Source organism: Psychrobacter sanguinis (genome assembly GCF_020736705.1).
Classification (GTDB): domain Bacteria; phylum Pseudomonadota; class Gammaproteobacteria; order Pseudomonadales; family Moraxellaceae; genus Psychrobacter; species Psychrobacter sanguinis.
In genome coordinates this window covers 749,729-807,399 of record NZ_CP085990.1, presented here as the reverse complement: position 1 = coordinate 807,399, position 57,671 = coordinate 749,729, and the positions used below count along the sequence as shown (strand labels likewise).

The 57,671-nt window shown below is 41.2% G+C and carries 45 protein-coding genes and 2 tRNA genes (1 of these 47 cut by a window edge); 31 read left to right on the top strand and 16 right to left on the bottom strand.

Annotated elements, in window-relative coordinates:
• Positions 1–4 precede the first annotated feature (4 nt).
• The 7 genes from xerD to recN form a co-directional block, all read right to left on the bottom strand.
• Positions 5–943 (bottom strand): site-specific tyrosine recombinase XerD, encoded by a 939-nt coding sequence (xerD, locus tag LK453_RS03425; RefSeq protein WP_201526338.1) that lies wholly within the window; start codon positions 941–943, stop codon positions 5–7.
• A gap of 216 nt (positions 944–1,159) precedes the next feature.
• The gene (locus LK453_RS03420; protein WP_201537886.1) at positions 1,160–2,671 is read right to left on the bottom strand and encodes an aldehyde dehydrogenase family protein; all 1,512 of its coding nucleotides are present in this window, start codon (positions 2,669–2,671) and stop codon (positions 1,160–1,162) included.
• Positions 2,672–3,129: 458 nt separating this feature from the next.
• Entirely contained in the window at positions 3,130–3,423 is a 294-nt protein-coding gene (gene tusA, locus LK453_RS03415; RefSeq protein WP_007394583.1) for a sulfurtransferase TusA, read from the bottom strand.
• A 155-nt stretch (positions 3,424–3,578) separates the two neighbouring features.
• Positions 3,579–4,064 carry a hypothetical protein gene (locus tag LK453_RS03410; RefSeq protein WP_201537888.1) on the bottom strand — a complete coding sequence of 162 codons (486 nt, stop codon included), beginning with the start codon at positions 4,062–4,064 and terminating at the stop codon, positions 3,579–3,581.
• Between the two features lie 192 nt (positions 4,065–4,256).
• Complete coding sequence (gene ruvX, locus LK453_RS03405; RefSeq protein ID WP_379652684.1) at positions 4,257–4,793, bottom strand: Holliday junction resolvase RuvX; 537 nt, start codon at positions 4,791–4,793, stop codon at positions 4,257–4,259.
• A gap of 145 nt (positions 4,794–4,938) precedes the next feature.
• On the bottom strand, positions 4,939–5,502 hold the full coding sequence (locus LK453_RS03400; RefSeq protein WP_201537892.1) for a YqgE/AlgH family protein: 564 nt from the start codon (positions 5,500–5,502) through the stop codon (positions 4,939–4,941).
• A 207-nt stretch (positions 5,503–5,709) separates the two neighbouring features.
• On the bottom strand, positions 5,710–7,473 hold the full coding sequence (gene recN / locus LK453_RS03395) for a DNA repair protein RecN (RefSeq protein WP_201537894.1): 1,764 nt from the start codon (positions 7,471–7,473) through the stop codon (positions 5,710–5,712).
• Between the two features lie 574 nt (positions 7,474–8,047).
• On the opposite strand from recN, the gene LK453_RS03390 reads away from it, so the two are divergent.
• Positions 8,048–8,383: a pyrimidine/purine nucleoside phosphorylase gene (locus LK453_RS03390; protein ID WP_007394578.1), complete on the top strand. Its 336-nt coding sequence runs from the start codon at positions 8,048–8,050 to the stop codon at positions 8,381–8,383.
• Positions 8,384–8,649: 266 nt separating this feature from the next.
• Positions 8,650–9,438, top strand: coding sequence for a 23S rRNA (guanosine(2251)-2'-O)-methyltransferase RlmB (gene rlmB / locus LK453_RS03385; protein ID WP_201535554.1), 789 nt, complete (start codon positions 8,650–8,652; stop codon positions 9,436–9,438).
• Between the two features lie 97 nt (positions 9,439–9,535).
• Here the strand turns inward: rlmB and coaE are convergent, their stop codons facing one another.
• The 4 genes from coaE to LK453_RS03365 all read right to left on the bottom strand — a co-directional run bounded on the left by coaE (position 9,536) and on the right by LK453_RS03365 (position 14,347).
• A complete protein-coding gene (coaE, locus tag LK453_RS03380) occupies positions 9,536–10,252 on the bottom strand; it encodes a dephospho-CoA kinase (protein ID WP_227674414.1) in 717 nt (238 codons plus the stop codon).
• A gap of 399 nt (positions 10,253–10,651) precedes the next feature.
• Positions 10,652–11,557 (bottom strand): prepilin peptidase, encoded by a 906-nt coding sequence (locus LK453_RS03375; protein WP_201535557.1) that lies wholly within the window; start codon positions 11,555–11,557, stop codon positions 10,652–10,654.
• Between the two features lie 79 nt (positions 11,558–11,636).
• Positions 11,637–12,860 (bottom strand): type II secretion system F family protein, encoded by a 1,224-nt coding sequence (locus tag LK453_RS03370; protein ID WP_320157804.1) that lies wholly within the window; start codon positions 12,858–12,860, stop codon positions 11,637–11,639.
• Positions 12,861–12,988: 128 nt separating this feature from the next.
• On the bottom strand, positions 12,989–14,347 hold the full coding sequence (locus LK453_RS03365) for an ATPase, T2SS/T4P/T4SS family (RefSeq protein WP_201541853.1): 1,359 nt from the start codon (positions 14,345–14,347) through the stop codon (positions 12,989–12,991).
• A 281-nt stretch (positions 14,348–14,628) separates the two neighbouring features.
• Between LK453_RS03365 and tpiA the strand changes: the two genes are divergently transcribed.
• The 14 genes from tpiA (at position 14,629) to pnp (ending at position 28,284) form a co-directional block, all read left to right on the top strand.
• Complete coding sequence (gene tpiA, locus LK453_RS03360; protein WP_201535577.1) at positions 14,629–15,423, top strand: triose-phosphate isomerase; 795 nt, start codon at positions 14,629–14,631, stop codon at positions 15,421–15,423.
• A gap of 220 nt (positions 15,424–15,643) precedes the next feature.
• Entirely contained in the window at positions 15,644–15,961 is a 318-nt protein-coding gene (gene secG, locus LK453_RS03355) for a preprotein translocase subunit SecG (RefSeq protein WP_007394569.1), read from the top strand.
• A 290-nt stretch (positions 15,962–16,251) separates the two neighbouring features.
• Positions 16,252–16,336, top strand: a tRNA-Leu gene (locus tag LK453_RS03350).
• Positions 16,337–16,516: 180 nt separating this feature from the next.
• Positions 16,517–16,593: transfer RNA gene (locus LK453_RS03345), tRNA-Met, on the top strand.
• 140 nt (positions 16,594–16,733) lie between these two features.
• Positions 16,734–17,234 carry a ribosome maturation factor RimP gene (rimP, locus tag LK453_RS03340; RefSeq protein ID WP_007394568.1) on the top strand — a complete coding sequence of 167 codons (501 nt, stop codon included), beginning with the start codon at positions 16,734–16,736 and terminating at the stop codon, positions 17,232–17,234.
• 232 nt (positions 17,235–17,466) lie between these two features.
• The gene (nusA, locus tag LK453_RS03335) at positions 17,467–18,954 is read left to right on the top strand and encodes a transcription termination factor NusA (RefSeq protein WP_007394567.1); all 1,488 of its coding nucleotides are present in this window, start codon (positions 17,467–17,469) and stop codon (positions 18,952–18,954) included.
• Positions 18,955–18,971: 17 nt separating this feature from the next.
• Positions 18,972–21,689: a translation initiation factor IF-2 gene (infB, locus tag LK453_RS03330; protein ID WP_007394566.1), complete on the top strand. Its 2,718-nt coding sequence runs from the start codon at positions 18,972–18,974 to the stop codon at positions 21,687–21,689.
• A gap of 179 nt (positions 21,690–21,868) precedes the next feature.
• Positions 21,869–22,294, top strand: coding sequence for a ribosome-binding factor A (locus tag LK453_RS03325; RefSeq protein ID WP_201535592.1), 426 nt, complete (start codon positions 21,869–21,871; stop codon positions 22,292–22,294).
• Between the two features lie 78 nt (positions 22,295–22,372).
• Positions 22,373–23,407: a tRNA pseudouridine(55) synthase TruB gene (truB, locus tag LK453_RS03320; RefSeq protein ID WP_201535595.1), complete on the top strand. Its 1,035-nt coding sequence runs from the start codon at positions 22,373–22,375 to the stop codon at positions 23,405–23,407.
• Between the two features lie 786 nt (positions 23,408–24,193).
• Entirely contained in the window at positions 24,194–24,724 is a 531-nt protein-coding gene (locus LK453_RS03315) for a type 1 glutamine amidotransferase domain-containing protein (RefSeq protein ID WP_201535598.1), read from the top strand.
• Positions 24,725–24,809: 85 nt separating this feature from the next.
• Positions 24,810–24,974 carry a hypothetical protein gene (locus tag LK453_RS03310; RefSeq protein WP_007394562.1) on the top strand — a complete coding sequence of 55 codons (165 nt, stop codon included), beginning with the start codon at positions 24,810–24,812 and terminating at the stop codon, positions 24,972–24,974.
• Positions 24,975–25,042: 68 nt separating this feature from the next.
• On the top strand, positions 25,043–25,195 hold the full coding sequence (locus LK453_RS03305) for a hypothetical protein (protein ID WP_201535601.1): 153 nt from the start codon (positions 25,043–25,045) through the stop codon (positions 25,193–25,195).
• 238 nt (positions 25,196–25,433) lie between these two features.
• Complete coding sequence (rpsO, locus tag LK453_RS03300; RefSeq protein WP_007394560.1) at positions 25,434–25,700, top strand: 30S ribosomal protein S15; 267 nt, start codon at positions 25,434–25,436, stop codon at positions 25,698–25,700.
• A gap of 475 nt (positions 25,701–26,175) precedes the next feature.
• On the top strand, positions 26,176–28,284 hold the full coding sequence (gene pnp, locus LK453_RS03295; RefSeq protein WP_201535617.1) for a polyribonucleotide nucleotidyltransferase: 2,109 nt from the start codon (positions 26,176–26,178) through the stop codon (positions 28,282–28,284).
• 167 nt (positions 28,285–28,451) lie between these two features.
• Here pnp and LK453_RS03290 read toward each other — a convergent pair whose 3' ends face one another.
• Positions 28,452–28,790 carry a hypothetical protein gene (locus LK453_RS03290; RefSeq protein ID WP_201535620.1) on the bottom strand — a complete coding sequence of 113 codons (339 nt, stop codon included), beginning with the start codon at positions 28,788–28,790 and terminating at the stop codon, positions 28,452–28,454.
• A gap of 1,154 nt (positions 28,791–29,944) precedes the next feature.
• On the opposite strand from LK453_RS03290, the gene LK453_RS03285 reads away from it, so the two are divergent.
• From LK453_RS03285 to LK453_RS03250, 8 genes are all read left to right on the top strand, one after another.
• Positions 29,945–30,151: a hypothetical protein gene (locus LK453_RS03285; RefSeq protein WP_201535623.1), complete on the top strand. Its 207-nt coding sequence runs from the start codon at positions 29,945–29,947 to the stop codon at positions 30,149–30,151.
• Positions 30,123–34,460: a two-partner secretion domain-containing protein gene (locus LK453_RS03280; RefSeq protein WP_265578864.1), complete on the top strand. Its 4,338-nt coding sequence runs from the start codon at positions 30,123–30,125 to the stop codon at positions 34,458–34,460. The genes LK453_RS03285 and LK453_RS03280 overlap by 29 nt, the downstream gene beginning before the upstream one ends.
• Positions 34,461–34,719: 259 nt before the next feature.
• Positions 34,720–36,627: a ShlB/FhaC/HecB family hemolysin secretion/activation protein gene (locus tag LK453_RS03275; protein ID WP_201535629.1), complete on the top strand. Its 1,908-nt coding sequence runs from the start codon at positions 34,720–34,722 to the stop codon at positions 36,625–36,627.
• A gap of 312 nt (positions 36,628–36,939) precedes the next feature.
• The gene (locus tag LK453_RS03270) at positions 36,940–37,515 is read left to right on the top strand and encodes a TerD family protein (RefSeq protein WP_007394555.1); all 576 of its coding nucleotides are present in this window, start codon (positions 36,940–36,942) and stop codon (positions 37,513–37,515) included.
• Positions 37,516–37,772: 257 nt separating this feature from the next.
• The gene (locus tag LK453_RS03265) at positions 37,773–38,828 is read left to right on the top strand and encodes a DUF475 domain-containing protein (protein WP_201535632.1); all 1,056 of its coding nucleotides are present in this window, start codon (positions 37,773–37,775) and stop codon (positions 38,826–38,828) included.
• Between the two features lie 321 nt (positions 38,829–39,149).
• Positions 39,150–39,725 carry a TerD family protein gene (locus tag LK453_RS03260; protein WP_201526367.1) on the top strand — a complete coding sequence of 192 codons (576 nt, stop codon included), beginning with the start codon at positions 39,150–39,152 and terminating at the stop codon, positions 39,723–39,725.
• Positions 39,726–39,914: 189 nt separating this feature from the next.
• The gene (locus LK453_RS03255) at positions 39,915–40,667 is read left to right on the top strand and encodes a TIGR00266 family protein (RefSeq protein WP_007394552.1); all 753 of its coding nucleotides are present in this window, start codon (positions 39,915–39,917) and stop codon (positions 40,665–40,667) included.
• 363 nt (positions 40,668–41,030) lie between these two features.
• Positions 41,031–41,642: a TerD family protein gene (locus LK453_RS03250; protein WP_201535635.1), complete on the top strand. Its 612-nt coding sequence runs from the start codon at positions 41,031–41,033 to the stop codon at positions 41,640–41,642.
• A 137-nt stretch (positions 41,643–41,779) separates the two neighbouring features.
• On the opposite strand, the gene LK453_RS03245 is transcribed toward LK453_RS03250, so the two are convergent.
• Entirely contained in the window at positions 41,780–43,036 is a 1,257-nt protein-coding gene (locus LK453_RS03245) for a TerD family protein (RefSeq protein ID WP_201535651.1), read from the bottom strand.
• Between the two features lie 299 nt (positions 43,037–43,335).
• Between LK453_RS03245 and LK453_RS03240 the strand changes: the two genes are divergently transcribed.
• The 6 genes from LK453_RS03240 (at position 43,336) to LK453_RS03215 (ending at position 51,103) form a co-directional block, all read left to right on the top strand.
• Positions 43,336–44,550: an ATP-grasp domain-containing protein gene (locus LK453_RS03240; protein ID WP_201535654.1), complete on the top strand. Its 1,215-nt coding sequence runs from the start codon at positions 43,336–43,338 to the stop codon at positions 44,548–44,550.
• Between the two features lie 193 nt (positions 44,551–44,743).
• Positions 44,744–45,832: an IS4 family transposase gene (locus tag LK453_RS03235; RefSeq protein ID WP_201538654.1), complete on the top strand. Its 1,089-nt coding sequence runs from the start codon at positions 44,744–44,746 to the stop codon at positions 45,830–45,832.
• 229 nt (positions 45,833–46,061) lie between these two features.
• Positions 46,062–47,486, top strand: coding sequence for a phosphoribosyltransferase domain-containing protein (locus LK453_RS03230; RefSeq protein ID WP_227674453.1), 1,425 nt, complete (start codon positions 46,062–46,064; stop codon positions 47,484–47,486).
• On the top strand, positions 47,486–48,406 hold the full coding sequence (locus LK453_RS03225; protein ID WP_201535657.1) for an HAD hydrolase family protein: 921 nt from the start codon (positions 47,486–47,488) through the stop codon (positions 48,404–48,406). The genes LK453_RS03230 and LK453_RS03225 overlap by 1 nt, the downstream gene beginning before the upstream one ends.
• A gap of 67 nt (positions 48,407–48,473) precedes the next feature.
• Positions 48,474–49,697, top strand: a complete 1,224-nt coding sequence (locus tag LK453_RS03220; protein WP_201535660.1) for a cysteine protease StiP family protein — start codon at positions 48,474–48,476, stop codon at positions 49,695–49,697.
• A 314-nt stretch (positions 49,698–50,011) separates the two neighbouring features.
• Complete coding sequence (locus LK453_RS03215; protein ID WP_227674454.1) at positions 50,012–51,103, top strand: HpcH/HpaI aldolase/citrate lyase family protein; 1,092 nt, start codon at positions 50,012–50,014, stop codon at positions 51,101–51,103.
• A gap of 256 nt (positions 51,104–51,359) precedes the next feature.
• Here LK453_RS03215 and plsB read toward each other — a convergent pair whose 3' ends face one another.
• Positions 51,360–54,212: a glycerol-3-phosphate 1-O-acyltransferase PlsB gene (gene plsB, locus LK453_RS03210; protein ID WP_227674455.1), complete on the bottom strand. Its 2,853-nt coding sequence runs from the start codon at positions 54,210–54,212 to the stop codon at positions 51,360–51,362.
• Between the two features lie 439 nt (positions 54,213–54,651).
• Here plsB and LK453_RS03205 point away from each other — a divergent pair, with 439 nt between their 5' ends.
• Positions 54,652–55,545: an acyl-CoA thioesterase gene (locus LK453_RS03205; protein WP_201526392.1), complete on the top strand. Its 894-nt coding sequence runs from the start codon at positions 54,652–54,654 to the stop codon at positions 55,543–55,545.
• Positions 55,546–55,664: 119 nt separating this feature from the next.
• On the opposite strand, the gene LK453_RS03200 is transcribed toward LK453_RS03205, so the two are convergent.
• Together LK453_RS03200 and mutY are read right to left on the bottom strand one after the other, a co-directional pair.
• Entirely contained in the window at positions 55,665–56,990 is a 1,326-nt protein-coding gene (locus tag LK453_RS03200; RefSeq protein WP_201526394.1) for a lytic murein transglycosylase, read from the bottom strand.
• A gap of 203 nt (positions 56,991–57,193) precedes the next feature.
• Positions 57,194–57,671 carry the 3' portion of an A/G-specific adenine glycosylase gene (gene mutY / locus LK453_RS03195; protein WP_201535663.1) on the bottom strand. 719 nt of this gene lie beyond the right edge of the window, so only the last 478 of its 1,197 coding nucleotides appear in the window; its start codon lies beyond the right edge, outside the window; it ends in the stop codon at positions 57,194–57,196.

Below are 57,671 nucleotides of genomic sequence, written 5' to 3'. Positions count from 1 at the left end.
CTTTTTAACCTCTCGGATGATGCGCCTCATGAAGCTGTTGCAGTCTAGCGGTAGCGACATGGGTATAAATTTGCGTGGTTGATAAGTCACTATGGCCTAATAGTAACTGTACGCTGCGTAAATCAGCCCCATGATTGAGTAAATGGGTGGCAAAGGCGTGGCGTAGAGTGTGCGGTGATAAGTCGCTTTCAATGCCCGCTTGTTTGGCATATTTTTTAATCATATACCAAAAGTTTTGGCGGGTCATATAGCCCCCTTGTGTGGTTAAAAATACCGCTTGGCAGTTGCCAGACTTTAGATGTGCTACCAACTCACCTCGAGCATGACTCAAGTAATCATCCAAGGCTTCACTGGCATATTCTCCTAACGGTACCAGGCGTGTTTTATTACCTTTGCCAGTGATTTGTAGCCAACCTGCGTTGAGGTTGACTTGCTCTAAAGATAAGTTCATCAGTTCACTGACTCGAAGTCCGCAAGCGTAGAGTACTTCTAGCATTGCTTTATCACGTAATCCCAAAGCAGTGCTAGTATCAGGGGCAGACATCAAGCTTTCCACATCATTCTCAGACAAATCCTTAGGCAGCGAGCGTCCAATTTTTGGGGTTTTAATACGCTCACAGGGATTGTCTTCTCGGCGTTCATTACCGACCATCCATAAGTAGAACTGACGTAAGCTCGATAGCATACGAGCTTGAGTGCGCGGGGTTTTTCCTTGCTTATTAAGTGCTGTGAGGCATTGCATGACATCCGTATCATCCCAAAGCGTTAAAGCTTTAGGGTTGGTCGTTTCGCAGTGCTTTAAATCTCGCACATAGGCGTTACGAGTACGGGTGGACAGCCCCCGCGCCAGCATGGCTTGACGAAATTCTGTAATGTACGCCGGCTCATCATCGACGGCTAAAGCTTTAGGTTGTCTAGGCTGTACGGCGCGATCACGACTCATGGTGCACTCTCAACATCTTGATTAGGCTCTAAATAATAAAGATTCGAATATATCACAAAAGTGGGTAAGGGTCGTCTTTAACGGCCTTACGTACCTGATACTACCGGTCTTATTATAAATAAAAAAGAGGCCACCTATAGTGACCTCTTTTGAGCTAAAAGCACTGAGCCTATATTCACTAATGTATTAGGCTGATGTTAAAAACGGAAAATATGCTTAGATCCCATAATCACGGGGTTCATTCTGGAACGATACCCAGTGAGTTCTAGTGAACTCTTCTAAAACTTGATCGCTATTAAAGCGGCCAATACCTGAGTTCTTTACGCCCCCAAAAGGCACCATACTTTCATCATTTACTGGCATATCATTAATATGGGTCATGCCAGCTTGCATACGTTTAGCAAAGTTCATGCCGCGTTGCATATCGCCGGTGAAGACTGCGCTAGATAAGCCAAATTGAGTGTCATTTGCCAGTTTTAATGCCTCTTCTTCATCTTTGGCTTTAACGATGGCCACTAGCGGACCAAATATTTCGTTACGGAACAAGTCCATGTCAGCGGTAACGCCGGTGTAGATATAAGGTGACACCAACTGACCATCGATACGGCCTTCTAAGATTAAATTAGCCCCTTCTTTTTGTGCGGTGGCAATTTTGTCTTGTAATGACTCTAGTTGATTTTTATTGATAATAGGGCCAATGAAAGTATCTTCTTCGCTAGGATTGCCTACTTTTAAAGTCTTTACCTTGGCTTTGAATTTTTCGACAAAGGCATCATGAATGTCTGACTCAATAATAATACGGTTAATGGCCATGCAGATCTGACCTTGGTGTAAGAATTTACCAAACACAGCGGCATCGACTGCTTGATCAAGATCGGCATCTTTTAGCACCACAAAGGGGTTATTACCGCCCAACTCTAACGCCACATCTTTAATATAGTCTCCACTGAACGCCAGCTCACCAATGTGTTTGCCAACCGGTGTCGAGCCTGTGAACGATACTAAGCTTGGAGTATCGTGAGTGACGATAGCATCACCAATCTCACTGCCTGCACCAATCACCACGTTTAAAACGCCTTTAGGAAGACCTGCTTCTTCAAATAACTTCGCCAATAATAGAGCACCAGTGATAAGGGTGTCACTGGCTGGTTTCAATACCACGGCATTGCCTAAAGCGATAGCTGGCGCCAGTGAGCGCTGTGTAAGATGTAAGGGGAAGTTCCAAGGGCTAATTAAGGCAATTACACCGAGTGGGTCACGGAAGACATAGTTCTCTTTACCGGGGGTGTTACTAGGTCGGATTTCTCCATGTACACGGTTAGGGTAAGTCGCAGCCTCTACGGTAACCGTTTTTGCAATATTTAATTCAATTTCTGCTTTGATACGGGTGCTGCCAGACTCTTTAATAAGCCAATCAATGATTTCATCATGACGGTCATCCATTAACTGAATTACTTTTTGTAATAAGGCTGTACGCTGTGCGGGCAATGTTTTCGCCCATTCTTTTTGAGCTTGTTCTGCGGCTTCAAAAGCTTCATTTAGCTGCTCTTTTGTGGCTTGTTGAATCTCTACCAAGACCTCACCATTGTATGGGTTGGTATTGTGATTGATACTTTCATCTTTCCCTTTTACCCAGTTACCAGCAATAAACTGTAAGTCAAAATTATTATAAGTGGTAGTGGCAGTAGATGATTGAGTGTTCTTATTATTATCTATAGGGTTGCTCATAAAATATCCTTTGATAGTCGATAGTTTGTTTAAGTAATTTTTTTATGTTTAAGTAACTGTTTTTATTATGAAAATAGACTGTATTGAAAATTTAACAAGTCGCTGAAATGTTTTAGGGAGGCCAAAGCTACTTTAACGCTATTTAGTATTAGAGAAGCTCAGCAGCAAGTTAAATTGGCATCGGATTAATAAAGTATCTTCATGCTATCACAGGAAAAAAAGATTTTTGTAGACTGATAATAGACTCTTGTTGATTAAAAGTAACGGATGATTGCCAATTATTACTTACAAATAAGCCCCTATCAAATGACTATTGATAAGGGCTTAATGATAGTTAATATTACAAAGTTATAGTGGTACTGAAAATCATACCGATGATTGTACTGCCTGTTAGGCCATCAACCGCTTCTCTATATAGAAGGAGATAAAGAAAATTTCAAAGAAGATTAAAGTCGATGTTAAGAAGCTTTTTTCTGAATAACATAACGATAAAGCTTGTCAGTATGTATCTCACTATCACCAGCAGGATTGTCTGCCTCAGATTGAGAAACCAAAGTATGACCTAAATGGCGACAGAAGTTTGGAATATCGCGGGTGGTCGCAGGGTCTGTAGCTAATACCTCAATATACTCCCCACCCTCGGCCTTACGTATGGTGCGATGCAACAGCATCACTGGTTCAGGGCAGATAAGACCTTGAGTGTCTAAATGATGGTCAATAGAAGGCGTAGGCTGTGTATCATTATTTGTCATAGTATTTAAACGTCAATTAAGTGAATGGTTGAAAAGGTTTTAGTCTTAAAGCCGTCGGTGGTTAATTGGGTTTTACTTAGCATAATATTCAGCTTTTTAGGTCGTTTATTAGGCTTTCTATTACTATTTCCAGCTCTTCTTACTTGGTCTGGATTTTAGGCTTGTTTGGCTTCTATAAAATTGAAAAAGCGCTTAAACGTCGCTTGGAACCAATAGGCCACTCCAATCCACGCCGACATGGCCAGCCATAACCAATCTGATAGTGAAAACAGCAAACATACAATCAACAAAAGACTGGCGCCACCGACGCTGGTGACCAACATCGAAGGTTGGCTCAAGCGATAACGGTACACCAAAAAGGCTTGGTATAAAGTAAAAGGTATGGTCAGACCCACTAGAATGTAAGGCAAATAGTGGAACAGCCAATACATCTGTTTGCTGCCATGGAACATCTTTAGGCTGGCAAGGGTACCAAATACCACAAAAGCAAAAATCGCCAATACAATACACAATATAGACAGTTTATTCATCTTCTGCGCATCGCGTAGCAGTTTAATAGCGGCAGCGGGAAACCCAGCAATACTGCCTTTAGAAGCAAAAGCTGTTTGCTGTGGGGCGCTTTTTTCAGTGTCTATACTCATAGCGTTAGGCTTATAGGTTGTCAAAATATCAATAAAATAAGGGATATAAAATAGGAAAATCTAGTCGATAACGGGTCATGGCTATGAACAATGAAAGCAATTAGTTTCTAGCCCAGATCTCTTAGCCATGCATTTAATGCAGTACGTGCACTAAATACAGTAGGTGCAATAAATACACTGGGTTCACTACAACTACTCAGCTTTATAGGTGGCAATATCTTCTGCGTGCTCTGGATTAGCCAAATAGCTTTGTAATAACAAACAGGCTGAAATATCATCAATAGGGTCTCGTTCATTTTTGATTAGACCAAGCTCCCATGCCATCTCCCGTGCTTCAACCGAGGTCAATCTTTCATCAAATAGCTGTACCGGGACATGAATACGTTGTTCCATTAAGCGGTGGGCCAGACGGCGGGCAAACTTATGCGCCCGCTTGGCAATCATAGAGCTGCTACCGTCCATATTCAACGGTAATCCCACCACCACTCGACCAATTTTCCAGGTGTCAATAATGCCCAGTAGATTGTCCCAATCGGCAGGCTGACCATTATTCATAACCAATATATCAAACGGACGGGCATCTTGAGTGACAGTATTGCCCAAGGCCATTCCCATTTTTTTGACCCCATAATCTAAGCCCAAAAGCACCGTTTGTTCTGGACTAGAGTTTTTAGTCTCTACAGCTTCACTGTCTGATATTTTATTGTCTGATATTTCGTTGTCCAACATTTCACTGTCTAACACTTTATCGTCTAACATGGGATTCAACATAGGCATAAGTATCGCTTTATTAGCAGACTATTATAAATATAGGGAAGTACAGAGATTATAAATACAGGGTTAGGGTAACTAACAGCAGCAAAGAATGAGGAGGTTAGGCATGACCTATGTCATCGCTCAGAAAATCTAAATCAACCCCGATTTTTAAAGCCGCATGACGCCAACGCTCTTCAAAAGGGATTTCAAATAACAAAGACAAATCACCTGGGCTAACCAACCAGTCGCCTTGATTGATTTCTTTTTCCAGTTGACCTCTAAACCAGCTGGCATGACCCAAGCATAAATGATAATGGCCAACGCCTTCGCCCGCTGCAATCCTTTGTAGGATATCTTTACTGGTAGTAATACAGATGTTCTCAGAAATAGCGAAAGAGGAGGCCCAAGTTGGTTGGCCAGTATGCAGTACAAACCCCACTTCAGGATAGATAGGACCACCATCTAAGGCCAGATCATCCATCACCGACTCATCAGTGACCTCAATGTCTAAATTTTCCAGTAACTTACCAACACGGGTCTCGTTGATAGGGCGGTTGACCACCAGTCCTAATACGCCATGTTTGTCATGGCGACAAATATAGACCAGCGTCTGCGCAAAACGCTCATCTGGCATATTGGGCGAGGCAATTAGAAAATGATGGGTTAAATTATCAAGGGTCATAGACTGGGCAAACTCAATATTAAATAGGGAATTAATAACATGGGGGCAATGTTTAATTAAAGCAACGGGCTGCCAATTTAGACTCAGCGGATCGCTATTTAGCCTGTTACGGTTTAACTTGTATATTGCCTAAGTACACTCGCTATAAGACTATACACAATAATGGAGGTTGATAGGGCCTCAATAGCGACCTAATCACAGTCCAGACTACTTACTGACATCGGCAAGTAAACTACGGGCGTGCTCTCGAGTAATATCAGTAATATTTACCCCGCCTGACATACGGGCCAATTCATTAACCTGAGCATCACCTTCGATAATATCGATTTCACTGCTAGTTTGACCTTCTTCATTGTCATGGTGTTTTTGTACTAAAATATGCTGATGCGCTTGTGCGGCGACTTGAGCTTGGTGAGTAATGGCCAGAAGCTGACGATGAGCCCCAAGTTGACGCAATAATTCACCAACCACTTGCGCAGTGCCGCCACTGATACCAACATCCACTTCATCAAACACTAGCATAGGCTCAGACGCGTCTGCGGGCGAGTTACCTGTTGTCCCGTTATTGTGGCCACTGTGTGTTGCCAATAATACCTGCATTACCAGTGCCATACGTGACAATTCACCGCCCGAGGCAATCTTATATAAAGGCTGCATGGGCATACCAACGTTGGCACTGAACATCAGCTCAATGTCATGTTGACCTTGAGCATTGTAGTTATCTTCCGCTCTCTCAGTGAAAACAAACTCACAGCGTGCATTGGGCAGAGCCAAAGGCTGTAGCTGTGCCACCAATTTTTCACTAATACTAGGGGCCACCTGTTGACGTGCCTCACCTAACTCAATGGCTAAGGCGGTAAATGCTTCCCAAGCACTTTGGATTTGTGCTTCTAACACTTCAGAGGTAGGCTGATTGACTAAGTTATCTAGCTCCTCTTGCCAGACTTGAGCCTCTTCTACTAAGTTAATAGTAGGTAAGCCGTGCTTACGCGACAAACGATGACCCAAACTGATTAAAGCATTTAATTCTTCAAGGCGCTCAGGGTCAGGCAGTTGCTGTTCGGCATAGTCGGCCAATAAGGCTGAGGCCTCGCTCACATGCTGCTGTGCCAAATATAAAGACTCACTGGCTTGACTGAAAGTAGGGCTAACTTCTGATTGGTTTTCACACAAACGAATCGCTTTGCCCAATAAGTCCATAGCATCAGGGTCATCTGAGTCATTGTCTAATAACTGCACCGCATGGCTGGCCTCTAGCATAAGTGCCTCTAAGTTAGATAGCTCATCATGCTCCGCTTCAATTTGCTCATAATCTACCGCCAACAAAGGCGAGATATCTGCCAATTGGCTATTTAGCAATTCAATACGGTCATTACGATGAGCTTCTTTGGCGGCAATCTCTGCGGCTTGACGCTTTAGCTTTTGATAGGCCTTATAAGCCTGTTCAGTATCACTTGCCAAAGATTGTAACCCGGCAATACTGTCCAACCATTCCACCACAAATGCCGGCTTTAACAGGGCCTGCTGCGCATGTTGACTGTGAATATTAACCAGCATTGCCCCCAGCTCTTTTAGCTCAGTCAGGCTAACCGGAACCCCGTTAAGCCATGCTTTTGAACGGCCATTACTGCTTAATTGGCGACGGATTAATACGTCACCCTCAAATTCGCGCTCATGATCAGCGAACCATTGACTGACGGCAGCCGCTGTATTGTCTGTCTGCTCTTTAGCAGCGTCACCTGCTGAATAATTTTTTATCGCAAATTCAAATTGAGCATAGATGTCAGCGTTGTCCTTACCATGACGAACCATGCTGGTATCAGCACGTCCACCAATACATAATGATAACGCATCAAGCAGTAACGATTTACCTGCACCGGTTTCCCCGGTAATCACATTAAAACCGTCATATAATGACAGCTCATGATGGTTAATTAAGGCAAAGTTTTGCAGTGTCAGAGAAGTTAGCATCAGCAATCTCAATAAGGGTGTTTGTTATAAAAAACACTAAAAAACGGACAAAAATAGTAACCGTATCGTATCGTTATGACCACCTAAAAGCAAACAAAGCCACACGGTTAGAGCGATTAATTTCACCTCTTTACCCAAATAAGAGTAACCGTATAAACAGGGTAATTTAGAGGTTTAATGAAGCTATAAGATGCCTTTGCTCCATTAGTAGTAAGGCGATATATAGAGCCATTTTAATATTAATACAAGATATTTTGCATCAATCGAATGTGACTGTCATTGATTATAAAGTGTTTTATTTTTTGCGAGTAAAATAAAGTCTGACTGTATTCAAAAAGTATGTGAATTAAAAAGTAAGTGACTGCTATAATGCAAAAGGTCTATAACAAAGGCTAATGACGATTTGGAATAGCGAATATTTAAAAAACACCTGTCCTGTCATAATTTTCTCAGCAATATTGTGGTAGCATTGAATAACAAAAAAGTAGCATCAAAAAGCAGGGCTGTAAAATTAGTACCATCTGATCGCTAGCCCATGACTATTATTATGTAGACTAAGATTGAGGAAGTCATCATGCCGACGACGACTTATGACCAGGTTTCTGTCGTAAAAAATGCCACCATCTCTTATGATGGTAGATGTAGTAGCCACACGGTGTTATTTGAAGACGGAAGCAAAAAAATGCTCGGTGTCATTCTACCTTGTGATGAAAACGTACGTGAATATGAGTTTGCGACGCATACCTCTGAAAGAATGGAGATTACTGGCGGCGAATGCGAGGTCAAAATCACCGGTGAAGACGCCTTTACCTATTATCGTGCCGGCCAAGCCTTTGTGGTAGCAGGCGACAGCAGCTTTACCTTACGTACTGAACAAATTGTACAGTATATCTGTCACCTTGAAGGCTAATGTAAATGACGTGAGAGGTTAAGGTTAAAGTAGGGTTTTATTGCTACGCCTTCTTTATTGCCTCCTGTCATGCTGTTAAATATTATTATGATATTCAGAGCACCCTCAGTGTATACTTTGGGTGCTCTTGTGTCTTAGATGTATTCAGCCGCTTGTATCAAATGATATGGAACTGCTTACGTCAAACATCAAAATTATTAACACTCTAATCGAACGTTAAATTCAATATTAAACGTCACATTAAATACAGTTAAAAAGGTTATTTTATGGCTAAGCCAGTTCATTTTTATGGCATTCACGCTATCCACGCTTTGTTGACTCATCGTCCTACCGACGCCATGGCGCTGTTTGTCCAGCAAGGGCGAAGTGGTAAAGAGGGTAACAACACTGCTGAGGAAGCTGACTCTACTTTTGAAGAGATTTTGCAGCTTGCTGAGCAAATGGGCGTGAGTATCCAACAAGCCAGCCGTGATAAATTAACCGCACTCTGTGGTAGTCCGCAGCACCAAGGTGTTGTGTTAAATGCACGTCCTCTAGCGATGGCGGATGAAGGCGAAATAGCGACGTTGGCCAAGGCAGAAGATGCTTTGTTTTTGGTGCTCGATCAAATTACCGATGCTCATAATTTAGGGGCGTGTCTACGTACCGCTGCTGCCATGGGCGTTGATGCAGTCATTTGTCCCAAACATCATTCCGCCAGCTTAACGCCAACCGTGGCTAAAGTTTCTGTTGGGGCAATGGAAATTATGCCAGTGATTGCGGTGACCAATTTGGCCCGCTGTATTGAAAACTTAAAGCAGTCAGGTGTGTTCGTTTATGGTACAGCCCTTGATGAAACAGCCAAAGCATTGCCAGATGTGGACTTAAAAGGCAAGGTAGCGATTATTATGGGATCAGAGGGCGAGGGAATGCGCCGCTTAACCACGGAGCGCTGCGATGAATTGGTTTATATTCCAATGACCGGTAATAAGCATGGCTCGTTACAGAGTCTCAATGTCAGTGTGGCCACGGGCATGGTGCTATATGAAGTAAGCCGTCAACGCCATCAGCCTTAGAAGGCTTGTGGTAGCTTTTAGCAAACCAATAAAAAGAGCGCTGATGCGCTCTTTTTGTTGTTCTACTCGTATTATAGGTTAATAGCGCATCTATATCTTAATACTGTGGCAGTTTTTTAAATGCTAAATAATTTTCATGTAGCGGCTGCAGTTGAGCATATAAGGCTTCTAAATCTCCGTTGTTACAGACCACATCATCGGCTTGTTCAACTCTGGCTTGTCGTGACAACTGATTGGCCATGATGGCTTTAATTTTATCGACCGTTTGGGTATCACGGCTACTGGCACGCTGTAACTGCGTTTCCTCTGAAGCATCTACCACCAGTACTCTGTCGCATAAGGAGACCAATCCTGCTTCATAACTTTCTAACAATAAAGGTGCGGATAAAATAACGTAGTCGGAGGTGACTTGGCTGAGCTGGTTTTTAATTTCTTGACGGATGGCGGGGTGGGTAATCGACTCTAACGTTAACAACGCTTTGTTATTGGCAAAGACGTGCTCACGTACTGCGCGTCTGTCCATCTCCCCTGAGCCATCCACAACCCAGTCACCTAAAGCTTCCACTAACCTTTGCAGGGTAGGACTGCCTTTTTGCATGATTTGATGCGCCACCACATCAGCATCTACCACATCAATACCTTTGGCAGCGAACCAGTCAGATACTGCTGTTTTTCCACTGCCTATTCCCCCTGTTAAACCGATAACAGGCTTGTCCACATAAAAGGTTTGAAACTTTTGAGGCGGATCAATATCGCGATCATCTTTTGGGATATCGGAGTTAGTTTCGGAGTGGAGGTGAGTGTCATATATCATATCAATACCTTTAAAACAGGCGCGCTATAAAATTATAGAGGGAAGTGAACATAGTTGGCTTATACAGGGCCGCTGAAAAATTCCGTAGCCTATTACCCAACGCTACTTAAAGAACATAGCGTAGTCTTGAAAACATAGTGTCATATTAAAAATATAGTATAGCCTTAGAAAAACAAATAAAGGGAAGGCCCAGATACTGAAACAATGACATTTAATTTTTCTGAAGCTTAAATTTCTTCTAAGTCTGAAAATTAAGGTGGCCTTCAGGCTATATTAATTAACCGATAAAAATAGCATGTTATGGCAATTTATTTGTATTAATTCGTGTGCTTAATTTCAACGGGGTGTTACCCAGCATTTTTCAAATACGGCTTATCGCTTAATTATTGATAGTAATAGCTAAGGCCAGTCAAGATACCATTGTATCAATGACTCACCGTAAAGTAGAGCTACGATTGCGGCAATAGCCAGATAAGGACCAAAAGCAAAAGGACGGCTTTCGGCACGGTGATGCATCAGTACTATCCCAATGATCGAACCGAGTAATGACGAGAGCAATATCACAAAAGGCAACATCATAGGACCCAGCCAGGCCCCAATGACCGCTAATAGCTTGAAGTCGCCCTGTCCCATTCCTTGTTTTTTAGTGAATATATAAAAAACCTTTACCACCGTCCACAAGCTTAAATAACCCAGTAACAAGCCCCAAATGGATTGGGTTGGGGTCACAAAAATAGCCTCACTGTTTATCGCCAAGCCTAAAGCTGCCAAAGGAAATGTTAATTTGTCAGGTAAGTATTGGCTGATCCAATCGATACCGGCCAATCCAACTAGCGTCCAGACAAAAATCAAAGCAAAAACTGCTTGTAACGTGACACCGAACCGATAGACAACCAACATCGATAATAAGGCGGTGCTGAGCTCAACTAAAGGATAGCGCCAGTGAATTTTTTGCTCACAGTGGGCGCACTTACCCGCGAGTATTATCCAGCTTAATAAAGGAATATTGTGATACCAACGCAGACGTTGGCCACAGTCAGGGCAATGTGAGGCAGGGGTAGAGAGCGATAACAGTAGATCTTGTTGCACAATTTTTGCAATCGGCTGTATCACCTCTGCAGGAATATCTGGTTGAGATTCCAATAATTGTACCGAGCCAAGCCGCCACTGCTGCATTAACGTAAGTGGGGTACGATAAATTAATACATTTAAAAAGCTGCCCACACACAGTCCAATGAGCCCAAAAGTCACCAACGCCAAATACAGGTTTTGTTGAAGCGAATGAATAAACTGCCAATAATACATAAAGAAGCCTGTTTAAAGTGACACAGTTGATTAAACTTAAAAAGATATCGCAACCTGTCCTTAATACCCTAAAATGGTTTTACCCCATTACTGAACCCAACTGAAAAATAGGTAAATACATGGCGATGACAAGACCACCGACCAGTAGCCCTAGCACTACCATAATTATTGGTTCCATCAGGCTGGTCAGACCGTCGACTGCATTGTCGACTTCATTTTCATAATATACCGCCACCTTATCAAGCATGTCGTCTAAGCTACCAGATTCCTCTCCAATGCTCACCATTTGAATGGCCAGGGTAGGAAACAATTGACTGCTACGCATGGCAAAGTTTAAGGACTGACCGGTGGCAACGTCTTGTTTTATTTTTTGGGTGGCTTTATAAAATAGCTGATTGTCGGTAGCCGCTGCTGTAGCCTCTAAAGCTTGTAACAAAGGCACACCCGCGGCATAAGTGGTAGCTAATGTGCGTGCAAAGCGGGCGATAATGGCTTGGTAGGTAATGCGGCCAACTATGGGCAGTTTTAACTGTACTTGGTCAATAAACGCTGCAAATTTTGTATTGCTTTTTTTGGCACGGAAAAACCCTGCGATAGCCATGCTGGTAACCCCTAATAAACCTAGCCACCAGCGCTGTAGCCCCTCAGAGATAGAGACCACAAGTTGAGTAAATGCTGGCAGCTGTGAGTCAAAAGAGTCAAATAATTCGCTAAATACGGGCACTACTTTGAGCAGTAAAATTAAGCTAACGATAATCGCCACGCTAATAACCGCAATAGGGTATTTTATGGCCTTTTTTATCTTGCTTTTAAGGTGCTCACTTTTTTCTTTATAGGTAGCAATGCGCTCTAGCATAATATCAAGCGAGCCTGAGTACTCGCCCGCTGAGACCAACGCACAAAATAAGTTGTCAAATTGTTTAGGATGCTTGCTTAACGCTGCCGCAAAAGGAGTACCTGATTCGATGCTGTATTTTAGCTGTTCTACCACTTCAATCATGCTAGGTTTGGTCAATGTCTCAATCACAATGTCCAACGATTGTAATAAGGGCACGCCTGCTTTGGTCATGGTGGCCAATTGACGGGCAAACACCGCAATATCTAAGGCTCTGATTTTTTTCTTAACGATAACAACTGGTTTGGGTTTACGGCGGATGCTGTTGAATACAATACCTTTTTTACGCAGTTGGGCCTTGGCCAAAGGTAGACTGCTACTGCTCAACTCGCCTTTTACCTTTTGCCCTTGACTGTTATTGCCTTGGTATTCAAAAGTGCGTAGGGTATCTTTCCTTGCCTGAGCCACCATTTTTCCTTAAGGATTATGTTGATAGTTAGGGTTAATGTGTTTTTAATGCCTGTTTTTTATTTAACTTATCTTTTAGTACGTCATTTAACTGTACATTTAGTTGGTTATTTAATTGGCTATATAGCTTAAGTCACGGTGATTCTATTCATTTCTCGGATACTAATAGTACCTTGCAAGACTTTTGAAATGGCAGCACGTCTCAGACTATAAAATCCTTGCTGTTCCGCCAGCGCCTTAATTTGTAGGGCATTACCGCCTTGCATAATCAATTCCGCCAACTCATCAGTTATAGACATAACTTCAAAGATACCTACGCGACCTTTGTAGCCTTCTATACAATGTTCACAGCCCACTGCTTCATAAATAGTAGAGGCTGTTGAGCTTGAATCTAATTGTTCTACGAGGGGCTGCTTTGGCATCGATTGGCCTAAACCAGACTGATTCGGATCGGATTGACTGATAGGAGAGGGCTTAAAATCAGTTTCTAAAAATCCCATTTGAAGCAGGCTTAATTTTGGAAAGTCTGCTCGTTTTTTACAATGTTCACACAGCCGTCTTGCCAACCGCTGAGCAACAACCAAACTGATAGCGGTAGCTATATTAAAAGAAGCAATGCCCATGTGATGCAGGCGGGTTAAGGTCTCTGCGGCAGAGTTGGTATGTAAAGTAGACAACACAAGGTGTCCGGTCTGAGCGGCTCTTATGGCAGTGTCTGCGGTTTCCAAATCGCGAATTTCACCGACCATGACCACATCAGGATCTTGACGTAAGAACGACTTCAGAGCGGTATCGAAGCTGAGTCCTATTTTGGGGTTAACACTGACTTGATTAATGCCGGTTAGCGTAATCTCTACAGGATCTTCAACGGTTGAGATATTGGTACTGTCTGTATTTAATAGGCCTAGACCAGTGTATAGGGATAGGGTTTTGCCTGAACCAGTAGGTCCAGTGATAAGTACTATGCCCTGAGGCTGATGTAACGCTTTCAAAAAGGTTTGCTTCTGATCCGGCTCTAGTCCTAAATCGTCAATCCCTGCGAGTGATTCTGCAGCATCAATTACCCTCAGCACAATTTTTTCCCCAAATAAAGTAGGTAGGGCGCTGGCTCTATAACTTAGAGTGTTGTTGTCGGCAGTTTTAAGGGTGATGCGGCCATCTTGTGGGAGCCTACGTTCAGAGATATCCATTTGCGCCATAATTTTTAAGCGGGCTGAAACCTGAGGAATTAGCTGAAGGTCCAATATAGCCATTTGCTTGAGTACCCCATCTATTCGAAAACGAACTCGATAAACATGTTCATACGGCTCAAAGTGTAAATCCGATGCCCCAAGACGTACAGCATCGATAAGCAAGGAATAGACCAATTTAACCACCGGATCATTATCCACTGCATTAAGGCTGACCGTTATAGGAGTGGCCAAAGGAGTTTGATGAGGATTATCACGTATTGAATGGGCGTGGATAGAGGGTGTAACGTCAGACATGGGGCATCCTATAGGGGGTGATTGCTGCTTGACGTAAAATGTGGAGGTTGTCTCAGACAATGAGAGCAATGTTTTTAGTAAACCTTACTTTTAAGCCTTTAACAAGGTTTAAATTCCATTAGCTTACCTTAAGTTTATTTTTATTTTTATATTTTGCGGTTACCAAATAATAAAGGCTAATTTTGTCTTATGAGACTATGATATAATATGGGGCTATCATATTTTTACAGTGACCACTATAAGTTGGTTGTACGTTGAATTTTTTTTATTGAGAGTGTGTTATGAAGTCTTGGGTTATCGGTAATTGGAAACTAAATCCTGCCTCGCTAAATGAAGTGCAGGCCTTAGTAGATGACTTGGTAGATGGGGTAAACACTCAAAGTAGTGCCTTAGAAGCCTGCCATATTATGGTCGCGCCTAGCTTATTGCATTTGGCTAAAGTGGACGCTACTCTGCGTTCAACCCGTATTAAGTTAGCCTGTCAGGATGTATCAGCGTTGTCTGCTACTTCTGGCGCTTATACGGGTGATGTTTCAGCAGAGCAGTTACAAGATTTAGGCGTTCAATGGGCCATTATTGGCCATTCTGAGCGTCGTCAGTACTTTAATGAACAAAACGCTATCTTATTAAAGAAGATGCTAAATTGTGCTTCTCAAGGTGTCGGCGTTATTTTGTGTATTGGTGAGTCTGAAGCTGATTTTGAAGCAGGAAGCACGACCCAAGTATTGGGTGAACAATTGACCGTTGTCGCTGATTTCCTGCAGCAGTTAGATGCTGTAGAGGCGGATGACTATATTGCCCATAAACTGATGATCGCTTATGAGCCTGTTTGGGCAATTGGTACTGGTAAAGTGCCAAGTGTTGAAGAAGTGACGACAGTTCATCAGTTTATCCGTGAGCGTTTGCAGTCTTTTAACAGCACGCTTGCTGCTACACCAATTATTTATGGCGGTAGTGTGAAGCCGGATAATGCTCAGGATTTTGCTGCCTCAGAACAGATTAATGGCGTACTTGTTGGCGGTGCTGCCTTAAAAGCAGACAGCTTTATTGACATTGCCAAAGCCTTTTCTAAATAAAGTAATCTTAATGCCGGTGCTAGAAATTTATTCAATTGCCTATATATAGTGTTTATAGCTTATAGTAAACGATTGTAGTAGGCGATTGATAATAGCAGGCGATTAATGACAGGCTTTCAAATATCAGTCGCTTAATAGTAGTACCCAAATTAGTATTAACCAAATTAGTAGTACCCAGATTTTTTCGTCTTTTAACTCTTAAGATTAAGTAAGGCAAAGCATGTTTAACGTTATCCTAGCCATTCATATTATTGTTGCTATTGCCATGATTGGGTTGATTTTAATTCAACACGGTAAAGGGGCTGATGCAGGGGCGTCTTTTGGCGCAGGGTCTTCAGGCACTGTATTTGGTGCAGCTGGTAGTGCCAACTTCTTAACGCGTACCACGGCAGTATTAGCAGTTATTTTCTTTACCACCAGCTTAACGTTGGCCGTTCATGCCCGTAAACAAGCAGATAGCCAGTATAAGTTAGATGTGCCTGCGTCTTCACAAGCACCAGTAACAGGAAACTCACCTGCGCCAACGTCTTCTAAGTAAAATAGTTAGTGATGACTTGAGTGTAAGTGATAAGTTAAATAAAGTACTGATACCTGGAATAATGTGCAGTAGCCGGTGTAGTAAACAACAAGATTAACGCCAGTCCTTATTGTTAGCATTTTTGAAATGGGTTGCACCCTATGTCAAAGACGAGTAGAATGTGCAACCTAATTTAGAATAAACACTCACTGTTTAAAGAGCTTAACCCGTCAATAGCGCTTCCTCAAGCTTAACTATGACAACTATCAGGGTAGCTCTTGTTCATAAAGACAGATAGTGAATTAGAGATTGCGATTGTGGTGGAATTGGTAGACACGCCATCTTGAGGGGGTGGTGGCGCAAGCTGTGAGGGTTCAAGTCCCTCCAATCGCACCAATATTATGGTCGGTTATGTTGACTATAAGGCTGTGACAATTAAGCAGCCAAAGAGTAAAGTAGTATAGGTAAGGCTATTACCTTGGTCGATTTGATAGGTGTTTGATAAAGTTTTAAATTAAATCAGTTTAATGCTTGACAACCCATTCGATTCTACATATAATAGTCAGCCTAGATTGATGCGGGGTGGAGCAGTCTGGTAGCTCGTCGGGCTCATAACCCGAAGGTCGTTGGTTCAAATCCAGCCCCCGCTACCATTTTTTATTTCAATCTTACTTTTTATTTAACCCACCATATTGTTTGTGGGTTTTTTTGTATCTGTTATTTTTAATATTGCCTAATAGTCATAATATGCATTTATAATAGATACTTCTATTTATGGACTAAAAAACAAGTCATGAAGTTATCTAATAAAGTCACTCAGTTAACCGACATTATTGCCCCAGCTGTGGCTGCTTGTGATGTAGCACTTTGGGGTGTGGAATTCTTACCGCAAGGTGGGCGTTCATTATTACGCATATATATTGAATCTTTGCCAGAAGACAAAGCCGCTGATAAGCAAGTCACTATCGAGAATTGTGCGGCGGTTACTCACCAAGTTAGCGGTGTGCTTGAAGTACATGATCCTATTGCGGGTGAATATGTGCTTGAAGTTTCCTCTCCAGGTCTTGATAGACCTTTCTTTGCCCCTGAGCAAATGACCGATTATGTGGGTCAAACCCTTAATTTACGCTTAATTCAAGCAGTAGGGGCAGGGAGTTCAAAACGTCGTAAAGTGACGGGTAAGCTTGAGCAATTAGGCGATAAACAATTGTCTATAGTCACACCCGAAGGCGAGCAATTCGATATTGCCCTTGATAATATTGATAAAGCAAATTTAATCTATCAAGATCTGTAATCTTGGCATATAAGTTGATCTAAAGCTTACTATTGTATTTAACTTGATTTGATACGGTCAATTACTGTTAACTGTTAACCCATCTTATATATTAATTTAGGCTGAGGTAATAGATAATAGTAAGCAACGTTTTTGAATGAACTTAAACCTCACAGCTTTTAGGCCTAAGATAAAAATAAATTTAATAATTATTTGCTACTTTAAATTATAAGTAGGCGAGGATAGGTGTGTAATGAGTCGAGAAATTTTAACGGTAGTAGAAACCGTCAGTAACGAAAAAGGCCTAAATCCAGAAGACATCTTCGAAGCAATTGAAGAGGCTTTGGTAGTTTCTACTAAAAAAAGAGTGTATACCGAACAGCCTGAAGTGGCTGTGCGTGTTGAAATTGACCGTGATACCGGCGATTATGATACGTACCGTTATTGGACAGTGGTTGCCGATGAAGACCATGAGATGCCTGCTTGTCAGTTAGCCATCAGTGATCTTGACGAAAATGAATGGTCAATTGGTGATATCAAAGAAGAACAAATCGAATCTATCGAATTTGGACGTATTGCAGCTACTCAGGCTAAGCAAGTTATCATTCAGAAGATTCGTGAAGCAGAGCGTGCTTTAACTGCCGATGCCTTTGAACCTAGAATTGGTGAGATGATGTATGGCGAAGTTAAAAAACAAACCCGTGATGGTTATATCATTGATTTAGGGGATAATGCTGAAGGCTACTTATCACGTGATCAAATGTTGCCACGTGAACAATTACGCGTAAAGTCTCGTATTAATGCTATCCTATATCATGTGAATCGTGACAATCGCGGCGCTCAATTATTGTTATCACGTACTAGCCCTGACATGCTAATTGCGTTGATGAATAAAGAAGTACCAGAAATTAGCGAACAAATCATTGAAATTCGTGATGTGGCCCGTCAGCCTGGTGTTCGTGCTAAAATATCTGTAAAGACCAATGATCATCGTATTGATCCCGTCGGCGCATGTATCGGTATGCGCGGTACACGTATTCAAGCCGTACAGTCTGAGCTTGATGGTGAACGTATCGATGTTATCGTATGGTCTGATGACCCAGCACAATACATCATCAGTGCTTTAGAGCCTGCAGATGTAAGCAGTATTATTCTAGATGAAGATGCCAAAACAGCAGACATTATCTTTACTGCGAATGATCAGTTAGCCCGCGCCATTGGTGCACAAGGTCAAAACGTACGTTTGGCCTCTGAGTTAACCGGCTATAAATTAAATATGATGCTTGAAGCAGAGTACCTAGAGCGTCAACAGAATGAAACAAAAGCTTATCTTGAGCTGTTCTATAATCGTCTAGAAGTAGATGAAGATTTGGCTCAAGCGTTAGTTGATGTGGGCTTTACCAGTATTGAAGAAGTGGCTTATGTGCCTGTTGAGACTTTCTATGACATCGAAGGTCTTGACGACGACGCAATTGAAATGATTCAAGAGCGTGCGAAAGAAGTAGTCATTGCTGATGAACTGGTTAAACAGCAAAATATGAAAGAGCCAAGCAAAGAGTTGCTCACAATGGACGGCATGACGACCGACTGGGCGTACAAGCTGGCTCAACGTGACATCATCACGTTAGATGATTTAGCAGAACAAGCAGTATTTGATCTTGAAGACATTGAAGGTCTTGATGAGAAAACTGCGGGTGAGCTGATCATGAAGGCACGTGAATCTTGGTTTAATGAAGAATAATAAATAGGTGACTATAAATGGCAGATAAGACCGTCAAAGAATTAGCAGACATGGTAAGCAAGACAGTCAGTGCAGTACAGAAGCAACTGACTGATGCTGGGCTGCCTGCTCGTGGCGAGGATGACCTGGTCACCGAGCTTGAGCAGGAACAGCTGGTAGCTTTCTTGAAGCAATCACACGGACAAAAAGAGAAGCGTCGTATTAGCCTTAAATCTAAAACGACCAGTACTGCTCGTGTGACTGGCTCTTCAGGCAAGTCAAAAAGCGTTAACGTTGAAGTTCGTAAGAAGAAAGTATTTGAAAAGCCAGATCCAAATAAACTGGCTGAAGAAATTGCTGCGCGTGAAAAAGCCGCTTTAGAAGCGAAGCAACGCGCTGAAGAAGAAGCTAAAAAACGCGAACAAGTCAAAAAAGAAGCAGAACAACGTCAAGCTGCTACTTTGGCCGCTATGCGTGCAAACTTAGGCGGTGGCAGTTCATCTAGTGACAAAAAAGATGAAGTGTCTACCGTTGTTGTGAAAAAAGGCAGTAAAGCTGCTGTTGAAGCAAAAGAAGCGCCTAAGAAGAAAACTGCACCTACGAAGCCAAAAGTAGAAACGGCAGCGGAGCGTAAAGCTCGTGAAGCCCGTGAAGTGGAAGAAGAGCGTCTGCGTCAAATCGAAGCTGAAACCCGACGTAAACAAGCGGAAGAAGCTCAGAAGAAAACGCTTGAGCAAATGCGCAAAATGGCAGGCAAATACAGCGATAAAGAGCCTGTGGCAGAAGTACGTAAAGATGAGCCTTTAGCTGAAGGCCTAGTGGGTGAAGCTTTAGAAGAGTCTTTTGAAAAAGAGCGTCGCGAAATTAAACGTGGTTCTTCAAGTACTGCCACTCGTGGCCGTCGCCGTAAAGGCCAAGAAGAGCGCGAAATTCGCAACCGTAAACATGGCTTAAAATCATCACAAGCCTCTCAGCATAAGTTTGAAAAACCAGTTGAGAAGATTGTTTATAACGTTGAAATTCCTGAGCAAATAGTAGTTTCTGACTTAGCTCAGCGTATGGCAGTTAAAGCCCGCGAAGTCACTAAATTACTCATGAAAATGGGTGAAATTGTTAGTGCTGAAGAACCTATTGATCAGGCCACAGCTAGCTTAATCGTTGAAGAAATGGGTCATAACCCAGTTCCAGTTAGCGATACTAAAGTTGAAGATGATTTACACGAAGCGGTAGAAGAGCGTAGCAGTAATGTGCAGACTCGTCCGCCAGTTGTCACTATTATGGGTCACGTTGACCATGGTAAAACCTCTTTACTTGATAAGATTCGTGAAACCAAAGTGGCTCCAGGTGAAGCAGGTGGTATTACGCAACATATTGGTGCTTACCATGTTGAGACTAACCGTGGCGTCATTACTTTCCTAGATACCCCAGGTCACGCAGCGTTTACGGCTATGCGTTCACGTGGTGCGCAAGCGACAGATATCGTGGTTCTAGTTGTGGCGGCTGATGATGGCATGATGCCTCAGACAGAAGAAGCGATTGACCATGCACGTGCTTCTGGTACACCAATCATTGTTGCTATCAACAAGATGGATAAGAGCACTGCTGATCCTGACCGTGTTCTAAACGAGTTAACCACTAAAGAAGTGGTAACTGAAGCTTGGGGCGGTGACGTACCTTTGGCTAAAATCTCTGCTAAAACTGGCGAAGGTATTGATGAGCTACTAGAGCTTATTAACTTACAAGCTGAGCTTATGGAGCTTGAAGCACCGACTGAAGGCGCTGCTCAGGGCGTAGTTATCGAGTCTCGTCTTGAAAAAGGTCGTGGTGCGGTAGCCAGTATCTTAGTTAAGAAAGGTACATTAAACCAAGGCGACCTAGTATTAGCGGGTGAGTTCTACGGTAAAGTTCGTGCGATGACTGACGAAACAGGCAAACGTGTTAAGTCAGCCGGTCCGTCAATCCCTGTCGAGATTTTGGGCTTACCGGATACACCAGCAGCAGGTAGCGAATTCTTAGTCGTTTCAGATGAGAAGAAAGCGCGTGAAGTGGCTGAGTTCCGTGCCAACCGTGAGCGTGAGCAGCAGCTTGAGCGTCAGAACAAGATGCGTCTTGAGAGTATGTTTGAGCAGATGGGTCAAGATGACTTGTCTTTCCTAAACATCATCTTGAAGACAGATGTACGTGGTACGCTAGAAGCCCTACTTGCCGCTCTGAATGAGCTGTCTACTGATGAAGTTAAAGTTAAAGTCATCAGCTCAGGTGTCGGTCCAATTGCGGAATCAGACGTAACACTTGCGGAATCGAGTGAAGCGGTATTACTAGGCTTCAACGTTCGTGCAGACAATGCGGCGAAACGTAAAGCGGACGAAGCAAATATCGACATTCGTTACTACAGCGTTATTTATGGTCTAATTGACGATGTTAAAGCCGCAATGAGTGGTATGCTGTCTCCTGAACATCGTGAGAAGATCTTGGGTATTGCTGAAGTACGTGATGTGTTCCGTTCAAGTAAGTTTGGTGCTGCAGCAGGTTGTATGGTGGTCGAAGGAACCATCTATCGCAACAAGTCTATCCGCGTATTACGTGATGACAAAGTGGTCTTTACCGGTCAACTACAATCGTTACGTCGTTATAAAGATGACGTGAATGAAGTAAGAGCAGGTATGGAATGTGGTCTTGCGGTTCGCGGCTATGATGTTGAAGTCGGCGATAAGATTGAAGTATTTGAAATCCAAGAGATTCAACGTACTATCTAGTTATTTAAAATAGTAGTCAAAGACCTATCAGGTCATCCTGTTAGGTCTTTTTTTTTAATCATTTTTTATCAAATTTATTATGGGTTATCATGAGTGAGAGTCATTTAACGCTATTGCCTTGAGCATTGCGCAGTGTGACCTTAAGACTCCTGCCATAACGCCATCGAAAGGACACCACCATGAACCAACGTTTACAGCGCTTAGGTGATCAAATTCAACGTGAACTTGCTGTACTAATTCGTGATGAAATTAATGATCCCCGTCTAACCGGTTTTGTCACCATTTCTAGTGTCAAAGTGAGCTCTGATTTGGGCTACGCTGATATCTATGTGACGGTGATGGAGCCTGAACTTAATGATGCAATGAGCAAGCATAGCCACGAAGAGAGCTTGCAGGTGCTTAACAAAGCAGCCGGATTTTTACGTACTGAATTAAGTCACAGCCTTAAAACCCGTACTACGCCACGTTTAAGATTCCATTATGATGAAGTGACGGCACAAGGTAACTATATGATGGACCTTATCAATAAAGCCGTTACTAAGACTGAGCAAACAGAAACCAGTAGTGACGTAGAGGCTGATAACGATAACGACGCCTCACTTTAATGGTTTTAAATTAACTTTTAACACTGTTTTGGTTTAAGCCATTATTTTGTTTAGCATCAAGTGAATAAGTAGATTTTAATGACCTTAGATAAAGTACCTAATACAGCTCAGTCTCCTAATAAAGTAACTCAGGCTCCAAAAAGTAGAGTATCAGGGGTCATTTTAATTGATAAGCCGAAGGGACTGACTTCACAGCAGGTGGTGTCTAAGGTCAAGTATCTACTTAAGTCACCTGTACATGACAGCAAAAAGGCCGGTCATACGGGTACTCTTGACCCGATGGCAACCGGTTTACTGCCTGTATGTTTGGGGGAAGCCACCAAGTTTAGTCATTATCAACTTGATGCAGACAAGTCCTATCAGGCGACGATAAAGCTAGGCATTCAAACAGATACTGGCGATGCAGAAGGGAAGGTTGTGGCTGAAAAGCCAGTTCCTAAACTTTTATTATCAGAGTTAGAGCAGGTCACTGCTAAGTTTTTGGGTGATATCCTACAAGTTCCGCCCATGTACTCAGCACTTAAGAAAGACGGCAAAAAACTATATGAGTATGCCCGTGAAGGTATCGAGATTGAACGTCCTGCCCGTCCTATTACTATCAAAAATCTGTCTCTGGCGTTAACAGAGGTAGCGGATGAGCTATTGCTGACAGTCACTTGTTCTAAAGGTACTTATGTCCGAGTATTGGCAGAAGATATCGCCCAAGCATTAGGAACATTAGGGCATCTAACAGCTCTGCGCCGTATCCAAGTGGGTCATTTCGATATTGAACAGGCTTTAACCCTAGATCAGTTAGAAAGTATGACTCATGAACAACGTCTGCAGCAATTACAAGATATCGACGCTTGTATCAATGATGTGGCGACACTAGCGGTAACAGAAGCTCAGTGTGAACGGTTACATATGGGACAACGTCTCAATGTCTATGAGCAACTTGATGATACCTTGATACAGTATTTAAAAGAGTCGCTTACGAAGGATGATGGACAAGATTTAGGTGATGACCGACTTAGCTGTGATATTAAGCTAGTTACCGCTGAAGGATCGTTTTTAGGATTGGGTGAACTCGAGCTTAATGGTCGTTTGCAGCCAAAGAAGATGATTCAGCGTTGAGAAAGTTTATAGGCGTTTAATGAGTATTAAATTAATCTCTATATATTTAATTAACGAGCTATTTGTTTTTTGGCCTGTCTAAAAAAACTCTTTGTTAAAAGTAATATGTTTTGGAAATCTAATAATTCATAACTTATTCAAAAGTTCACTAAACCCATATCCTATTGAATGATATGGGTTTTTTTATGTCTTTAATTTAATAGACACAAACGCCTCTTAATTTACTTAGTACCAACACATTTCACAAATGCACACATTTACTTGCAACCTGTATCTTTTACAAGATAAGACAAGCTTGTAATCTAGATAGTGAAGCTAAGGAATGCATTATGAACTATAAAAATATATTAATAATTTGAAAAAATAAAAAACTATTAAAAAAATAAAAATTAGGTCCCTTGGGTATTTGAATAATTAAAAATAATTAATAACTAGAAAAATATAAAAAGCTTAACCTTAATCTTAAGAATAAAAAGAAAACCAATAACAAAAACGGGTTAAGTAATATAAAAATGAAGTCTGTTTGTTGTTTTTAAAGTAAATAAAAATCAAATATAAAAATAATAAATTAGAATTAGAAAATGAAAGTCAATGATATTGGCGGGATGCTTACTTAGTCTTGATAATGAATCTAAATTAAAATTACTGAGATTGTTTGATAATTCTAAAAATAATAAAGGACATAAGGCAATAATTAAAAATAATGAGACTATAAATTAAAACTTACCAAACAAATTAAGTCGTATTACTTTTACCCCATCTATATAGATAACGGAGAGTTTGACAATGAGTAATAAAATTGCATTTTTACTAAATTCGCATTTTGAACAAGCAGAATATGCCGAAGTGGACCGCTTACTAAAAGAAAAAGGTCATGAAACGGTACTTATTACTACTAATGATAAAAAAGAAGTTCAAGCCATGGAAGGGGACGTTGATAAAGCAGACACCTTTACCGCTGACTTATTTTTAAGTGAGGCCAATGCAGAAGATTACGCTGCTGTGGTTTTGCCAGGTGGTACCGTAAATGCTGATACCATTCGTATTGATAAGGCAGCACAAGATTTTGTGAAAAGCTTTTATGACAACAATAAAACAGTCGCTGCTATTTGTCATGCCCCTTGGTTGTTAATTAACAGTGGTTTGGCTAAAGGCAAAACGCTAACTGCCTATCATTCTTTACAGACAGATCTTGAAAATGCAGGGGCTACCTTTGTTGATAAACAAGTACAACAAGATGGCAATATCATTACTTCTCGAAATCCAGACGATATTGAAGCTTTTGCCACCGCTATTGATAAAGCGGTAAGCCAATAGGTTTTATTGAATTAATGGCTTTTTTTAAAAGGCATTAAATAAACTATTAACAAGCAATCTAATACTAATTTAATAAGGAAATACTATGACACAGTCTAATGAAAATAAATTTACTCAACAACAACCAGATGCAGAAATTGCTGGCTTAAAAAACCAAGTTGAAGGTAACTTAGGTAATAATAAAGATAAAGAACAAGATAAAGCAGCGGAAGGTATCGCTGAAAATCTCGAGCAAAGTCAGTCTAAATAAGGCAAATTGTCCTATATCTATATATAACGAACAGTACATATAGAACAACTGCATAAAGGAAAATACTTATGAGTAACTCGAATCAAGCACCAGAAAGTGATGAAATCGAAAAATCATTGGAGAATATCCAAGAGCCCGATAGTTTAGCAGAGGCGACTACAGCAGATTTAGATGAAGATGACTTAGCTGGGAATGCTACCGAAGATAAAGCTTCAAAATAAACTCACTGACTAGCTAGCTCTTCTTCTCTATTTATGTCTTAGATTACCCACTTATCTTATTTGACCTAAATTTCAATTGGATTATGTTGGGAATGATTTAAAAAAACTACTCACTCGTGAGTAGTTTTTTGTTATAATAATAGGCTTACTTAGTCATTTTTTTAGGTCATCTCTAGTAATGCAGGGATGTCCCCAATAAAATTGACTTTATATTATCAATGCATTGCAGGAGAAAGTTATGCTAACTAATACCGATCGTCAACAAATTATTGCTCAATATCAGCGCGCTCCTGGCGACACTGGTTCACCTGAAGTACAAATCGCACTATTAAGTGCTCGTATTAATGACCTACAAGGTCACTTCAAAGAGCATAAAGGTGATCACCATAGCCGTCGTGGTTTAATCCGTATGGTTAACCAACGTCGCAAGTTACTTGACTACTTAAAAGGTAAAGATCTTGCTCGCTATGCGTCACTAATCAGCGAATTAGGTCTGCGTCGTTAATTTTAACTTTTTTATTCAATTTGGGTTTCTATTATTAGCTATCTGAATTGAGGTTTAAAGTTAAATTAAAACGCTCATGCCTTAAAGAACAAAAAACGGTGTGAATATTTCACGCCGTTTTTTGTATCTAAGTTTTTATCCAAATCTGGGAATATCCTTGTAAGCCAAATCTGTCAGAATTGTTAAATGACTTTTATTGGTCAAGTATGGCAAATCCCTGTAAAATAAGAAGCGGTCTATGTGAGAATAATGGGCTTCTAACGTTTGATTTGTTTATGATGAGTGCTGCAAACTGTCCATAATCATGACATTGTTAGCCATAGCATCAGTATCGATAGCTATAATATTAAAAGTTATCGTAATGAGTTGATGAAGTTTAAGTCAATCGTTAAGCAGTCAAACGTTAGAGGCTAAAGTAAGTCTCAATAGATGCGTTACCCCTTATATTGCTAATCTATAAAAATAGGAAAAATTAATGTCAATGTTCAATACCATTTCTCGAGAATTTCAATACGGCAATCAGCAAGTTATTATTGAAACCGGTCGTATCGCTAGACAAGCTAACTCAGTGCTTGTGCACATGGGCGGCGTTTCTGTGTTGGTTGCTGTGGTTGTAAAAAGTGAGGCTAAAGAAGGCCAAAACTTTTTTCCACTAACCGTTAACTACCAAGAAAAAATGTATGCAGCGGGTAAAATTCCAGGCGCTTATGGCAAGCGTGAAGGCCGTCCTACAGAATTTGAAACCCTAACTTCTCGCCTAATCGACCGTCCGATCCGTCCTTTATTCCCTGAAGGCTATGTGAACGAAATCCAAATCACTGCCACTGTGGTATCAAGTGATAAGAAGCATTATGCAGATATCGCCGCAATGATTGGTGCGTCAGCAGCTTTGGCTATTTCAGATGCCCCATTTAATGGTCCTGTTGGCGGAGCTCGTGTAGGTTTCATTAATGGTGAATACGTATTAAACCCATCAATTGAAGAGCTTAAAAACAGCGATTTAGATTTGGTGGTTGCTGGTACTAAGTCTGCTGTATTAATGGTTGAATCTGAAGCCGCTGAGCTTTCTGAAGATCAGATGTTAGGTGCGGTGCTATATGGCCATGAACAACAGCAAATTGTTATCGATAATATTGTTGAATTGGCCAAAGCAGTTGGTACTGAAAAACAACAGTTTGTTGCGCCTGAATTGAATGCTGAGTTAAAAGAAAAAGTAACCACTCAATTTGGTAGCCAAGTAGCTGACGCTTATTCAATTAGTGATAAACAAGCGCGTTATGAGAAATTAGATGAAATTAAAGCCGCTGCTATTGAAGCATTGGCAGGCGATCCTGAATCAGAAGAGTTTTCGGAAAAAGAAGGTCAAATCAAAGAGATTTACAACGATCTTAAATACCGTACCGTTCGTGATGCCATTCTTTCAGGCAAGCCACGTATCGATGGCCGCGATTTAGACACAGTACGTGCTCTAGATATTCAAGTAGGCGTATTACCTTACACGCATGGTTCTGCCTTATTTACCCGTGGTGAAACTCAAGCATTGGTTACCACGACTTTAGGTAACTCACGTGACGTGAACCTAATTGACTCGTTGGCAGGCACTATCCAAGATCATTTCATGCTGCATTATAACTTCCCGCACTTCTCAGTAGGTGAGACAGGCCGTGAAGGTGTGCCTAAGCGTCGTGAAATCGGTCATGGTCGTTTAGCCCGTCGTGGTGTTCAAGCCATGCTTCCAGATAGTGACCGCTTCCCATATGTAATCCGTGTGGTATCAGAAATTACTGAATCAAATGGCTCTTCTTCAATGGCTTCAGTATGTGGCGCCAGTCTTGCGCTAATGGACGCTGGTGTGCCAATGAAAGCGCCAGTGGCAGGTATTGCCATGGGTCTGGTTAAAGAAGGCGATCGTTTTGCTGTATTGTCAGATATCTTAGGTGACGAAGATCACTTAGGCGATATGGACTTTAAAGTAGCCGGTACAAAAGATGGTATCACTGCATTACAAATGGATATCAAAATTGAAGGTATCACTGCTGACATTATGGAAAAAGCGCTTGAGCAAGCTCATGCGGGTCGTATCCATATTCTAAATGCAATGAACGAAGTATTGCCAAGCAGCCGTACTGAGATTAATGCTCATGCGCCTAACTATGCGGTAATCGAAATCAACTCTGATAAGATTCGTGATGTTATTGGTAAAGGCGGCGCGACTATCCGTCAGCTAACCGAAGACACTGGTGCGGTTATCGATATCGATGACAATGGTACTATCCGTATCTTTGGTGAAAATAAAGCCGCTACTAAAGAAGCCATTCGTCAGATTGAAGCCATTACTGCGGAAGTAGAAGTGGGTAAAGTGTATAAAGGTACAGTAGCACGCGTGGTGGATTTTGGTGCCTTCGTCACTGTATTACCAGGTACTGATGGTCTGGTACATATCTCACAAATCTCTGATGAGCGTGTAGAAAACGTATCTGACTATCTAAGTGAAGGTCAGGAAATCAATGTGTTGGTACAAGACGTTGATAACCGTGGCCGTATTAAGCTAACCATGAAAGGCGTTGAGCAAGAGCAAGCTTAATTTGTCATCGTACTTAATCAAGTAAAAGCCAGTAGCTTTAATAAAATAAAAAAAAGCCACCTCAATGAGGGGGCTTTTTTTATGGGGCTGATATAAGGATAGAAAATAAATTTATTTGTAGCTATATATCAATTAGACAGTTAATTCGCATTTTACAAAAGCGCGCTTTAACGTCTTAATCGTTTCCATAGTTTTTTTAATTTATTAGAAGAGGTATTGATGACAGAACTTTTACGACGTAATATGTCTATCGCCTGGTTAAAGCAATTTATTTCACTATTGGTTTTTGAAGATGAGTTTTTAAATTCAGAGAATGAAGCTATTAGTCTATCAAAGTTATAATTAATTCCTTCTTGGCTCTTATGACAGGTTAAGCACTTATATAAGCGACCTTCGATAGTAGCAGGTGGAGCTAGACCTCCACAGTGACATTGCATCGAGTGTCTTTCTAATATCGTAACGATGCTGTCAACTGATCTCATGCCTTTATCAGAAACATTTTCCATACTCTAATCCTGTCCCCTGTTGTTTTGTTATTAATTTTATATTTCTATAGTACTAAACAACTAATATAGAGAATAGTATATACCTATTACACTTATCATATAGACTTTTTAAAAAATATGTTAAATAGAGTTGATTAAATGTGTTTACTAGTCATAATTTGGTATAAATAAAAAAAGCCACCTCATTGAGGTGGCTTTTTTTATGGGGCTAGTATAAAGATAGAAAACAAAATTATTTGTAGCTACATATCAATTAGACAATTAATTCCTATTTTGGAAAAGCGCGCTTTAATGTTTTATTCGTTTCCACAATTTTTTTAATTTACTAGAAGAGGTATTGATAACGGGACTTTTGACACGTAATGTTTCTATCGCTTGGTTAAAGCAGTCTATTTCATTACTGGGTTTGGACGATGAGTTCTTAAACTGGGAAAGGCTAGGTATTAATCTATTAAAATTATAACTAATTCCTTCTTGGCTTTCATGACAGGTCAGGCACTTATATGAGTGACCCTCAATAGCAGCAGGCGGGGCTAAACCACCACAATGACACTGCATTGAGTGCCTCTCTAATATCGTAACGAGGCTGTCAATCGACTTCGTGTCTTTATCGGAAACGTTTTCCATACTTTGATCCTGTGACATATGTTCTTATAGTTAATTTTATACAGCCACCCTGCTAAAGAAATCATTCCATAAATTATTATATATACATTAAACAAATCTAATGTAAAACAAAGTAAGTCTAATATTTTAAACAGCGATACATTTTATCTAAAACTTTTATTAGATTATAAGAGCCACTTTTAGGACTCTAAAAGCGATTTTTTTATTTATATATCTAAAATATTAAAAGTTGGTATATCTTTTGCTCAACTTAATGAGAATAAAGGATTAAATTGAGATGAGGCTGACGGTCAAGCAATCATTATTAATGATATGAACAGTAAGTGTAACCAAAATGTAATCTGTAATAGGAATGTCATATTTATTTGATTATATAGATATGGCCTTGATTTTATTGAAAATTTAAAAATAATTTCAAAGGTCGGAAACTCCTATGGCAAGGGTTTCCATTGCGCATTCCCCTCGTTAGTTTGGGCAAACTAATGAATTGGGTTAAGTAAATCAGTTTTATTAAATAGGGCGCGATTATGAATACTAAAAAAGGTTTTAAACTTTCTTCTCAGGGTCGAATTGCAAGTGCAGTTAGTCTAGCTTTGATACTGCCAATGCTAAGTGTCGCTGCACTGGCTGATAATATTAGACCAGTAGGGCAAACTAGTGTGAGTAAAGTGGGCGACGTGGATGTGGTTAATATTGCCAATCCAAATGCCAAAGGCCAAAGGCCTTTCTCATAACCAATATAAAGATTTTAACGTTAGTAAATCAGGGGCAGTCTTAAATAACTCACTGCAATCAGGACAATCCCAGCTTGCCGGTCAACTTGATGCCAACAGTAATTTGAAAGGCACGGCATCGATTATTCTGAATGAAGTAGTCAGTAAGAATCCTTCATTATTGTTAGGGCAACAAGAAGTATTTGGGATGGCCGCTGACTATGTGCTAGCTAACCCAAATGGCATCACGGGTAAAGATATAGGCTTTATCAATACCAATCGTGCGTCTTTGGTAGTGGGTACCCCTACGATAGCAGAAGACCGTTTGGCAGGTTTTAGCGTCGGCGATCGCACTAGTAAAACACTTGCTTTAAGTGGTGACATAAATGGCAATCAGCGTTTGGATCTACTCGCTCCTAAGGTTGATATCAATGGCAATATTAAGGCTTCTGAAGCCATTAATGTTATTTCTGGTCGTAATAATATTGACTATGACACACTTGATGTCAGCAGCCATGAAAGATCACAGCCGCATGTGACTTTAGATGGTCAAATCTTAGGAAGTATGAACTCTGGCCGTATTCGCCTGCACAATACTGATACGGATGCCACCCAAACTTTACAAGGTCAATTCAATGCTGCTCAAGACTTTGATGCTGCTGCAGATACCCTAAAAGTTTCGGATAGCCAAATTTCAGCTAATAATGTCTCACTTGCTGGTAACAAACAACTTTCTATTGGCGGGGAGGTACAAACCGCTCGCATAGATTTAGACAAAAACCAACAGAAGCTTGAAGACAATGTAACGTTAACTAACTCAGGCTATAAAGAGGTTGAAAGTTTTAAAGGGTCCTCTATTACAGGTGAGAATATTGCACTTAGCGGTAACAATGTGGTCGTTAAAGGCAGTAAAATTGATGGCACTAATATCGATGCGACAGGTAGTAATATTGATATTGGTGGTGTAACAACTACCCACACTGATAGTGCAACGGCGCGTAATACTAAAGGTCTGTGGTTTAATGAAAATGAAACTCTTGATAAGAGTCAGCAATATCATCAATCGCAGCTTAACGCTGCAGAGGGTATTAATGTTAACTCAGCAGGAGACCTTAAACTTGCTGGAACAACCATTAAAGGGTCAAATGTCGCCTTAACTTCTGGTAATGATTTGGTCGCTACCAATGAACATACTGAAGATTCACATAGCGCTATTAATCGTTATGCTCGTGAAACTGCCGATTTAAAAACAGGCTCACATGACATTACACAAGCCACTCAAAAGGGATATCAGACTGATATTTCCGGCAATAGCGTAAGCTTAACGAGCGGTGGGGAGCAGCGTTTAGAAGGGGTTCAATTAACTGCTGATACAGCTACACTAAATAGCGCTAAAGATTTGACAGTAGCCGGTAGTACTACCACCAATCGTCAAACAAATGAGGAAGACTATAAGTACTGGGGCGGTATTGGCGGTGGTGAGACCCATATTGATAATAAAGGTCAAACAACGCAGGTTGGCAGTCAAATTAATGCCAAAGACGCGACTATAAATGCTGAGGGCAATATCAAGGTTACCGCAAGTGGCATTAAAGCTAGCGATAAGTTACAGGCGCGTGCGGTAGGCGATGTCAATATCAGTAATGGTTTTTCGACTGAGCAAGATTATAAAGAAGATCGTCATGGTACGGCCTTTAATATCACAGATAAGAAGCTTGCTATCGATCGTTTAGCACAGAACACTGTGGCCAGTGATTTGTCTGCTAAAGAGGTGACATTAACTGGTGAGAATATTGCAATATCTGGTAGTGATGTGGCAGCAATGGGTGTGCTTGATACCAATGCTAATAAAGCCTTAACAACCAATGCCGCCAATCCAACCGATATTACCAAAACTGAAACTTATGATATTACGGCTGAAAATGATTCCAGCTCGAACATAGACTTCAAGAATGGTATAAAAGGGTTATTAGATCCACAATTAACTAAAGATTTAACCTTTGAAGCATCAGGTTCTCTAAAAGGGGACAAGACACTTACCACTACAGGAACAGGTGGCTCACGTAGTAGCGCTTTATCTGCTAATACCGCTAACTTAAAAGCACAAGACGTTAGTATCAACGGTACCAATATTAAAGCGGCTAACAATGTGGCCATTGAAGGCAATCAAGTGTCTACGGGTGCCAATGAGGCATTAACGGCTGTTAATAGTAAAGTGTATAAAAGTACTGGTCCTGAAGCTTATATAAAAGGTGGAGCGACTGGGATTGAAGTTGGCGTTAGTATTGGGCATGACCAGATCATCGGTGAGCATAATGAATACCAAGCGGTTAACTCTACTGTTAATGCCGGTAACAATGCATCGTTAAAGGCAGCTGAGACATTAACCAATAAAGGCACACAAATTAATGCTGCTACCGTAAATTTAAGTGGACAAGATATCATTAACGATGCTTCTTACGACCGAGTGGTTGATCGTAAAGTAGTCGCTGGTGGTGACGCTGCTTTAAATGTCTTTGCAGGTGTCAATCCTATCATTGGTGGTGGTATTAGCCTATCTGGCGATGGTGTAGGTGAAACTACTGAAGTTAAAACAGCGCATACCACAGGTATTGTGGCAGATGATGCCGTGAGTATTACAGCACTTAACACGGCCGTTGATTCTGGCACTCAAATTAAAGCCGGTAAAATCAATATCAGCGCTGATGACTATAAAGGTGACTCAGCATATGACTCAACAGTGACCACCAGACACAGTGGTCATGGCGATGTAAGCGTTAATGCTGACACCAACGACTTTACCAGTGTAAACGTTAAGGCCGGCGGTAAAGGTACTTATCAATATTTGCAAAAAGGCAATGCCAAAGCGGTTAAAGGTAGCTTAACTGCAGATACTGTGAACATTAACGCTGATACTCGCGCTGCTGCTGCTCAAGATGTTACTGCAAAACAATACAATGTTACGGCAGGCGAGGAAGCTCGTATTGCTCAAGATAGTGATAAACAGTGGACTACCGCTGGTGGTGCTAAATTAGGCGGTTCAGTAGGCTTAACCGTTATTCCGGCAGCAGTGTCAACTGGGGCAGGCGTTCTACCAAGTTTTTCAGCTCAAGCAGGATTTAACTACTTAGGCGAAGAAGACACTCAAGCCAAGGCAGCTAACGTTAATGTGACTAACTTAACGACTACAGGTGGACAGTTGGCGCAAGTTGATGGTGCTACTATTAACGCTGACACTGTGGTAATTAAAGGTAATCGCGCCAATATCGCTGCGGCACAAGATAATCATCGTGCTGTAGGTGTAGCAATGAGTGGTAATGGAGCCTTTGCTCCAGATCTATCAGAGTTGGGTTTCGGTGGCGATTTAGGTGTGGTTAATGAAACCAGCAATAAAGCGCATGGGGCTACTATTAGTACAAAGGACTTAACTGTAGCCGCTAATGAAGCAGGTAATGCTCTGAGTGTAGATGGGGCGAACATTACAGCCAATAGTATTGAATTATCTAATGCCAACGCTAAAGGTGATGTCAATATTATCGCTGCTGAGTCAAAAGATTACGTGGGGAATTTCGGTATCGGCGGAAATCTTGGTGGTGCTGTGAAACAGAGTGCTAATTCTCAAAGTTTTGAAAGTGACACGTTAGGTTCGCATTTAAACGTGAAAACGGACAATAGCAAATACTATGGTCTAGGCACTATAAAAGCAGATAACATAAACATTAGTACCGGCAACGATATTAACTTACAATCTAATATTGATGCAGAGTCATTAACCACAACATCTGGAAATGGACTTGCTTTAAGTTCTGCTCAAGATGAAGTCGTTAAAGTCAATGTTGATACGGGGTTGAACGTTGATGGGTCTCCTATTAAATTTGTTAATGACATAACGGCAGGTAATGTTATTGATGCCCTCAAAAACGATTTTAATAATGGTACTATCCTTGGCGTAAGTGTTGCTGGTAAAGCGGGATTTGATGTTGATAATCAAAAAATTACCCACCAAGCCAATGTTAATGCCGAGACATTAAACACAACTGTTGGTAGCGGTAATATCAATGTTAATGCTGCTAAAGTAAGTGCGACAGGATCTAACCTCAATGGGGCGTCAGTAATTAGCAATAATAATGACGACTTTGTGCACCAAGTAGGGGCTTCAGTAGATGGTAAAACATTTAGTGTCCCTAAGTTTGTTGGCACCATTCCTGGTCTAGTCACAGACGCATTACAAGGTAAGCCGGTTGATCTTGGCATTCCAGTTCATGCGGATGTAAACTACAAATGGGATGACACTGATGCAAACAACACCAAAGCCAATGTACAGTTATAACGGGCGCGCATTTTTAGTAAGCAATAATTTTTAAGTACGGATCTGTAAGCATCGCTAATTTATAACTGCTTATAATTTAACGATATACTAGATTATTGCTTTAAATTGTAGGTCAACAGGAACCCACACCTACCTAGGTGTGGGTTTTTCTATTTTTCTTAGACCGTGATGAATGATTATGTTATTTATATATAGAATAAAAAACGCCAGATCTATTGGCCTATCCAAATCCATTGGCCTGTATATTACTAAGCAAATTATGCAGGATAATGAGAGCCGTTATCGCTTTAGTCGGACAATGATAAGCACCACAATAGGATTAAGTTTAAGTAGTTTGAGCATCTTAATCGCTCCCATCGCCAATGCGGCTGACTTACCTGATCAACAAGCATCACAGCCAACACCAACATGGAAGAACACTATAGAGCAGCAACAGGCTTGGCAAGACTCCCTCAAAAAGCAACGTATTGACTCATTACGACAGTCGCAATCGTTGGAGCCCACCCCCGATACAACAGTCATTCAACCAGAATCAACTTTAGATTCTAAGCGAAGCGCCTGTTTGCCAATACAGCGTATTGAGCTGGGAGCAATGCCAGAATTAAGCAAAGCGGCACAGACTAAGCTACGCCAACACGCTGAGCAAATATCGGCAATATCACCACTTACCGAATCCACCGCCGCCATTGATCAGGCTCAATGTATCTCGGTAACCGCTGCCAATGACTTAATTAGAGCTATTACAGCGGCTTATTTGGAAGCAGGGTTTTTTAAAATCTCCATTGACCCTGTTCAAACTGGGCAAGGGACGTCGCTTTGGCAAGTTTATGTGGCAAAAATTACCAACATTGATAATCAGACTGATTTACCCACCTCTCGCTTATTTGGAAAGTTAGTAAATAAGCCTGCGAATATGGCAATACTTGATCAAGCGGTAAGTAACGGTGAACGGGTCATAGATGGGCCGTTACTGCTCGATATCTTCCCCGTGGGTAAAGACGTTCGTATCCAAGTGACTCAGCAACAGCAGTCAGGAAAAATAAACAGCGATATAGAGTGGCGCTACGATCCAGATGATAGCTATGGTCATAATCAAATAAAGCTGCACAGCACTTTACGTAATGTCTTTGGCCAGGCTGACTTAACCTCACTGACGATACAACAAAGTTTGACAGACCATTATGGCTATGATGAGGACAATCAGCGCCGTAGTGCCAGCATTTATACGCTAATCCCTAATGGCCGTTGGCAGTGGTCAGCCTTGTTAGCTGCAGATGAATATACCCGCAGTACAAAATTGCTTAATTCAATGTTAGAACAGACGGGTGATAGTTGGCAGGCCAATTTACGTGGTGACTATACTTTTGATCGAGATCAAGACAGTATCTCCACAATATATGGACAGTTGGCTCACCAAGATGTCACCAGTGAAGTACTCGGTAGTCAATTAGATATTCAAAGTCCGACTCTAAGTAGTGCTCGTATTGGTGCCACTCATACTAAGTTATTTAATAAACGTTCAAAAAGTGACCCGAGAAAATTTACAACAGGAGCCTGGGTAGTCGATTTGAGTGCGGAGCAGGGGATTGGCAATCATGATAATCCGGCCACTAAGCAGGGGTTGAGTGATGACTATTTGCGTTGGTTATTATCAGGGTATTTGAGTCACCAGCATCCTATCATTGCCTCAGGCGAGAACAAAGGCTATTGGCAAATGACTCATGAGCTCCAAGGACAATATAGCAACGACCAGCTATATGGTATTTCTCAGCAATCCTTGGGGTCCACTTATTCTGGGGTCCGTGGTATCGATAAGGTTTACAGTGCTGCAGAATCTGGAGCCTCCTTACGTAATACGTTGAGTTATGAGCCTATGCAGTCCAATTGGTTAACCTTAGGCAACCAAAAGATACGTTGGTCGCCTTATATCGGAGCAGATTACGGGATAGTAAAAGCATCTGAAACCGATCTTAAAGATGATACCAGTGAAGCTATGAGTGCTACTTTAGGACTCAATTTTATAGGATATGATGTTAAAGGTACGGCACTTGATAGACGTTGGTTATTTGATATCAGCGCTAGTAAAGCGGATGTCGATTATGCCGATAAACGCTTTGACGGTACGCAAGATACTGAATTCTCTGCTGCTTTACAGTTGTTCTTTTAATGCTTAAATAAAAGGTTATCGGCACAATTTATACAAAAAAAGGGACAGCTTATAGCAGGTTCCTTTTTAATCAGTTTATCCGCTAAATTCTATGAATTGGACATGAGTGGGGTCGCACTTGAGTATCAAAAACGACAACCAAAACCATGACTAAAGGGGATGCATAGTCTTTTTATATTTTCTTTATATAATTGGTAGCTTTACTTTGAGTTCAATGGCAATCTATGGTAAAAGAGTCAGAGCTTGTCTAAAATAAATTAAAGCTTAAATAATAAGCTAATTTCACAATCATTTAAAATTAGGAATAATATCATGGCTTTATCATTAAGTAAGGGCGGTAACTTATCGCTAACTAAGACGGACCCAAACCTTAATAAACTTTTGATTGGCTTAGGCTGGGATGAACGAGCAACATCTGGTACAGACTTTGACTTGGATGCTAGTGTATTCTTAGTGAATAGCATGGGTAAAGTTCGAGGTGATCACGATTTTATTTTTTATAATCAACTAAAGTCCGACAATGGTGCTGTTGAGCATACCGGCGACAACCGTACTGGTGAAGGCGATGGTGATGATGAAGTCATTAAAGTGAATTTATCTCAATTGCCTGCTGATGTTGATAAAGTAGTGGTAACAGTGACGATTCATGATGCTCAGCAGCGCAATCAAAACTTTGGTCAAGTTGCCAATGCCTTTATACGCGTGGTAAATGAAGAAACTGGGGTTGAAGTGGTCAGATTTGATTTGGCAGAAGATTACTCAGTTGAAACTGCTATGGTATTTGGCGAAGTGTATCGTCACAATAGCGAGTGGAAATTCCGAGCAGTGGGTCAAGGTTATTCGGGCGGCCTACAGGCAATGTGCCATCAGTATGGTGTTCAAATCTAGTTTCTTTTTATAAAAACAACAAGTTATAAAAGACAATAAGTTATAAAAGATAGCAGGTTATAAAAGATAACAAGGGCTTTTAATCCTCTGGTTATCAATACAAATATAATATAGGTACGACAATGAAAAAGTGGTTACTATTAACCACTTTTTTTATTAATCACTTTTTTAATTGATATTACTTAAGAAAACTTTGGATTTTCGGCATTCTTAATGTGCTTATGCCAGTTAGACTAAGTATGTCAATAAGGTACGTAATGAGACATTTTTATTTCGATTTTGTTTTTACAGCCATTGCTTTAATGGTTGCCGCATGGTGGGGTTATTCGTTAAATGGAATGACTGGCCTAATCAGTGCGCTGTCTATCACTGCAATTTTAGCAGTCATGGAGATATCTTTATCTTTTGATAACGCCGTGGTTAATGCCTCAGTATTAAAACACTGGGATAAGTTTTGGAAAATGATATTCCTGACCGTTGGTATCTTGATCGCCGTGTTTGGTATGCGATTGATTTTCCCCATTGTTATTGTGGCAGTTACTGCCGATATGGGTATGAGAGAGGTTATTGATTTGGCCTTAAATAACCCGACTGAATACTCTGCTAAGTTAATGGCTCATCATGCTGAAATTTCAGCCTTTGGTGGTATGTTCTTATTATTGGTCTTTTTGAACTTCCTGTTTGACGATAAAGAAGTGCATTGGTTTAGCTGGTTAGAACGCCGTCTTGCTAAATTTGGCGAAGTAGATGCTATGAGTGTGTTTGTGGCATTGGCTATTTTAATGCTGTCATTAACTTGGGTAAATGAAGCACAAACTTCGGCTGTGTTAATGGCAGGCGTGTGGGGAATTATTGTTTATCTAGGTGTACAAGTTGTGTCCGGATTGCTAGAAGGAGACCTAGAAGAAGCAGAAGAATCGCTCGAGAAGTCTGGTGGGGCAGCAGTCGGTAGCGCAGTTATGAAAGGCGGTATAGCGGGATTCTTATATCTTGAAGTACTTGATGCCTCTTTTAGTTTCGATGGGGTTATTGGTGCTTTTGCCATTACCAATGATGTTATTATCATTATGCTTGGTCTTGCTATCGGTGCGATGTTTGTTCGTTCTATGACCATTTATTTAGTAGACAAAGGTACGTTAGACGAGTTTATTTATCTTGAACACGGCGCGCACTATGCGATTGGTGCTTTGGCTATAATCATGCTACTGTCTATGAAGTTCCATGTGCCTGAACTGGTGACAGGGCTAATAGGTATTGCCTTTATCGGTTTAGCAATCTTAGGGTCTTTGAAATATCGTAAAGACCATGCATAGAAACAAAGAAGGGAAATATTAGCGTTATTTATCGCTAACATTAACCAACTAATCAACAACCAATACCCTAAGTTTATGGCTCAAAACAGCCTTGCTTATTTACTATTGGATTAGTATAGTTAACGTGGGTTTCGGCTCACGTTTTTTTATTTTTAGAACAACGTAACGCTGAAAGTAAGCATCTTATTAATTTTGTATTGACGCTTCAATAGGTAAATACAAACCATTAATTTAACAATAAAAAGATAAGAAATTTGTTTAATCTAATCATTTAACCTGGTTATTAAACTTAACTATTTAACTTAAAAAGGAATAAAAGTCATGGCTATTAGCTTAACAAAAGGTGGTAATGTAAATTTGTCTAAAGAAGCCCCTGGTCTTACTCAGATGACCATCGGTCTTGGTTGGGAGCCTCGTGCAACAGATGGACAAGATTTCGATTTAGATGCCATTGCTTTTTTACTGAATGACGCAGGCAAAGTCCGCAATGATCAAGATTTCATATTTTTTAACAACTTAAAATCATCAGACGGTTCTGTAGAGCATACAGGTGATAACCGTACTGGTGAAGGTGACGGTGATGATGAGGCTATCAAAGTTAACCTAGCCAACGTACCAAGTGATGTGACTAAAATTGCGGTATGTGCGATTATTTATGAAGGTCAAGCCCGTAACCAGAACTTTGGACAAGTTGCAGATGCTTTCATTCGCGTGGTGAATGACAATGGCAATACTGAAATTGCTCGTTATGACTTGTCAGAAGACAGCAGCACTGAAACAGCCATGATATTTGGCGAAATTTATCGCCACAATGGCGAGTGGAAATTCCGTGCCGTTGGTCAAGGCTTTAGCGGTGGATTAGGTCCATTAGCTGCGTCTTATGGCGTTGCTGTTTAGTATTTCATAGTTCTTTGAGTTACTTGATTTAGTTAGTTACTCATAACTTCTCGTCTTTATTTATGCCAATAAACCAACTTTAAAGTATTTAAGGTTGGTTTTAACCGCATAGATCTGTCTGTTTATTTGGATTCACTTCTTTCTTTTTTTCTTGCCACTTACATACAGCTTTTCTGAGGAATTTTAGCCATGGCGGCGACATTTAGCTTAATCGGTACTATCGAGCCTTTTTTACATTGTAATTTAAAACAGGGTGATTCTATCTATTGTGAAGCCAATGCCATGGTTATGATGGAGCAGAATTTAGAGCTTAAGGGAAAGCTGCAAGGGGGCATCATGCAGTCTTTAGCCCGTCGCTTTGCCAGTGATGAGTCATTATTTCAACAAGAAATTATCGCGACAAATGGTGAGGGTGATTGCCTTCTTGCGCCTACCCTTGATGGCGATATGCAGATTATTGAGGTAGGTGATAAACAGTATAATCTTAGTGATGGTGCTTTTGTTGCTGCTCAAAAAAGTGTTGAAGTCAAAGCTGAAATACAGCGTAATCTTGGCGGCGCAGTATTTGGTGACACTGGTGGTTTCATCATTATGAAGACTCAAGGTGTAGGCCAACTAGTGGTATCGGGTTTTGGGTCATTATTTGAGATCGACGTAGAGCCAGGCAATGATGTCGTGATTGATAATGGGCATGTGGTTTGCTGGGATTCAAGTCTAGATTACAAACTGTCTTTGTCTACTAGTAAGAAAAAAGGATTTATGAGTAATATCATAAACTCGGTGACCAGTGGCGAGGGGATGGTATTGAACTTCTCTGGTCAAGGTAAGGTTATTATCTGTTCTCGAAACCGTGCCAACTACCAAGGGTGGATTCAAAGTATTTTAGGCACTAATTCTGGCGGTCGCGGTGGCGGCGGTGGTTTTTTAGATAACATTCTTTAATAGTTGGCTTTAACAGTGAGAGAGCTTTAGTAGTTGGCTTTAGCAATGAGTTTGTAACGCCTACAATCTGATGTATAGACGCCAATCTATAACATTTGCTCTATGGAATAGGCCACTTGGTAAATTCAAAACGGCTGCTAAAGACCTTAAGGTCACGAATGGCTTGCAGCTAACTCAAGCCTTTAAGCAAGTAGCAAGTAGAGTTCGAAGCTTTTTGTTAAATACTAAATAATTTTAATATCAATTATTATAATATTAAGCATTTTAGTACTAGTCATTTAATTACTAAACATTTTAATAGCGATTTATTCTAATATCTCGTTATATTTTAATAACTTATAAATAATCATAAAGGAAAATATCATGGCAGTTAATTTACAAAAAGGACAGAAAATATCGCTAAGCAAAGAGGCAGGTGGCACACTAACCCAGATGAAAATGGGACTAGGTTGGGACGTGGCTCAGTCTGGAACGGCCAAAAAAGGTGGCTTTTTAGGCGGTCTTTTTGGTGGTGGCGGAAGTAGCAACGATAGTATTGATTTAGATGCCTCATGTATTCTTTTTGATGCCAACAAGCAGCCTGTTGATGCTATTTGGTTTAATCAATTAAAGTCTAAAGATGGCAGTATTTTGCACACTGGTGATAATCGCACGGGTGCAGGCGATGGTGATGATGAAGTGATTAACGTAGATTTGTCGCGAGTACCTGCTAGCGTACAGTCGATGGTCTTTACCGTTAATAGCTTTACTGGTCAGACATTTGCAAATGTTGAAAATGCATTTTGTCGTATCATAAATGCCAGTAACAACGAGGAAGTTGCCCGTTATAACTTATCTTCTCAAGGCAATCATACTGCGATGATTATGGCCAAAGTATATCGTCATAATGGTGAGTGGAAAATGCATGCCATTGGTGAGATTGCTTCAGGTCGTACTTTTAACGACTTAATGCCTGCTATTATCCCGCACGCTTAGCATGGTGTTGATAGTAGTCCTATCGTTATAAGCCCTATCAAACAAATAGCGGTACACTTGAAAAAAAAGATGACACATAAAAAAACGCTGAAGAAATTCAGCGTTTTTTTATGTGTTTACATTGATTTAGGCAATCACTATTTAGTAGCTGTTCTCCATTTAAGTCCCCAGCCGAAAGCTTTGTCCATTTCTTGATGCCCTTTAAAGTAGCGATTAATACGTTCCACATTAATACTGCCGTTCTGATTGACCAGTCGGGCGATGGCACACATGCCTAGGTTACTTTCACCTTCAGTGAGTCGAGTCTCAATAGGTGGCTGTTGAGGTACATGCAGGGTAACTACGCCATCTGTTTGCCCCCAGTTTGGTACGCCTGAGTAGATATAGGCAAAAATATAAATCTCCTCGATACGAGACCATTCATCACCATTAATGTCTAGCCATTCGCCGCCAGCAACCTCGCCAGTACGGTCATCACCACGTAATTTAACGTAGGGGGACTGTTGTAAATGACCAAATCTTTCCCCTAATGCTTGAATTAATTCTTTATTGCCATTTTTCAGTACTACCAAAGCGCCCAAGTCTAAATCAATCGCTTTAGACCTAGAAGCGAACAAATCTTTGAGTAAGCCTTTTTTAGGGGCCTCTGATTTATTGGGGTTTTTATTCCAATCTAGGTTAATTGACATCTTGCCAAAGCTGTCTTGCTTCTTAAGATTAATGCTCGACTGTGATTTGGTTAAGCTGATTTTGGATAGATTAATAGAGGAATTGGCTCGGGTAGGGGTATTTGAGTTAGAGGCTGCATTGTTGTTATGGTTATTGCTATTAAAGTGATTGTTTGTAGCAGGTGGCGTACTAGTTGATTGGCTACTTGGCGAGCTGCTCGGAGTGGGTGTGTCTGCAATCTCTACCCCAAAGTGTTCAGACAAAGGCTTTAAACCGCCATCGAATCCTTGAGAAATAAATCGAAATTTCCATGCCCCTTGACGGCGGTAACACTCTGCGACTATTACCGCCTTTTCAGTACGATTGTTGGCCTCAATTTGGCAGTTAAGCAATATCGAATTATTCTGAATCACTTGAACCGATACATTACCCACTTGTGCCAATGTTTTGTCACTAGAAAATGCCAGTGCTATCTTTTCTATTTCAGAAGGCTGTTGCATGAGCTGAATGTCAAAAAAGCCATCTGTATCATGGCCTCTAAAAAGCACATGACCATCATCACTCTGTGTTTGACCATAAAAAACCATATCACCATCTCCTCGAACTTTGCCTGAGCTGGCAAGTCGATAAGCGGCACAATCAATAGGATGGTCACTACTGATACGAACGGTTATGGTATCTGTTGGGATAGGGGCGTTGGCACCTGCAATTAAATATTGGCTCATGAAACTCTCGCTTATAACGGGGGTAGATTTTAAATAGAGTAAAGTAGTGTTTGTAATTTTAATTAAAGAAATTAACTTTCAAAAACTGGCTGTAATCTCACAATTTTATATTTTAAATATTTATAACATATTTTATGTAGGACAAGTAAATATAATAAATTAGGTTTGTTTTAAGGTGGTCATTAGTCATCAAAAAAAGAAATCATTAACCTCAAAATGTACCTATAATAAAGGACTATTACCATCAATAAAGGCATCAGACTTTATTGATATGTTTGCTAATTCATAAAGGTTTTATAATGACTAAACAGCTCTTGAGTTTGTGTCCTAGTGTCTGGCTTGCAGAAGGGCAATCTAGCCAACGCGATATGCTTGAATCCTTGCAGAATTTGAGAAAAAAAGTCGCCTTAAATTTAGATGTTTATAGCGATTTAGACGTCGTAAGCAACCCAGAACAGGGTGGTCTGGTCGAAGAAAGTGTGTCAGGTACTGCTTTTAGAATTCTGGCGTCACACCGTTTTCATCGTCCAGAAATTTTAGAGATGGCTGATAAGTCGTTTACCGAACCACACATTACTAAAGGCGCTACCTCCGCGCAACCGTCTTTGGTAGCAGAGACCGATGGGACGCAAATCATGTCACGTTGGCAGTTTGTGTTAGAGCAGGCCATTGAACATCAGACAAAAGTATTGCTAACTGGCCGTAACAGCATTGATTACGAATTGCACCGAACTCAATTTGAGCAAGCAGGCATTAGGTTATTAACGGGGTCCACTTCTACGGATATGCTCAATAAAATTGATGACAAGTTTGCTTTTATTAAGCACTGTGAGGCCTCTAATATTCCAGTCGCAAAGGGGTGGAGGTTCGATAGCCTACAAGAGCTTAAAGCGCTATTAGCAGAGCATGATCATCAGCCCTTGTGCGTCAAACCGGTAACGGGTATTTTTGCTCAAGGATTTTGGCGTCTAGATACCGGTAAAAGTAGCGATGAGTGCTACGATAGTTTCGAGCATTTGTATTTGACCGATGATCGAAAAATAACAACGGCTCAATTCATCTCAGCCTATGAACACAGTCTGATGGTAAAAGAAAAACCTATTCCGATGCTGCTAATGCCCTATCTGAGCGGCCGAGAGTATTCTATTGATGTCGTCTGCGAGAAAGGCGAGGTCTTAGCTGCCATAACGCGATATAAAGTGGGTAAAGTGCAGCATATTGGCTATGATAAAGAAGTGATGGAAGTGGTCATACCTTTAATACGAGCATTTGATTGTGATGGCATTGTCAGCGTACAAACCAAGGAGAATAGTGAAGGACAACATTGCGTACTGGAAATCAATTCTCGACCTTCAGGGGGCATTGGCTATACCAATCATAGCGGAGTAGACTTGACTCAGATTGGGTTTGCTTATTGGCTAGGCTTAATCGATAAGCCAAATGATGTGACAGTAGCCAATCACATAACACCCTGCCAAGTTCGCGCGATTATGACCAGTGTCAAAATTGCATAGGGCCTTATTTACTGTCGGTATAAGCCACTTTGAATATTGAGTATAGAGAGTACTAAGCATGGAGAGTATTAAGCATAGGAAGTGTTGAGCACAGGCTTTGTGGCAGTGAATACTGAAGGCCTCTGTACACGACAAAAACAAAAAAGCTGACTAAGGACAAGGCATAATAGTAATTTTTCTTACGAACCACACTATGCCAAACCTTAATCAGCTCATAAATATATTATCGCAAAACCTAACCATGAACAAGGCAAGATTGACGTGTTTAGGCTTAATTACTCTAGCGATAATACAAGTACAAAGTAGTAACCTCAAACAAATAGCAAGAGGATTTGTCAAAGGTAGGACAAACAGTAATTACAGACGGCTACAACGCTTCTTTGCACAAGTTGACATAGACCAAGACCAGTTAGCCAAATTCATCTATCAACTCTTTGACTTAGACGAAGTCATCATCAGCATAGACAGAACCAACTGGAAATGGGGTAAAAAGAACATTAACATCTTTTTGCTCAGCGTTGTTCATCAAGGAATCGCTATTCCCTTATACTGGACACTACTTGATAAAAAAGGTAACAGCAATAGTAATGAGAGATGTGAGCTCATACAAACGTTCATCAACACCTTTGGCGCAGACAAAATACAGTATGTATTAGCCGATAGAGAGTTTGTTGGCAAAGAGTGGTTTCAATGGCTAAATAAAGAGCAAATAAAGTTTTGCATTCGCATCAAACACAACACCCTAGTAGCCAATCATCAGGGTAAATTGGTACAAATAAAGACATTGTTACGTCATCTATCCCCTCATGAAACGTTTATGTTAGCCAGAGCTGTTCCCGTATATGGCGTTAAAGTTCGTCTATTTGCAAAGCGTGATACTGACAACGATTATGTCATCATAGCGACCAACAATTTAGATCATACGGATGCTATGGCTCTTTATAGCAGACGCTGGGAGATTGAAACCTTGTTTTCTTGTTTTAAAGGACGAGGGTTTAATCTTGAAGATACGCATCTTACACAGTTGGATCGGGTAAGTAAGTTAGTGGCGGTTTGTGCGCTAGCATTTTGTTGGTCATATCGCATTGGGATTAAAACTGTACAGCAGCACCCTAAAAGACGAAAGCTTAAGAAACATGGTCGACCTCAGCAAAGTTTGTTTGCTATTGGTTTGGATGTTTTGATTGATGGTTTGCGTGAGTATTTCTTTGCTGGCAATCGGCGTGTGTTTGAGGTTCTAATAAGTTATTTGTCTCCTAGTCCACGACCTTTGAGACTTTGAGCATTTTTGTCGTGTACAGAGACTGAAGGCTAATAAAGCAAAGCAAAGCCATGCCACTGTCACTAATTAATTCAATGTAGTGCAGTTAGGCGAATATGACTGTTCTTTATGACTATCCCACAAATTAAAGCGGACCATATTGCGTGACCTAACTTCTATCACCTAACACTTTTACGTCAGCTTGCAAATATTACCTCTACTGACGAATGATACGGAATAAAACTTAGCAATGACCAATCTTATACCACAGCAGCAAGCCACTCAATCAGATTCAAATGAGCAGGAACAACACGGACAGCAACCCCAGTCCACAACGATAAACTTGCCACGGGGCGAGCTTGAGTTAACGTATCAAACCAACAGCGATTATCAACTTGATGACTTACTTGGATTTGCACAGCGCATTAACCCGAAACGCGCCTTCTTGTTTGTCTCAAAAGTTTTAGGACGGCATATTCCGGTTACCCCTAGTCAAATGCGTCACGCTTTTACTGAGCTCGCTAACTTAGTCCCTGATAATTTACCGGAGCCGATAGTCGTCATAGGTATGGCTGAGACCGCCGTTGGTTTGTCAGCCGGTGTCCATCAGGCTTTGCAAACCCGATATCCTAAGGCATTACTGCTTAATTCAACGCGGCATGCACAACAGGATGCTACTTTGCTGACCACCTTTAGTGAAGATCACAGCCATGCCAGTAAGCACCTTATTTATCAAAGTAAGGATGCAGATATCCAAAATCTATTGTTGAGCAGTAAAACGTTAATCATGGTAGATGATGAGGCGTCGACTGGGAATACTTGCGTCAATGTGGTCAGTGCCCTAAGAGATGCCGGATTAAGCAACTTACAGCAAGTACATCTCACAACTTTGGTTGATTGGTCACTTAATCCTTTGGCTCAAGCGTCAGATAGTGAAATACAAGATATTGAAAGCAGTGATATTGAGATGGGCAAGGTTCAGACAGCGAGTGATGAGTCAAAAGTGACCCATCAAGATGACCGGATTGCCACTCGTTTACCGGGGATTAAGTTTCAGCGTCATCATTTATTGGCAGGGGCATGGCAGTGGACAGATGCGCCAAATCCTGAGCCGATCAGTATGCCAAGCGTCGACACCACTGAAGCTGGTAGTCAGCCCATCCTTTCCACTGGTAACTGGGGTCGACAACCCACACTTGATAGCACTGAAGGGTTTGACGATTATTTGGCCCAATTCAAAAAAGTATATGCGCAGCAGTTTGCCGTTCAATTAACACCAAACTCAGACCAGTTAACAGAACGTCTAAAGCCATTTCCACAGAAAATCTTGGTATTGGGTAGTAATGAGTTTGTCTGGTTGCCGTTTTTGTTGGCTGAATGGTTGGAATCTGAGATTAAAGCTGAGCTGTCTCCAGCAGATGTAATGACGCGCACTCAAGATGGCCAACGCAGTGTGAAGTTTAGTGCTTTAACCCGTTCTCCTATTGCCCTAGGTGGGGCTATAGAAGCTAGGATGGGTTTTAATGACAATTATGGACTGGGCATGACTAATTTTGCCTATAATGTTAAACCTGCTGACTGGGATTTAATTGTGTTGTGTGTAGAAACGCCACATAGCAGTGTCGATGAAGTTTGGTCAGGTTTAGACAATGTATTGGTAGTGAGCCCAAAATAATGACAATTTCTACTGTGAACGAAGAAACGGTACCTTTTTATACGCCTCTTTTAGAAACGGATACGCTCATTAAACCTTATGCTCTAATGGATTTAGATGACACTATTTTTCAGACTCAACGTAAAATTGATGTTTGGCAGTTACCCACCAGTGAGCGTGATCAGCTGGTATGTGCGTCGGTTGATAAGCAGGGTCGGCCATTAAGTTTTATGACAGGCCGGCAGCAGATATTATTCAATTGGCTGTTATCGAGTACCGAATTAATCGTGGTGACGGCACGCGACACACAGGAAGTGCAGCGGGTTAAACTGCCTTTCAATAGCTGGCAAGTCCTTACCCATGGGGCTGTTATCTTACAACCAGATGGTAAGGTTTTACAGGCTTGGCAAGCTAAAGTAGCTGAAGTTTTGCAGCCTTTACAGGATAAAATCATGCTGTTGGCTAACAAGATTGCGGCCTATAATGATACAAAGGATAATTGTCTTAAACTCGCCATCCATAGCGATAACTTTCAGCCTGCTCAAGATGGTTTAGATAGTTCAGAGGCTATAGAAAATGCCAATGGATTGCAGTCACCTAATAGCGAGTCATTGGCATCACCCTTACAAATTTATCTGGCGGTGAAACATAAGCAAAAAGACCATCAAGCCTTACAAGACTTCGCCCAATGGTTAAAAGCTGACGAACCTGATTTAACAGATGATTTTTATATTCATATCAATGCCAATAATTTAGCAATTTTGCCTCATACGGTGCATAAAAAGCATGCTGTGGCATTCTTGTTAGCTAGCTATTTAGACCAGTCTCGTCCCAGCTTTGGCTTTGGAGACAGTTTGGCCGATTTACCTTTTTTGCAGTTACTAGACTGGTATGGCACCCCAAATCACGGTCAACTGCATGAAAAAGTAAGCGAGTTATAGCTTTTAAAGGCCCATAATTTAACAGCGTGCTGCAACTTTATTTCTAACCCATAAAATAGACACTAAAATGACTGATACAAACTGCAAAACACTATCTCATCAATCTGGCAGCTATCTGCCTAGCGATGTGACATTACTGCTGGATATCGTTGATAGAGACAGTGTGAATAATGTCCCTGTGGCCCAAAAAGAGGCGTTAATCCAAACAGGGAAACAACATTATTCAGATATGTTGACGCTTGAGAAAGCACCGACAGCGGCCCATGAGCAGATGTATCAGCAAGCGTTGCAACAAGGTAAAACTCGCCTCGCCACAGATATAAATAATCTATGTGCCACCTTAGCGGCCATATTTTCTAAAACAGTGAGCGTAGATGCGCCTTTGATTTTGGTGAGTTTGGTGCGCGCAGGATTGCCGATAGGAGTATTATTGCAGCGTGCTTTGAGTGTTTCATCTGCCTCTTATAGCCTGCCTAGTGAGCATTACGGGGTAAGCATTATTCGCGATCGAGGGTTGGATCCTGTTGCCCTTCATAAAATTAGGCAACTACACCCTGATAGTCCGATAGTCTTTGTCGACGGTTGGACCGGAAAGGGTGCGATATATGGAGAACTGGTACGCAGCTTGGCAAAAAATCCAGCGCCTAGTTTAGAACCAGATAGTGAAAGCACAAATAGCTCAAATCATAATGACGGGCTTACTAGGGATAATGTTTTTCATCAAGGCCATGGGGTAATCCCTTTACTGACATTAGCAGATCCAGCTGGCGTGGCGTGGCTGTCAGCAAGCTCAGATGATTGGTTAATTCCCTCTGGCTTGCTAGGATGTACCGTATCGGGTCTTATTTCTAGAACTTTATTCAGTGATGCTAGTGAAGACTTATCGGAAGGATTGCATCGAAGTATTGTTTATGAAGAGTTACAGGCATATGACCACAGTCTTGAGTTTGTAGAGACAGTTGATGCGGCTCGCAAACAGCTGATATTAGAAGAGGCAGAAATGACTTTATTGTCCACTTATTCTGCCCCTCGGTTTGGGACTCAAGCGATCATAGAAAACCTAGCAGAGTGTTACCAAGTAAGCAATATTAACCGTATTAAACCGACGATAGCCGAAGCCACTCGAGCTGTGATGCGCCGAGATCCAGAAAAAGTATTGTTAGCGTCATCAAACCACCCAGACACCGAGTTACTTCGACATTTATGTCAGCAAAAGCAGGTCACTGTTGAGGTTGTCGGTGAGGACATACTGCCTTATCAAGCGGTGACGATTATTAAAAAACGCAACTGATAGTGATGAAGGCATAGGTTTGACTGATTTGTTGTTAGAAATATCTTTTTATATCAGAACTGATACAAGAGTCTTTTAGCATCATAACAAGGGCGATAAGAGACCTTAAAATACCCTATAAAATTTAGTAAAATTAGGTAGTAAAAGCGTGCTGTTGTGATGAATTTAGCATAATATAGTCACATTATTTTCAAACTGCTATGGGGCGTTACTACCTTAGTTTGATACCTTTCCCTACCTATGTTTAATCTGATTACGACGACTTTAATTCGTTGGCTCTAGAATTATAAACGTAGGTTTAGAGCACTTATTTTATGAATTTTACCCATGCCTCACGAACGTTGTCCTTGCCTATGTCCACAGATGATATCTCTGAAACACTAACCAGTAAGCCAATTATAGATTATAACAAAACCAGCGAAACCTCCTTAATTATCGATACTCCCTTATCAACTAACAGAACTATGTCCGCCAAAGCCATTCATCCCTATCATTTAGGGGCAAGTTTATATATGCCTGCCACTCGCGGCGATATCTGGCAGGTGATTAGTCGGGTGAAATTACCTCAACTCAATAGCGTTATTATTTGCTTAGAAGATGCGGTCAGCGAGTCAGATGTGCCGTTTGCTTTAGATAATTTACAACAGATCTTAGACAGATGGTACGCTGATGATGGCCTAAGTACATCGAGTTATGCGCATTCGCTACGGCCTTTGGTTTTTGTACGCCCCAGAAACCCGCAAATGATGCAAGAATTATTGGATATGCCACATATCGATTTGGTTGATGGCTATGTATTGCCAAAAATAGATATGGACACGTTATCCGATTGGCGAGTAGCGTGTCAGGAGATAAATAAAGACAGTCTATTGATGCCTACGTTAGAGACGGGTCGATTGTTTGACAGTTCTCATAACAAGGAGTTAGTAAACGCCTTGGGACATGCTTTTGACGAAAGAATTTTTGCATTACGCATCGGTGGCAATGACTTGTTTGCCACTATCAGACAACGTCGTCCCAACAATACGACTATCTATGAGACGCCTGTTGGTTTATTGATACATCAATTAATCGGTATATTTGCTGTAGCAGGCTATTATTTATCCGCGCCCGTATTTGAATACTTTGATCGTACCGCGCTGTTTATGCAGGAATTGTCTCAGGATGTGTCATTTGGTTTGGTAGGAAAGACCGTTATTCATCCTAGCCAAATACCTTTGGTTCAACAGGCGTTCTGTGTGCCTTCTTCTATGTTAGAGGAAGCAAAAGCTATTTTAGACAGTGAGGCAAAAGCTGTATTTAAACACAATAATACGATGCTTGAGCCTGCCACTCATCATGCTTGGGCGGTTGAGGTGTTACAACGGGCGAAAGTCTTTGGTGTCTTGGGAAATGAGCCGTTATAGACGGTTCAATTGCGATAGCGTTTAATTACTATAAAGTTTAATTGCTATCAATAGGCTAGAAGCTATCAATAATCTAGTTGCTACCAATGGCCACCATCATTTAGTATTCGGTAAATCTTGCTGATGTTCATTCTAATTTAATATCAAAATTTAAATAAAAAGGAGCCTCAAGGGCTCCTTTTTTTAACGGTATTAATATTTCTAACAATACTGATGCAAAGCATCATAACCGTTTAACCAATACTTTTACTTATCATTAACGCTTACGGCTAAACTTGGTCATCTTTTTGTTGTTAATCTCACTGATGGCATGCTTAATTTCTTCGTCATCTAAACTGGCCACATGTTGCAATATTTGCATGATGTCAGGATTTAGAATGTAATGGGCATGACGGGCAATGTTGTTAATCCGCTCATCAAAGGTCAAGACGTCAGTTTCAGCATCTTTTTGTACATAGTCCAGACGAATTAACGCATTTAAGAAGCTAGTAAACAAAGCACGGTCGAAGAAGTCAGGAATATCATCTGCGTATAAAACAGACAAACGCTGACCTAATAAATGACATAAGTCGACCACTTCTTCTGCCGTTAAGTTACCTGAACCTTGTTGGGCCAATAGTGCTAACGTCATAAAGTAGCGCTCAAGACTTTGTGATACAGGAGCAGCCAACATATCTAGTTGCTGATATAGCTCGGTATTTTTCTCTGGTGTACCAAGTACGCCTTCACCTAAGTCGACCAAAACGCCTTGCTCAATTAAGTTGTTTAACTTCTCATCAATCATACTCGGGAGGTTACGGGCAGCGCGATATAAGAACAGCTCACTTTGTAAGAAAGGATACAGCTGGCTGACGATACTGTCTAAGTGCTTGCGCTGAATGCGACCATTTCTATACACCAATGCACATAGGAAAGAGGACATGATGAACACATGCAAAATGTTATTTCTAAAGTAGCTCAAAATAGCCATTTGCTTTGGCAGTACTTTAATCATGTCACCTAGAATATGAGGTGTACGCTCTACCAGTTTCAGTTTGATGGCATAGTCGATGATAGATTGAGGCGACATATCAGTGATGATGGTCTCATCAGAATAGGGTGACCCATTGGCGATTCTTTGATATAACGCGAGCTGCTCACGGCAACTGTCTTCATCAAGGGCAGCTTTAGGCGTAGACAATAGTACCAAAGACAGCAGGGCAATCGGGTTAACGACTGCCGCCTTGTTGATGTTTTGCATGATTTTAACGCTAAGGTTATCCACCATAGCCTTAGTTTTACTATCAAGCGGTGTGTCGGTACGATTTGGAGGTAAACTGTTTGGCTCGACCCCAAACTTCTCCATGAAGTCTTCCATGTGTAGTGGTGTACCAAAGCTTAGGTGAACGTGGCCGAAGATACGCTCAATCTTACGGCTAACTTTTAAAAGACCGAGTAGTGACTCTGACTCTTTTGGCTTACCTTTTAGCTCACCAATATAAGTCCCGCCTTCCATAATGCGCTCATAGCCGATATAGGTTGGAATAAAGGCTAACGGTTTATTAGAGCCACGCAGGTGACTGTGTACCGTCATCGATAACATACCAAGCTTAGGAGGTAATAAACGTCCTGAACGAGAACGACCGCCTTCGATAAAGTACTCGATAGGGGTATTACGTTGTATCAGCGTATGCAAGTATTCGCGTAACACAGCTTTGTACAAATTGTTCTCTTTAAAGCTGCGGCGGATATAGAAGGCAACCGCACGGCGTAATAGAGGACCAATCACCGGAACATCTAAGTTATTACCAGCAGCGACATACGGCAGACTCAGACCTTTCTCAAAGATGATATAGGCCAGTAGAAGATAGTCGACATGGCTACGGTGGCAAGGCACATAAATGAGCTCATGGGTGGTAGCAAGATTGCGAACACGTTCAAAGTGATGCACTTCCACACCATCGTAAAGCTGCGTCCATAACCAATCCAAAAATTTATAGAAAAAACGGATGACCGAATAGCTATAGTCATTCACAATCTCATCGGCATAGCCGCGGGCTAATTTTCTGGCTTCAGTAATACTAATATTTGACTCTTCTGCTTCTTGCTGGCAAGCATAAGTAATGGCAGGTGAGCTGATAAGCTTATCCACCAAATTACGTCTGTCTGACAAGTCAGGACCAATCATACTTTGACGTTGGCTATCAAGATAAGCATTTAACTTATGTTGTACCAATAAAGTTAAGCTAAAGTTGGCCTCTGAGGCGGTAACCAGTGCGGTAGATGTTGATAAGGTTTCAGTTTCTACATTACGTTTGGCTTGAAGAAGTAGCTCTTTTTCATCAGGAGTTAGTTGACTGTCTTGTAAGCTTTTCTCATCAAAAAGCGAGTCTGCAATGACATCAGAGCCTACAGAATCTTCATTGTTTGGAAACGAAAATGAATCAATTAAATCATGTAAAGATTGGGGAGGGTGAAATTGTACAAAGGTATCACGGCCCATCATACCAATATTGAATAGCTGCTTGGTAATAGAGGGGTCTTCCCAGTTGTCTGCCATTAATAGCTTAAATAACGAGTCTTCATTGTCTGGCGCACGGCCCCATAAAATGGAGACTGGTACCAGATTAATTTTAGGCGCTGGATTTTGACGGCAAGCGGTTACCAGTCTGGCCAGTCTAGGAGACAGTTTGCGTCCATTAGCGTCAGGATGGTTTAAGAAAATTATGGCCGCATTTTCATCAATATTATGGGTACGGTCTTGGACCCCGACTAAAGCAGGCGGAAAACCATGCTCTTTAGTTTGTAAGTCGACTAAAATACTATTGGAGCGAGAATACTCACGCAGCACGTAGAAAGTGAGAGCGTCATCCTCTGTGTTAATCGTTGGCAAATCGCCCAATACTTTTGGCTTTACTGCTAAATCTAACGTTTTTCCAGAAAGCTTACGATATAGCTGATTCACAGTTCGTCCAGAACGTGAAATAGCGGAACTGGCTTGAGCAGCATGTTCCTGCAAGCTGGAATCAGGACGCTGAGCGTTTGAGTGAGTATTTTTAGTCCTCTTTTGAGCTTGGCGCTGCTTTTTAAGGCGCGTCTTCAAAGAGTGCATTAAGCGTGAGGGTAGCATAAGTATTCGTCAAACCTATTAACAATGATAGGGCTATATTGCCATAAAATACAATAAAGTAATACAGTTGTTCGCTGAAAATATCGAGCATATCCCTTATTATAGTGCATTGACTGTTTTGATGCTCTTTATTCAAAATCAATTTAACGGACAAGGCCCAAAGCCCACAGCATAATAAATAGCAGGTCTCTGTTAGCCCTGTACTGAGTCATAAACACTAAATATTTTTGACGTATTGCGCATAAATTTACGATGATTGCGATAATTAATATGACTGTGTGGTGGTCTGTTTTTGAGAGAGTAAGGCAAATCAAAACAGTATGATAAGTATTATCATTTGCTCTAAGTTAATATGTATAATATTTAACGGGTAACAACACACATGAGGTGTTGCTCGTGGCTTGGGTTTACGACTATTTAAAGGTTGTTGGAGATATAAATGCCTGATTATAAACAGCTTGTTGATCAATTATTAGATACGGTTCAGTTGACTGAAGTGTCTCCTGATGTGTTTCGTGGAGAGAGTTATGACTATGTTGGAAAACGTATCTTTGGCGGTCAAGTATTGGCACAAGCGATTATGGCAGCCGCTCATACTTTAGAAGAGGACAAACCCTGTCATTCTTTACATGGTTATTTTTTGCGGGGCGGTAATATTAACCAGCCAGTTATTTATAAAGTAGAGCATTTGCGTGATGGGCGTAGTCTTTCGGCGCGACAAGTGACTGCACTTCAATATAAAGAGGACCAAGAAGGCAATCAGATAGAGCAAGTGGTGTTTTCGATGATTGCTTCTTTTTCACCGATGGAAGGCGGACTTGATTATCAAGAAGAGATGCCAGCCTATCCGCCACCAGAAGATTTGGAGTCTGAGCAATCGCTAAAAGAGCATCATGTGGGAAGCGTGCCAGAGCCTTTACGTGAACGTTTTATGCGTCCTCGTCATGTCGAAATTAAGCCGGTAAAACCACGTGACCCTGTTTATCCTGAGCCTATGGTTCCTAAGCAAGCCAACTGGTTGCGTATTCGTGAGCTTGGTGAGCAGCCTATGGCAATACAACAAGCGTTATTGGCTTTCTCATCTGACTATTATCTGGTAGGCACGGGGCTTATGTCACATGGCATTAGCTTTATGACCAAAGGTTTACAAGCGGCCAGTATCGATCATTCGATGCATTTTCATCGTCCTTTTGATATCAATGATTGGCTATTGTACGACATGTGGAGTGATACCACTTCACATTCAAAAGGTCTTAACCACGGCCAGTTTTGGCAAAATGGTAATCTAGTGGCCACGGTACAACAAGAAGGCTTAATGCGTTTACGTGGTTAATATTCGTTAAATTAATAAACCGTTAACCTGATTCTTCGTTTATTGGAAAAATTAAAAAAGCCGTTCATTGAGTCAATGAACGGCTTTTTTGAATTAAGCTGTCTAGAAAAATCTAACGCTTACCAGATTAAAGAGGAGGCACTGTTTAAAGTGACAAAGCCATCTGGTGTCTGACCGTTAGCAGCTTGCCAACGGGCAAAAGCGTTACGGGTGTTGGTGCCCATAATGCCATCAACGCCTTTGGTATCATAACCAGCACTGGTCAAACGTTGTTGTAAGTTACGAACTTGAGAGCTAGTAAGCGGTTTTTCATAGCGTGGCCATGATTTTTGAATACCGGGTTGGCCAATAATGCCACGACCTAATAAACTGACCCCTAGCGCATAGTTTGAGGAGTTGTTATACACCTTAATCACATCAAAGTTAGGGCTCAACAGCAGCGCAGGACCATCTTTACCAGCCGGTAACCACATCTCAAATGGGGTACCTGCCTCTAGATAAGCGCCATCAATAGGGCTAATACCCATCGCGCGCCAGCTTGAACCTGGAAGTTTCTGACCCAGTAAGCCATAGTCAAAGTTAGCCGGTAAACTCACTTCATAAAAAGGCGATAACCCACGTACCCAGCCTGACTTGCTTAGGTAGTTGGCAGTGGATGACAACGCATCAGCCGTTACCCAAGGGCTACGACGGCCATCATTATCACCATCTACCCCATAGTCTAGCCAAGTGCCTGGGATAAATTGCGTGTGTCCCATACCACCTGCCCATGAGCCATTTAGCTGTGAAGGATAGATATCACCATGTTGGATAAGCTTAATCAAGGCCAAAAGCTGATCTTCAGCCCACGCACGGCGACGACCTTCATAGGCCAAAGTCGCCAATGAGCTTGGAATGTAGCTGTTACCAGTGACCGCGCCATAAGAAGACTCCATACCCCAAATAGCGGTGATAATCTCAGCATTCACCCCATACTGTGATTCAAGGCGTGCCAATAGCGAGCGTTGATCATTGAATTTACTTTGACCGCTGCTTACGCGACCACCAGAGACTGCAGAATCCGCATAATCCCAAGGCATTTTCACAAATTCAGCTTGGTTTGAGTCCAGAGAGATAACCTGACTGTTTAATTGAGCAGAATCTAAAATACGGCTCACATCATAGGCGCTGTAGCCTTGGCTCATGGCACGTGTGGTGAAGTCAGATTTCCACTCAGAGAAACTGCTATAGGTGTCTTTTGGCTGTGGTGTAGGCTTAGGCTGTGGGGCTGGCACTGGTTTTGGCTTAACGATAATTACTGGCGAAGGCTTACTTATAGGCACTTGCTGTACGGGTGCTTGACTGGCACAGCTGGCGAGCACAATCGCTGGCCCTAAGGTTAAGACGCTTTTTAGCAGGGTTAGTTTATTTTTATTATCGGTAGTGAGTTTACGGGTCTGGAACATAAGCAGGGGTCTCGCACATAGAAGTTGTTGAAAATCAAACCATTAACGGTATTTTATAAAGATGGTGTTAAAGCACTTTATCAATAAATAGCCATAAAGTCGATGGGGCATAAAGAGGATACCGTAAATTCGTGAATTTTAGACGGCTGTTTTAGTCTTGTTTTAAGTCTCTATTGTTAACGCCATAGATCATTTATTAGAAACTAAGCCACAACTTCCAACACTTTAAGCATTGCCTTTGGTAAGCCAAGAGTGGCTTCCGCCTCTGTAGCTCCTAGCCACATTAAGTTGATCTCTGCCTTCTTCAGTAACTCAGTTAATTGCTGTGATTGTTCATCATTTAAAGCCAGCTTTTGCGGTTGTAGGTACCAATGGAAATGAGTCAAAGTATGTTTAATAGGGGAGGAGTTAAACAAGTCATCGCTAATCGAAGTAGCTTCTAAATTATTATTAGCAAGCCATTTATCGACAATCTGTTCAGAAACCGTATTTTCGGTCTCGTAAGTCGAATCTTGCTCTGAAGTTGACACCACATCTTTGCCTAATGTTTTTTGTTCAAACTGTAAGGGCAATACCCAAAGCCCACCCCAGATGCCGCTATCAGGGCGTTGTAACCATAGTATCTCGTTGCGGGCATTAGTAATTACCAAGGCATTACTAAACTTACTGGGCTTTGGCTTC

Coding starts and splice junctions, on each gene's coding strand:
- LK453_RS03410 (WP_201537888.1), bottom strand. CDS start 4,064: ATGAGTATAGACACTGAAAAAAGCGCCCCACAGCAAACAGCTTTTGCT.
- LK453_RS03420 (WP_201537886.1), bottom strand. CDS start 2,671: ATGAGCAACCCTATAGATAATAATAAGAACACTCAATCATCTACTGCC.
- LK453_RS03230 (WP_227674453.1), top strand. CDS start 46,062: ATGACCAATCTTATACCACAGCAGCAAGCCACTCAATCAGATTCAAAT.
- pnp (WP_201535617.1), top strand. CDS start 26,176: ATGTCAATGTTCAATACCATTTCTCGAGAATTTCAATACGGCAATCAG.
- LK453_RS03315 (WP_201535598.1), top strand. CDS start 24,194: ATGAGTAATAAAATTGCATTTTTACTAAATTCGCATTTTGAACAAGCA.
- LK453_RS03310 (WP_007394562.1), top strand. CDS start 24,810: ATGACACAGTCTAATGAAAATAAATTTACTCAACAACAACCAGATGCA.
- LK453_RS03220 (WP_201535660.1), top strand. CDS start 48,474: ATGACTGATACAAACTGCAAAACACTATCTCATCAATCTGGCAGCTAT.
- LK453_RS03200 (WP_201526394.1), bottom strand. CDS start 56,990: ATGTTCCAGACCCGTAAACTCACTACCGATAATAAAAATAAACTAACC.
- xerD (WP_201526338.1), bottom strand. CDS start 943: ATGAGTCGTGATCGCGCCGTACAGCCTAGACAACCTAAAGCTTTAGCC.
- coaE (WP_227674414.1), bottom strand. CDS start 10,252: ATGATATATGACACTCACCTCCACTCCGAAACTAACTCCGATATCCCA.
- LK453_RS03275 (WP_201535629.1), top strand. CDS start 34,720: ATGCAGGATAATGAGAGCCGTTATCGCTTTAGTCGGACAATGATAAGC.
- rimP (WP_007394568.1), top strand. CDS start 16,734: ATGAAGTTATCTAATAAAGTCACTCAGTTAACCGACATTATTGCCCCA.
- secG (WP_007394569.1), top strand. CDS start 15,644: ATGTTTAACGTTATCCTAGCCATTCATATTATTGTTGCTATTGCCATG.
- LK453_RS03205 (WP_201526392.1), top strand. CDS start 54,652: ATGCCTGATTATAAACAGCTTGTTGATCAATTATTAGATACGGTTCAG.
- rpsO (WP_007394560.1), top strand. CDS start 25,434: ATGCTAACTAATACCGATCGTCAACAAATTATTGCTCAATATCAGCGC.
- infB (WP_007394566.1), top strand. CDS start 18,972: ATGGCAGATAAGACCGTCAAAGAATTAGCAGACATGGTAAGCAAGACA.
- LK453_RS03260 (WP_201526367.1), top strand. CDS start 39,150: ATGGCTATTAGCTTAACAAAAGGTGGTAATGTAAATTTGTCTAAAGAA.
- recN (WP_201537894.1), bottom strand. CDS start 7,473: ATGCTAACTTCTCTGACACTGCAAAACTTTGCCTTAATTAACCATCAT.
- tusA (WP_007394583.1), bottom strand. CDS start 3,423: ATGACAAATAATGATACACAGCCTACGCCTTCTATTGACCATCATTTA.
- LK453_RS03400 (WP_201537892.1), bottom strand. CDS start 5,502: ATGACCCTTGATAATTTAACCCATCATTTTCTAATTGCCTCGCCCAAT.
- LK453_RS03285 (WP_201535623.1), top strand. CDS start 29,945: ATGAATACTAAAAAAGGTTTTAAACTTTCTTCTCAGGGTCGAATTGCA.
- LK453_RS03215 (WP_227674454.1), top strand. CDS start 50,012: ATGAATTTTACCCATGCCTCACGAACGTTGTCCTTGCCTATGTCCACA.
- plsB (WP_227674455.1), bottom strand. CDS start 54,212: ATGCTACCCTCACGCTTAATGCACTCTTTGAAGACGCGCCTTAAAAAG.
- LK453_RS03390 (WP_007394578.1), top strand. CDS start 8,048: ATGCCGACGACGACTTATGACCAGGTTTCTGTCGTAAAAAATGCCACC.
- rlmB (WP_201535554.1), top strand. CDS start 8,650: ATGGCTAAGCCAGTTCATTTTTATGGCATTCACGCTATCCACGCTTTG.
- LK453_RS03235 (WP_201538654.1), top strand. CDS start 44,744: ATGCCAAACCTTAATCAGCTCATAAATATATTATCGCAAAACCTAACC.
- LK453_RS03265 (WP_201535632.1), top strand. CDS start 37,773: ATGAGACATTTTTATTTCGATTTTGTTTTTACAGCCATTGCTTTAATG.
- LK453_RS03290 (WP_201535620.1), bottom strand. CDS start 28,790: ATGGAAAATGTTTCTGATAAAGGCATGAGATCAGTTGACAGCATCGTT.
- LK453_RS03245 (WP_201535651.1), bottom strand. CDS start 43,036: ATGAGCCAATATTTAATTGCAGGTGCCAACGCCCCTATCCCAACAGAT.
- LK453_RS03270 (WP_007394555.1), top strand. CDS start 36,940: ATGGCTTTATCATTAAGTAAGGGCGGTAACTTATCGCTAACTAAGACG.
- LK453_RS03365 (WP_201541853.1), bottom strand. CDS start 14,347: ATGTCTGACGTTACACCCTCTATCCACGCCCATTCAATACGTGATAAT.
- truB (WP_201535595.1), top strand. CDS start 22,373: ATGACCTTAGATAAAGTACCTAATACAGCTCAGTCTCCTAATAAAGTA.
- LK453_RS03255 (WP_007394552.1), top strand. CDS start 39,915: ATGGCGGCGACATTTAGCTTAATCGGTACTATCGAGCCTTTTTTACAT.
- LK453_RS03225 (WP_201535657.1), top strand. CDS start 47,486: ATGACAATTTCTACTGTGAACGAAGAAACGGTACCTTTTTATACGCCT.
- LK453_RS03280 (WP_265578864.1), top strand. CDS start 30,123: ATGCCAAAGGCCAAAGGCCTTTCTCATAACCAATATAAAGATTTTAAC.
- tpiA (WP_201535577.1), top strand. CDS start 14,629: ATGAAGTCTTGGGTTATCGGTAATTGGAAACTAAATCCTGCCTCGCTA.
- LK453_RS03250 (WP_201535635.1), top strand. CDS start 41,031: ATGGCAGTTAATTTACAAAAAGGACAGAAAATATCGCTAAGCAAAGAG.
- nusA (WP_007394567.1), top strand. CDS start 17,467: ATGAGTCGAGAAATTTTAACGGTAGTAGAAACCGTCAGTAACGAAAAA.
- LK453_RS03305 (WP_201535601.1), top strand. CDS start 25,043: ATGAGTAACTCGAATCAAGCACCAGAAAGTGATGAAATCGAAAAATCA.
- ruvX (WP_379652684.1), bottom strand. CDS start 4,793: ATGTTGGACAACGAAATATCAGACAATAAAATATCAGACAGTGAAGCT.
- LK453_RS03325 (WP_201535592.1), top strand. CDS start 21,869: ATGAACCAACGTTTACAGCGCTTAGGTGATCAAATTCAACGTGAACTT.
- LK453_RS03240 (WP_201535654.1), top strand. CDS start 43,336: ATGACTAAACAGCTCTTGAGTTTGTGTCCTAGTGTCTGGCTTGCAGAA.
- LK453_RS03375 (WP_201535557.1), bottom strand. CDS start 11,557: ATGTATTATTGGCAGTTTATTCATTCGCTTCAACAAAACCTGTATTTG.